Genomic DNA, 56964 nt, shown 5'->3' with positions numbered 1-56964 from the left:
TCCCAATAAGCATGGATGTCATTGCCGCACCGTCGCTCTGACCGCTATCCAGACCCTGCCCACGCACGAGGTAAGAGAGCGCTTCCTGCTGCGACATGGCCGGGTCAGAGAACACTTCCGCCTTCGGCTGATCGGCAGTTCCCGTGACGCGAACACCGGCGATAACATCGTTTTCTGTCGACTCTGGGTTACGAATGGCTTCGATATTCAGCAATGGCTGATCCGGTGGCCCCGAGAACAGCAGCTCGCCTTTACGGACGATCAAATCCTGCCCATAGGCATGGAAACGCCCTTCCGGGATGTTGATCTGCCCGTTCAGACCCAGCCCCTGTTTATCCTGCGCCACCTTCAGATCGCCGGTCAGGCGAGCTTTCAGGCCAAATGCATCCAGACGAACGTTGTTACCAACGTGAATCTTCAGATTGCTATTGATAGGAATCGACGCTGATTTCGTCTCTTCCGGCTGCAGTTGGTTGTTAAGCATCACCTCATCGCTAGAGACGCCTACCGCGCTCTCTGGCACCTCTTTCACGACGATACGCGCCCATGGCACATCAACGCTGCCATCGAGCGTGAACAGGCTTGGCGTGGCGTTAAACTCAACGTCCGGCGAGACATCAAGACGCACCATCGGCGGCACGGTAATGCGCACTCGGCTGCCTTTCGCCGCAATACGCGCACGCCAGTTTTCGATCTGCCTCCAGTCCGCATCACCATTGAGGCTAATCTGCCCCTGTTGAGTGCGGATTTCGCCCTGCATCGTGGAGCTGGCGCCGTTGAAGTTCATGGTTATCTGGCTTGGCTGCATATCAAACGGCATAAAGTTGCCATCAACATCAATACCGTTGAGCTGTAGCTGACCGAACATCAGCGGGCTTTGTACATCTCCGCCCAGCCGCAGATTGGCATTTATCTTCCCGTCAGCCTTTTCACCACGCGAGAAGATAGGGTTAATCATTGCCAGCGAGAAGTTGCGGATATTGACGTTGCCGCCCAAGTTGCGCCGACCCTGCGGATCGCTCACCTGTACCTGCCCATCCAGTTGACCGTTATTGGTCAGGCGAATCAGCCAGCCCAGTTCAGCGCGGTTATTGTGCAGGTCAGCGTTCAGGTTAAGCGTATCGAAAGCCACCGGCAGCGGCGCGTTGTTGACGATTTGCGTCACCTTCACATTGCGACCGGACAGCGTCACTTTGCCCTGCGGTAGCCCCTCTTTGGTGCTGTCCCAAGTAACATCCGCTTTACCGCTAAACACGCCGCTGGCCTGCGTCGTCTCTGGCATAAACGGTTTGAGCATCGCGAGGTCGAAACGGTTGAGGTTGACGATGGCATGACCTGCGGCGCCGGCATCAATCGTCTGTGGCACGCACAGCTCCGCATTCGGGTTCACCCAGCAGTGTGGCCCAATGCTGATTTTCTGCTCGAGGTTGCGATAGTCCAGCGCAATATCGCGGTTCACGGACCACGGTCCGACCGGGGTCTGGAAGCGCGTGTTGCTCAAAGCACCTTTCCAGCGTTCCTCTTTGCGATCAAAACTGCCCGACAGCGCCAGCTGGCCGGAAACCGGCTCACCCTGAACCTGTAATTGCAGGGAATGCTGCTTTTCGTTGCCCTTCGCCGCCAGATGCACCAGACCAATGTTGACGTCCGGCTGCACAATACGCTCTACGCGCACGTCGAGGTTGCCGGCAATCTGGTCGGTGGATTTAACGTCGCCGTCAACCCGCACCAGGCCCACCGTCAGTTCCTGCCAGCGCAGACCGCGAGCGGTGATATCGGCCAGCAGCTGCGGTGCATCAACGGTGCCACGGATTTTCACCAGACCTTTTGCGGTCCCGGCAAGACCCGGCAGCATATTGTCGAGCTTAGGCGCATCAATATTGGCGTCGAGGTTAAGATCCTTAACCCCCAGTTCACCCTTGATGTCGGCGGTATTATTGCCCAGCGCGACATGTAGCCCCGGAATGGTCCATTGCAGGTAGCTATTCCCGCGCAGTGAACCATCAACATTCACCTTATTTTGCTTCACGTTACCGGTGATTTTCATCTCCGGAACGTTCATCTGCCAGGTGCCGCCATACAGGCTGCCGTTGGTTTTAATCAGCCCTTCCAGCTTCGACGGCCATTCCGGTGCCAGCTTCCCGGTATTGATTCCGTGCAGCGCCAGTTCGCCGCGCCAGCTTATTGCCTGTTGCCAGTCGAGGAGCGCTTTGAATTCAGTTTTACCCTCCAGCGCCGCCACGGTGAGCTTATCCAAGCTCACCTGCCGCTCGTTGCCTTTGGCATCGAGGGTAATATCCGCAGGCGGTACTCCCTGCCCCTTCACCGCCGTACGGAATGACAACGTGTAGTCGGTCATCTTACCGCCGAGCTTCAGCTTCAGGTCATCAGCCTGGAACTGCTTTTCTCCGGTGAATGGCCAGTACAGCTGTTTACTGTTGACCTCAACATTGAACGGCAGCCCGGCTTCCGCCAGCTGCGCCTGTGCGTGCAGGCTCATGTCCACCGGGCCGGAAAGATTCACGCCCACTTCCAGCTGTTTACGCACCGCGCCGCCCACTTTCAGCTTCACCTTTTCGCCCTTCAAGGGATCAATGTTCAGCGTGCTGTTGAGGGTCATATCCACCGGCCAGTCGTTGATAAGCTGCGCGGTACCGCTGGCATTCACCGTGCCTTGACTGGAGTCGATATCCAGCGTATCGAGCTTCATGTTGCCGTCGATACTGCTCACCTTCAGCAGCATTTTATACACCGTCAGATCGGTATCGCCGGTAATGCGCAGCTGTTCGCCGCTAAAGGATTCGATATTGAGATTCAGCGGTAGATGGACGTCGGTCATCTCCGGCAGCACCGGTTTAGAGAACAGCTCGGTCATGGTTTCACCCAGCGGCTTCTCCTGCGGTTGCGGATTATCTATCTTCGGCTCAACCACCTCTTTTTGCGCCACGTCTGCCACTTTCGGCAGCGCGATCAGCAGCCCTTTCAGGGAGGTCGGCGTTAGCGTCAGGTTTTTCTCCTGCCATTGCAGGCCGCTGGTGAAGTCCATCACCGACACCGTGGTGTCATCAATCTTGATATTGACGTTATTGAGCGCGAAGCGGTTTAGAGTAATCGGGTACGGGGTTGAGAGGTTCAGTGGCCCCGTATCTTCTTCTTCGACCGGCGCGGCAGGCGGCATCTTGCTACTGTCGATAGCCACGTTGATATCGCGTAACGCAATGTCATTTACGCACAGGCTGCTGTGCCACAGGCAGCTTAGGTTCACCGCGAGATGAAACTCCCCGGCATCAACCGCCACGCCAGGCTGGGTATAGCGCACTTTTTTCAGCGTCAGGTCGCGCCAGCCGCCGGTCACCTGACCGATTTCCAGCCCCGGCACCCAACGATTGGCCGCGTTAAACAGCAGATGTAAACCTGTCGTCGTGCCGACTAGGAAGCCGACGGCCCCCACTAGCACCACAAGAAAAATCAGAACGCCGAGGCTTATTTTTTTCCATAACGTCATAGTTCAGGCCCCAGACCGATGTAAAACTGCAATCCATGTTCATCTTTGTCACCCACCGGGACAGCGAAATCGAGCTTAATTGGCCCGACCGGAGACTGCCAGCGCACGCCGACGCCCGCGCCTTTTTTCCAGTCGCTATCGCGAATGTCGCTGACCGCTTCACCGCCATCGACAAACACTGCTCCCCACCATTTACCGCTCACGTTGTACTGGTATTCCAGCGAGCCGGTCGCCAGTTTTGACGCCCCGATTAGCTTACCGTTGTCATCACGTGGCGCGATGGACTTGTACTTATAGCCACGAATGCTGCGATCGCCACCGGCGAAGAAACGCAGGTCTGGCGGTACGCGATCAAAGTCGCCGGTTTCAATCCAGCCAAGGTTGCCGCGCATCACGAAGCGATGCTTGTCGTAAAGCGTACGGATCCAGACGTTCTGTGCCTGGAAGACCGAGAAGTCGACATCCGAGCCCCAGGCCGTGTTGGAGTAGTCAATTGAGTAGCGCTGAGAGTCACCCCAGGTCGGCATCAGGCCGCCACGGGAGCGGGTTCGGCTGATGGAGACGCCCGGATAGAACAGCATGGTGGTGGCGGTGACGTCCGCCTGGGTAAAGTGATCGAGGCTCCAGCGCAGGTTAATCGCGCGCTGCCAGCCGCTGGAAAGATCCCAAAAACGCGAAACGGCAAGCGTGGTGGAATCAGCTTTGGTGTCGTTCAGGTCGGTGCTTTTGAAACCGCCCTGCACCAAATAGTACTGTTCCAACGGGTTTTTCAGCAGCGGCATTTTGTAGCTAAAATCGAGCTGCTGTTCAGGAGCCGAGACGCTAAGACTGGTCGTCAGACTGTGGCCGTAGGAGTTAACCCACGGTTTTTTCCATGAGGCTTTGACCCGTGGGCCGACGTCGGTGGAGTAGCCGCCCCCCAGCTCAACGGTGTTTTCACTGCGCGGCGAAACCACGCCGTGTAGCGGTAGCACTTTCGTTTCACGCGATTTATCAAATTCAGGCGCCACGACCACCGAGTTAAACCAGCCGGTGGCAGAAAGGCGTCGGTTCAGCTCAGCAAGATCGCTTGACTGGTAATAATCGCCTTTTTTAAACGGCACCAGATGCTGAAGGTACTCTTCGCGAATTTGCGATCCTTCGAAGGTCACATCGCCAAAACGGTAGCGCTGGCCGCTATCGTAATCGATATCCCAGAACGCCTGACGGCGCTCAAGCGCCACACCCAGTTGGCTTTTCTTAAATTCACTGTCGAAGTAGCCTTTGCGCAGCGCCACGCTGGTCAGCGAGCTTTTGAAATGGTCGTAGTCGCTGTGATTGAGTACCGAGCCAATTTTGGGGCGTGTTTTGAGCAGCTTAAGATAATCGCTGTCGTCACGCGCGCCGCCGCGCAGAATGACATCCGTACCGCCAATCAGCACCGGTTCTCCCGGCGTGACTTTTGCCAGTAATACCTGGCGTCCTTTTGCCGGCGGTGGTTTCAGCTCGAAATCGATGGTGGGTTCATAGTACCCAAGGGCTTTTAATCCTTCGCGAATGGCATCATCCACACGCGCACGAAAGCGGCGGTCCGGCGTGACCTCATCGCTATCAATCGTAGAAAGCTGCGCTCGAACGTTTTTTTGTAGTTCGCCTGAGAGCCCTTCAACCTGTAGACGGATGCTCGCTGCACTGGCAACACCGCTGGTCAGCAGCAAGCTCACCAAACATAACTGGCGGATTTGTCGCACATTTTCTCCTGAATATCCTTGTTTCCACCCCAATGGGAAACGAAAGTCCGCTCCGCGGCCATGACTGCGTTTTGCCTCTATATGCACGCTTTCGGCGCACGGCATTCAACGTCAGTTTAAAAAACCCACTCTTTGTCGGGTTGAAATAAAGACAGAGCCCCAAATTATTCTTATGTTTAAATCTAGACGTATTCGGCGCGTTTATTGTGTTAAAAGACACGCCCGGTTACAACCTTAACGGAAATTACTGTTCCTCGGAGACCCTTCCCATGAGTTTAGTTGATAAAAAACACCTTGTATCTCAGTCGGATGCATTGAGCGGAAGAAATACGCCTATGCCGGTCGCCACGCTCAATGTTGTGACCGAACACTCAATGACGCACGTTCCTGAGGGTATGGCTGTCGCTATTTTCGCCATGGGATGCTTCTGGGGCGTTGAACGTCTTTACTGGCAATTACCCGGTGTCTATAGCACGGCAGCGGGTTATACCGGTGGCTATACGCCGAACCCAACCTACCGAGAAGTCTGTTCCGGCGAGACTGGACATGCGGAAGCGGTACGAGTCGTCTACGACCCGGCGGTAGTCCGCTACAGCGATTTGTTAAAGGTCTTCTGGGAAAATCACGATCCGGCACAGGGCATGCGTCAGGGTAACGATCATGGCACTCAATATCGTTCCGCCATCTATCCAACGACGCCAGAACAGGAGTTGGAGGCGCACGCCAGCCTGAAGCAATTCCAGGACGCAATGCGTAGCGCAGGTGACGTGCGGACCATCACCACGGAAATCGAAGCCGCGAAGCCGTTCTATTACGCGGAAGACGAGCACCAGCAATACCTGCACAAAAACCCGCACGGCTATTGCGGCATCGGTGGGATTGGCGTTTGCCTGCCGCCGCAGCTACAGGGTTAGCCGTCAAGTGCCACGCGCGCCGCATGGCGCGTGGCGTTCGCTACTGTGCCGTAATCCATCACTTTCCCCTGCAGTAGCAGATTGTAGACCGGCGATTGAGGCCGGTTAAGCCGCGTTTGCAGCAGGTGCACCGCTTCAATACCCAAATCGCGGCAGGGTACGCGAATGCCGGTGACCGGCGTCGTCAGGCTGTTTTCCAAATTCCACGTAAAATCGGTGGTGATGAGGGAGATATCTTGCGGAACACGTAGCCCATGACGCTGCAACGCCCGCATGACGCCCTCAGTCATGCTGGTACTGTTGGGGAAAACCACATCAGGCCACAGCGCGCGATCGTGCGTCGTCAGCCAGACGTCCAGCGCCCTTTCGGCCTCTTCCGCCGTAAACCACTCGGTCACCAATAGGTCGTGCTGAGGATTGAAGGGGACATGATAATAGCGATAGGCCTCTTTAATGCCATCCAGCCGGGCATAGAGGGTTTCCCGCCGCAAACAGGTCATGGTCAGCACCCGCCGATGCCCTTGTTCAAAGAGATAGCGCATTGCGGTAAATCCGATGGCCCGATGATCGGGCGAGACGCAGTCCAGTGCCATTTCCCTGTCGATGGAATTAATCAATACACACGGCTTATTCAGCGTGCTGGCAAGCTTGAGGATCGTCGGGTCATCCGTGCCGATAATCACCACAGCATTGATACTTTTCTGGTTGGCTTTTTCGAGGAACAGCTTCACATCGGCGTGCTGCTCTTCCAGCGCACAGTGGTTGATCCAGACATCATGCGGCGCGCTGGCTTCGGCAATCCCTTTGGTCACTTCCAGATAAAAGGTGTCGCCTCGCCCCTGAAAAGTACGCTCCGGTGCAAATACCGCAATGCCGTTAATCAGCAGCCGGCCGTTTGCCAGCGAGTCGAGGACCCCAAGCTGGCGCGCACATTGCACAATCGCCTCTCGCGCCTTATCGCTGGTGTAGGATTTACCGCTCAGCACCCGGGAGACGGTGCTGATGGAGTAGCCGGTGCGGGCGGCAATTTCATCCATTTTTAGCTTACCTGGCATTGTGTGACCTCGCTCGCAATCATATTTTGCAAATTTTTGCAGATGCAGTTTGCTGATTTTAAAACCTATTTTCATTTTCCCGCGCATATTCCTTTTCTACCTGCGAACATTCTCACAAATTCCGTTTGTCCGCCCTCGCCGCCTTGCCTATTTTCAGACTTCAGTCATTCCTATCACGTAAGGTGCAACATGGATAAGGTGCGTTTTGGCATTATCGGCGTGGGTAATATCGGGACCGTTCACGCCCGTTACCTGCTGGCAGGTACGGTGAAAGAGGCCTGCCTGACGGCAGTGTGCGATAACAATCTCAGCAAGCATCCGGCCATTCGCGAGCTGGTAGGCGAAGCAGTCACGCTGTTTAGCGATGCCGAAACCATGCTGAAAAGTGGCCTGATTGACGCCGTGATCGTCTCCACGCCGCACTACGACCATCCAGGCCTGTCGATGCTGGCGATGCGCAACAGTATTCATACGCTGTGTGAGAAACCGGCAGGCGTGTACACCGCGCAGGTGCGTGAGATGAACGAATTCGCCCGCGGCTGCAACGTGGTATTCGGCATGATGTTCAATCAGCGCCCCAACCCGCTGTACCAGAAAGTCAAAGATCTTATCGATAGCGGCGAGCTGGGCGAACTGCGTCGTTCCAACTGGATAATCACCAACTGGTATCGCTCACAAAGCTATTACAACTCCGGCGGCTGGCGCGCCACTTGGAAAGGCGAAGGCGGCGGCGTGCTGCTCAACCAAGACCCGCATCAGCTCGACCTGTGGCAATGGTTGGTCGGGATGCCGGTGCGAATGCGCGCCTTTTGCCAATTTGGTAAACACCGCGATATCGAAGTGGAAAACGAGGTAACCGCCTATGCCGAATACGCCAACGGCGCGACCGGCGTGTTTATCACCACCACCGCCGAAGCACCGGGGACCAATCGTCTAGAGATCGCCGGCGATCGCGGCAAAGTAGTGGTCGAAGACGGCAAGCTGCGTTTCTGGCGGCTGCGTGAATCGGAAACCGAATTTAACGCCCGCTGGGAAAACGGCTTTGGTGAGCCGGAGTGTTGGGAAGTCACCATCCCTGTCGCCCCTGAATCCAGCGAGCATCACGTTATCACCGCTAACTTCGCCGCTGCCGTGCTGCACGGCACACCGCTTCTCGCCCCCGGCAGCGACGGCATTCACGGCCTGACGCTTTCTAACGCCATGCATTTATCCACGTGGACCGACGATTGGGTCAATCTGCCGTTTGATGAAACGCTGTTTAAGAAGCTGCTCGATGAACGCATCGCGACCTCCATCGATAAGCAAGTTGAAAGTAAAACGCTGGATGCTTCCGGCAGTTGGTGATCGAGAGCAGGAGATAACGATGTTACGCATTGCGATTGTGGGAACCGGGAACATCTCACACAACCATATTCAGGGATATCAGGAATTTGCCGACCGCTGCCAGATTGTGGCGCTGGTCGATATTTATCCGGAAAAAGCGCAGGAGAAAAAAGAGCGTTACGGTCTAACCAACGCCACCGTATTTAGCAGCCATCAAGCGATGCTCGATTCCGGTATTGCGGTCGATATTGTCGATGTCTGCACTCCGCCGTACGTCCACGCTGAAATCAGCATTGATGCGCTGAATGCCGGGAAGCATGTGCTGTGCGAGAAACCGATGGCGGCATCGCTGGAAGAGTGTGACGCCATGATTGCCGCCCAGCGCGCCAGCGGTAAGATCCTGTCGATTATCGCCCAGAACCGCTTTACCGACGCCTTCTGGCGTTTAAAGCAGGTGGTGGACTCCGGCGAGTTGGGCAAAATCTGCCACGCACAGGTCGATTCCTTCTGGTGGCGTGGCCATTGCTACTACGACCTGTGGTGGCGCGGCACTTGGGAAAAAGAAGGCGGCGGTTGCACCCTCAACCATGCGGTGCACCATATTGACGCCATTTTGTGGATGCTTGGCTTCCCAAAAGAAGTGGTGGCGATGATGACCAACGTGGCCCACGACAACGCGGAGGTCGAAGATCTCTCCGCTGCCATTTTCCGCTACGACAGCGGCGCACTGACGCAGTTGACCGCTTCAGTGGTGCATCACGGCGAAGATCAGAAAATCGTTATTCAGGGTGATAAAGCGCGCATCTCCGCCCCTTGGGACGTGTGGGCCAGCGTTTCTGCCGATAACGGCTTCCCGCAAGAGCAGCACGATAGCGAGCGCGAAGCACGGCTGGACGCATTATTCCGCAACACGCCAAAGCTGAAATATACCCTCCACACCGGGCAGATAGACGATCTGCTGAGCGCCGTCGAACAGCACGGTGAGCCGCTGATTGACGGCATACAGGGAAAACGTTCTCTGGAACTTATCACCGCCATTTATCAATCATCCATGACCGGGCGGGTGGTTTCCCTTCCCGTCAGTTTGGACGAGCCTTGGTATAAAACCGGCGGCCTGGTTTCCCTCGCCCCACACTTTTACGAGAAGGGTGCCTCGGTAGAAAACTTCAACGAAGTGGGCGCGATCCCGCTGGGCAAAGATTTGGATAAAGGAGCATAAACATGAGTATCAAAGACGGTATGAACTACGCCCCGGTGGGCAAGCCACAGCCGGTTGTCGGTGCAGGTGAGTTTGTTATTGCCGCCGCGGCGCTGGATCACGGCCATATCTACGGCATGTGCAATGGCCTGATAGAAGCCGGTGCCACGCTGAAATGGGTTTATGATCCCGACCCTGCCAAAGTGGATAAATTTATCCAGCAGTACCCGCAGGCGCAGATTGCGCCGACGCTGGAAACTATCCTCGAAGACAGCAGCGTGCAGTTGGTCGCCGGGGCGGCCATCCCTTCCGAGCGTTGCCCGCTTGGGCTAAAAGTGATGGACGCAGGCAAAGATTACTTTACCGATAAAGCACCGTTGACCACTTTGGCACAGCTGGAAGCCGCTAAACGTAAGGTGGCGCAAACCGGGCGTAAATACGCGGTTTACTACAGCGAACGTCTGCACGTGGAAAGCGCGGTCTTCGCCGGGCAGTTGATTCAGCAAGGCGCGATTGGCCGCGTGATGCAAACTCTGGGCGTCGGCCCACACCGCGAAGGCACGGGGCGTCCGGACTGGTTCTATGAGAAAGAATTCTTCGGCGGCATTCTGTGCGATATCGGCAGCCATCAGATTGAGCAGTTTCTGTTTTACACCGGCAACAGCGATGCCCGCATCGTTGCCAGCCAAGTGCGCAACGTCAATCACCCACAGTATCCGCAGTTTGAAGATTTCGGCGATGCCATGCTGGCCGGCGACAACGGTGCAACCGGTTATTTCCGCTGCGATTGGTTTACGCCTGACGGCCTTTCTAGCTGGGGTGACGGTCGTCTGACGCTGCTCGGCACTGACGGCTATATCGAAATCCGCAAATATGTTGATATTACCCGCGGCGAGCAGGACGTGGTGTATCTGGTCAACAAAGAGGGCGAATTCCGCTACCCGGTTGCCGGACAGGTTGGCTTCCCGTATTTCGGTCAATTGATTCTGGACTGCCTGAATCGCACCGAGAATGCCATGACCCAGGAACACGCCTTTAAAGCCGCCGAGCTATGCGTGAAAGCGCAAATGCTGGCTAACGCCGTGGCGTAACGGGAGGCGGTGATGAGAACACGTCATGCAGCGATTATCGGCGGCGGCGCTATCCACACCTGTCACGTGGAAGCGCTGCGGCACGTCCCCAGCGTGGTGCTGCGCGCAATTGTTGATATTGATGGCGACAAAGGGAAAAAGCTGGCGGCCGACTATGGCTGCCAATTTTACCAAGACTACCGGGAAATGCTGTTGGATGACGTCATTGACGTGGTGCACATCTGCACGCCGCATGATTGGCATAAACCGATGATCCTTGCCGCGCTGGCGGCAGGGAAACAGGTATTCTGCGAAAAACCGATGGTCATGAGCGCGTTGGACGTCGCTGAAATTCAAGCCGCCGCCAGCGCGGCCGAACGGCACGTCGGGATCTGTTATCAAAATCGCCTCAACCCCAGCAGCCTTGCCATCGCAGACTGCATTGCGCAAAACACACTGGGTAACATGCGCGCGATAAAAGCGGTGCTGACCTGGTCGCGTTTTGGCGACTACTACACCGCCAGCCCCTGGCGCGGCAGTTTTGCGACCGAGGGCGGCAGTCTGTTGATAAACCAGGCCATTCATACGCTGGATCTGATGCAGTGGTTTGGTCAGGGCGTCAGCCGTCTGAAAGGGGTCGTCGATAATGCCCTGCACGAAGACGAGATTGACACCGAAGACAGCGCGATGGCGACGATGCAGTTTAATAACGGCGCCCGCGGGCTGTTCTACGCTAGCAACTGCCATGTCAGCGACTCGCCGCTGCTGATGGAGTTGGAATTTGAACGCGGAATGCTGCGCCTCACAGACAATGAGCTGTGGCAAATATGCGGCGATGAGCGCCTGAGACTTGCCTGCGATGCGTCACCGGACGGCGTAGGGAAAAGCTATTGGGGAGTGGGCCATCAGCAGGCTATCGGGCAGTTCTACCGCGCGTTAGACCACGCTGCCAGCGAACCCTACTGCGGAATAAACGAAGCGGCAAAATCATTGCAAATGGTTAATGCCATTTACCAATCGTCACTATTGAGGAAATGGGTGAATATAATAGAGTGATGGTCATCCAGTTTTTCCTGCTGTCAATAATATACAGTGCAGGGGCAACTCTGCACTGATAAACCCTACCAGTACAGGAATAATAATATCATGGTAAAACCAACCGAACGCCGCGTTGGCTATGGCATTGCTATAGGCTACGGGGTAACCGATCTTTTTGGCGGCGGCGCCTTTGCCGTTATAGGAACATGGCTTTTATTTTTTTACACCACCTATTGCGGATTAACCGTATTAGAAGCGGGTTCAATATTTGCGATCGCGCGCATTATCGATGCTATTTTAAGCCCGGTGATGGGATACATCACCGATAACTTTGCCAATACTTGGCTTGGTCGTAAATTTGGCCGGCGTCGTTTCTTTTTGCTGATAAGCTCACCGTTGATGTTCCTCTACGCGCTGGTCTGGGTTACCGATATGAACTATTGGTACTATCTCGGCACCTATCTCTCTATCGAACTGCTGTCTGCCATGGTACTTGTGCCTTGGGAGACGCTGGCCGCTGAGATGACCAACCGCTTCAGCGAGCGTACGCGCCTCTCCGGCGTACGTATGATGTGTTCAGCGCTCGGTGGCTTTCTGGCGGTCTCGGTGCCGGGCATTATTATGCAATATACCGGTCAGGATAATGCCTTCACCTACACCTTAACCGGGATGGTTTTTGCGGTGATTTACTGCGTGGCAGTATTCACCACCTGGGCCTGCACCTGGGAAGCGAAAGATGTGCGCGAAGAATATGAATTCCAACCGGACAATCAGCGCAGCAACGGGCTATTAAATCATTTGAAGTATTTGGTCATCGATCTTATTTCCTCATTCAGAATAAGAATATTCCGCCAGCATATTCTTATTTATATCTGTTCATTTACCGCGATGGATGTATTTGGCGCAGTCTTTACCTATTACATTGTTTATGCCTTACATCATGATACCGAGATGGTTTCCGGGCTATTAAGCATTGCCGCCTTTGTTTCAATTCCCGGAACCTTTGGTTTCATGATGTTGATGAATAAGTTTAATCTAACGCCATCGGCGGCCCTGCGGCTTTCTTACAGCAGCATTATGCTGGTACTGGCGTTTTTATTTATCACCTATATTGGCCACTTGCAGGTACCAACGCTGCTGTTCTCGGCGGTATTCGTGCTACTGGGCCTAGCAAAGGCTGGCCTCTATTACATCCCGTGGAATATCTATAGCTTTATCCCCGATGTGGATGAAATCGTCACCCGCCAGCGCCGCGAGGGGATTTTCGCCGGCGTGATGGTATTAACGCGTAAAAGCACCGTGGCGCTGGCGATTATGCTGATTGGTATCGTGCTGGAAGAGAGTGGTTTTGTGAAAGGCGGCGGTTCCCAGCCCGCAAGCGCCCTGCATGCCATTATTGGTTTGATGGTGTTCGCCACCGCCGGGCTGCTGGCGGTCAGTTTCTACATCACCTATCGCTTCAAGCTGACGCAGAAAACGCACGCGGTTTTGATAAAAGAAGTTGCCCGCCGTAAGCTCGGCGGCCGCGCGGAAGACTGCGACCAAGAGACCCGCGACGTTATCTTAGCGCTGACCGGATACCCTTATGATAAAGTCTGGGACGCCGCTTCTAGCAGCAACGCGAAAGTCCAACCGCAGCCTACTCATAGTTAACCGGCACAGCAACCGGCTTGAAATTCTCAGGCCGGTTTTTACCTCTGCTGTTTTTTCCCCATCACGGTGACAAAAGTGACCTATGGCGGCTTTACAGTGCTTTACGCTATACTAGCTGCTGAAACGATCGCCCCACCGCTACGGGACGATATTCAATGTGTATTTCACGCGGATTTATCCACTTCCCCTTTCGAGGATCTGGCCTAACGGGTCGGATAAGATATGTTAAACAGTATATTCATCATAATTTGCCTGATAGCCGTCAGTGCGTTCTTCTCGATATCCGAGATTTCACTTGCCGCATCACGCAAAATTAAACTGAAACTTCTTGCCGATGAAGGCAACATCAATGCTCAACGCGTACTAAAAATGCAGGAAAACCCCGGTATGTTCTTTACCGTGGTGCAAATTGGTCTTAACGCGGTGGCCATTCTCGGCGGTATCGTCGGCGACGCAGCATTTTCTCCCGCTTTCAACTCACTGTTCTCACAGTACGTGTCTCCAGAACTCTCCGAGCAGCTGAGTTTTATCCTCTCCTTCTCGCTGGTCACCGGTCTGTTTATCCTGTTTGCGGACTTAACTCCGAAACGCATCGGTATGGTGGCGCCTGAAGTTGTTGCCCTACGTATCATCAACCCGATGCGCTTCTGCCTGTTCGTCTTCCGCCCGCTGGTGTGGTTCTTCAACGGCATGGCTAACATTATCTTCCGCATCTTCAAACTGCCGATGGAGCGCAAGGACGATCTGACCTCTGACGATATTTATGCGGTGTTTGAAGCCGGGGCGCTGTCGGGCGTGCTGCGTAAGCAAGAGCACGAGCTGATTGAAAACGTGTTTGAGCTGGAATCCCGTACCGTGCCGTCATCCATGACGCCGCGTGAAAATGTTATCTGGTTTGATCTCCACGAAGATGAGCAGAGCCTGAAAAACAAGGTCGCTGAACATCCGCACTCCAAGTTCTTAGTGTGTAACGAAGATATCGATCACATCATCGGCTACGTGGACTCTAAAGACCTGCTGAACCGCGTGCTGGCCAACCAGAGCATGGCGCTCAACAGCGGCGTGCAGATCCGCAATACGTTGATTGTGCCGGACACCCTGACTCTCTCTGAAGCGCTAGAAAGCTTCAAAACGGCGGGTGAAGACTTCGCCGTCATCATGAACGAATATGCGTTAGTGGTCGGGATTATCACTCTCAACGACGTGATGACTACCCTGATGGGCGATCTGGTCGGCCAGGGGCTGGAAGAACAAATCGTCGCACGTGATGAAAACTCATGGCTGATTGACGGCGGTACGCCTATCGATGACGTGATGCGCGTGCTGGATATTGATGATTTCCCACAGTCAGACAACTACGAAACCATCGGCGGTTTCATGATGTTTATGCTGCGAAAAATCCCGAAACGCACCGACTCGGTGAAGTTCTCTGGCTACAAGTTTGAAGTGGTAGATATTGATAACTACCGCATCGACCAGCTGCTGGTCACGCGTATCGACAACAAGCCAACCGTGCTGGTGCCTAAACAGGCCGACATGGTGGAAAGCGAACAGGGTGCCGCGTAACTCGCGGTTGTGCTCGCTAAAAACATCAACGGCTCCCATCGGGAGCCGTTTTTAATTCTGCCGCATTGCGGTTTTTTACGCCATTTCAGTTTGTAGACGTAACACCTGGCGGTTCACTTCTGACATCACAGATAGGTGCTGCTTGTCTTTAATTTTAGGGAGAACAATTTTCCCTTTATCAAATTCAAAAGCGCCAACGTCCTTGATATACAACCGTCCACGGAACAGGGTTTTAACATACTTAGCTACCTGAAACGGGTTGTAGCGTTGGAAAATTTTCATTCTAATCTCCTGCGAGTACTACGCCCTAGTTGATCCACATTTGGCTCAACGCTCCGGGGCGCAAAGTTAAATACTCGTTAACTATAGTCCATAAAAACAGAGAGCCACCATCATAGGGGCTCTTATTTACCAATTTATTACAATAATTCAGAACTTTCTTTTCAGCCATACGACGAAGACAGTATAAGGCTTCATTTTTACTATATTGTGTGCGTTCCTCCACAATCTGGCACCGTCTTTGCGGGAAAAGTCCATAAATCGCACTTATGATTAAAACTATCGGCCAAGTGGTCGGATCACCTGCTTATAAAAAGGAAAAACCATGACCCTACGTACGCTTCTAGCGGTTTCATGCCTGTTAATGCCGTTAATGGCAACCGCACATAACTTCACAAACGGACAACGCGTCGCCCCCGTCGGCGTGGCAGATCGCGGCGAATTGATTCTCGATAGTGATAAGTTTAGCTACAAAAACTGGAATAGCGCGCAGCTCGCTGGAAAAGTGCGAGTGGTGCAACACATTGCTGGACGCACGTCGGCCAAAGAGAAAAATGATGCGCTTATCGAAGCCATCAAGGCCGCTGGTCTTCCGCATGATCGCTATCAGACCACCACCATTGTTAACACCGATGATGCGATTCCTGGCACCTCGATGTTTGTTCGTAGCAGTCTGGAGAGCAATAAGAAACTCTTCCCATGGTCACAATTTGTGGTCGATAGCGACGGTGTCGTGCGTAAAGCGTGGCAGCTTGAGGAAGGCAGCTCCGCCATCGTAGTGTTGGATAAAGACGGTCGGATCCAGTGGGCCAAAGACGGCGCGCTGACGGCAGCGGAAGTGCAGCAGGTTATCGCGCTGGTGCATAAGCTGCTGAATTAATTAGACACGAATTGTCGGAACACGCTGCGGCCAGCTGTAGCCCTCACGCACGGCGGTCAGCAGCGCGTTCATATCAGTATAGCGTCCCTCCGTCGTCGATGAGTACATCACTACGCTTATCAGGTTCGTGCGTGTGTACCAGCAAATGATTCATTGAGCTGCCAAGCGACATGGCAACGAGATTCATCTGCTGTACAAAGCGCTGACTTGGATCGCCAGTGCCTCCTTCAAGCGCTAACAGCCGTTCCCCCATCGTTCGGGCCACAACCGTGGCCGAAACATTGCTGTAAGGAATGAGCATATTATGCAGCGCATCCCACAGCGTTAAGGTATCGCCAGCCCGCAGATTATTGCCCGAACCCGGCGTCTCCTCACCTTCTCGCATGGTAAGTTTTAGCGTGATGTCGGGATGGATTTTAAGGGCGGTAATAATGGTTAATAGCTTAACGAAGCAGTCGGCACGGGAAGGCACTCCTCGTGAACAAGCCCAGCCACGTAGCAGCAGGCGCTACGTGCACTCAATGTCGTCGCGAGCGAATGACACCACTGTGTAGGCATAGACAAACTCCATTGAAAACGCGCTACTCAGACGGGAAAACAGCAGGTTTCCACCTGCTGTTAATTACGGGAAGCTTAAAAAATAGAGACCCGGAAGCCGGGATTTAGGAATGACTCACGAGGGGTGTAGTCCAACGTTTTGCCCTGCCAGTCGTTCACGTGTGCGCCAGCGGCGGCAGCGACCGCATGACCAGCTGCGGTGTCCCAAATGTTGGTTGGCCCAAAGCGCGGGTACAACTGGGCTTCACCTTCCGCCACTAGGCAGAATTTCAGCGACGATCCAATGGAGGCCGTCTGGTGTTCGCCTAGCTGCTGCAAATATTCCTGCAACTCTTCGTCGTTGGCATAGTGAGAACGACTGACCACCACCTTCGGCGGATTAGCGTCGCGCACCTGAATCGGCTTGCGTACACCACACTCTTCCTTCCATGCCTTACCGTTCGCCGCGCTGTACATCACCTTCAGCACCGGCGCATACACCACACCCAGCACCGCTTTACCGTTTTCAATGAGTGCAATATTGACGGTGAACTCACCGTTACGTTTGATGAACTCTTTGGTGCCGTCCAGCGGGTCCACCAGCCAGTAGCGCTGCCAATGCTGGCGCACATCCCAGCCCGGTGGATCTTCTTCCGACAGAATGGGCACTTCCGGCGTCATCGCCTTCAGGCCGTTAACAATCACATGATGGGCCGCAATATCGGCCGCCGTGACCGGGGAATCATCTTTCTTGCTGGCAACGTCTAACGGTTGTTTACCATCGTACACCTGCATGATGGCATCACCCGCGTCACGGGCAAGCTGGCTGACTTGTTCTAACATTCTCCACCTCGTTAAGATTACAGTGGCGTTAACTTATTGTTTTATTTATATCGTATTGCTGATGATGAAGCTATGCCCATTACTGCACCGGATAACTGTGAACCGTTGCCGATTTCCCGTCATGATTTTCTGGCATGATTCACATCCGCGTAAGTAACAGAAAACAAATACATTTAAATCTGTGTTTCAGATCTAAAAAAGGATGCCTCTGATGATCAAGTTTAGCGCAACGCTTCTGGCTACGCTGATTGCCGCCAGCGTAAATGCGGCAACGGTGGATCTCCGCATTATGGAAACCACCGATCTGCATAGCAATATGATGGATTTTGATTACTACAAAGATACCGCCACCGAGAAATTTGGCCTCGTCCGCACTGCAAGCCTGATTAACGCCGCCCGCGATGAAGTGAAAAACAGCGTGCTGGTCGACAACGGTGACATCATCCAGGGCAGTCCGATGGGCGACTATGCGGCAGCCAAAGGTCTGAAACCCGGCGATATCCATCCGGTTTACAAAGCGATGAACCTGCTCGACTATACCGTCGGCAACCTCGGTAACCACGAATTCAACTACGGGCTGGACTACCTGCACAACGCACTGGCAGGCGCGAAGTTCCCGTACGTTAACGCCAACGTTATCGACGCGAAAACCCAAAAACCGATGTTTACCCCGTACCTCATCAAAGAGCAGGAAGTGGTCGATAAGGACGGCAGCAAGCATACGCTGAAAATCGGCTACATCGGTTTTGTGCCGCCGCAGATCATGACCTGGGATAAAGCCAATCTCAGCGGCAAGGTCACGGTGAACGATATCACCGAAACGGCACGCAAATATGTGCCAGAGATGCGCGCTAAAGGCGCCGACGTGGTAGTGGTGATTGCCCACTCCGGCCTCTCTTCCGACCCTTATCAGGCGATGGCTGAAAACTCGGTCTACTACTTAAGCCAGGTGCCGGGCGTTGACGCCATTATGTTTGGTCACGCCCACGCGGTTTTCCCGGGCAAAGACTTTGCCAATATTAAAGGCGCGGATATCGCCAAAGGCACGCTAAACGGCGTTCCGGCGGTGATGCCGGGCATGTGGGGCGATCACTTAGGCGTGGTGGATTTGGTGCTGAACAACGACAGCGGCAAATGGCAGGTAACTTCCGCGCAAGCGCAGGCGCGCCCAATCTACGATGCGGCAGCAAAAAAATCGCTGGCCGCCGAAGACCGTAAGCTGGTTGATGCGCTGAAGGCTGACCACGACGCGACCCGCGAGTTCGTCAGCAAGCCTATCGGCAAATCGTCCGACAACATGTACAGCTTCCTGTCGCTGGTGCAGGACGATCCGACCGTGCAGGTGGTTAACATGGCGCAGAAGGCCTATGTTGAACACTTCATCCAAGGTGACCCGGATCTGGCGAAGCTGCCGGTGCTTTCCGCAGCCGCGCCGTTTAAAGCCGGTGGCCGTAAGAACGATCCGGCAAGCTTTGTCGAAGTGGAAAAAGGCCAGTTGACCTTCCGTAACGCCGCCGACCTTTATCTGTATCCGAATACCCTCGTGGTCGTCAAAGCCAGCGGTAAAGAGGTGAAGGAGTGGCTGGAATGCTCCGCCGGGCAATTCAACCAGATAGATCCGCACAGCAGCAAACCGCAATCGCTTATCAACTGGGACGGTTTCCGCACCTATAACTTCGACGTGATTGATGGCGTGAGCTATCAGGTCGATATCACGCAGCCTGCGCGCTACGACGGCGAATGTCAGAGCCTTAATCCAAAATCTGAGCGCATTAAAAACCTGACTTTCAACGGTAAGCCTATCGATCCAAACGCCATGTTCCTGGTTGCCACCAATAATTATCGCGCTTATGGCGGTAAGTTTGCCGGCACTGGCGACAGCCATATCGCCTTTGCTTCGCCGGATGAGAACCGTTCGGTGCTGGCAGCATGGATCAGCGCCGAGTCGAAGAAAGCGGGTGAAATCCACCCGGCAGCCGACAACAACTGGCGTCTGGCGCCGATTCACAGCGACACGAAGCTAGATATTCGCTTTGAAACCTCACCGTCTGAAAAAGCGGCGGCGTTTATCAAAGAGAAAGCGCAGTATCCGATGAAGCAGGTGGCGACGGATGAGATTGGTTTTGCGATTTATCAGGTGGATTTGAGTAAGTAACATCGTGCCGGGTGGCGGCTTTGCCTTACCCGGCCTACACGTTTCGAATTTGTAGGCCGGATAAGGCGAAGCCGCATCCGGCAACACATTACGCCGAGATCTTCTGCGCCATCACGTCAGGCAAATTCACCTCAATCCAGTCTGCCAGTGCCGCCACTTTCTCGCTTACCGCCTCACCCATCGGCGTCAGGCTATACTCAACGTGCGGTGGCACTACTGGGTAGGATATGCGGTTGATAAAACCGTCCTGTTCCAGCGCCTGCAGTGACTGGGCGAGCATTTTTTCGCTGACCCCGCCCATCTTGCGGCGCAGGTCGCTAAAGCGATGCGTTCCTTCTCGCAGCGCCACCAGAATCAACACGCCCCAACGGCTGGTGACGTGCTTTAACACATCCCGCGAGGGGCAGCTTTCGGCAAACAGATTGCCATTGCGTAGCTTTTGCGTCAGCGTCGGTTTCATTTCTCTTACACTTACCTTTTTGTACGTACTTACTAAAAGTTAGTTATGGTGTTAGCTTACCACAACACCATACGAACACGAAGGAGAACACCCATGATCGCGATTACCGGAGCCACCGGCCAGCTTGGCCAGCTTGTTATCGATAGCCTGCTCACCACCACCGCTGCCGATAAATTGGCCGCAATTGTCCGTAATCCAGCGAAGGCCGAAGCGCTAAGTCAGAAAGGGGTTGCCGTTCGTCAGGCCGATTATGGCGACGAAGCCGCGCTAACCCGCGCATTGCAGGGCGTCGATAAGCTGCTGATTATTTCTTCCAGTGAAGTTGGCCAGCGTGCACCGCAGCACCGAAATATCATTCAAGCCGCCGTCGCTGCAGGCGTGAAATTTATCGCCTATACCAGTCTGCTGCACGCCGATAAATCACCGCTGGGTCTGGCCGATGAACACGTCGCCACCGAAAAAATGCTCGCCGATTCCGGCATCCCTTATGCGCTGCTGCGTAACGGCTGGTATACCGAAAACTATCTGGCGAGCGCGCCGCCGGCGCTGGAACATGGGGTATTTATCGGTGCCGCCGGAGAAGGCAAAATCGCCTCGGCTACTCGCGACGATTATGCTGCTGCCGCTGCACATGTGATGGTTGAAGACGGTCACGCGGGTAAAGTCTACGAACTGGCCGGCGATAACGGCTGGACGCTGAGCGAACTCGCCGCAGAGCTGGCGAAACAGAGTGGCAAACACGTGGTCTATCAGAACCTGAGCGAAGCCGATTTCGCTGCGGCACTGAAGAGCGTGGGCCTGCCGGCGGGGCTTGCCGATATGCTGGCGGATTCTGACATTGGCGCCTCAAAAGGTGGCCTGTTCGACGATAGCCACACGCTGAGCAAACTGATTGGCCGCCCAACGACCTCGCTTGCGCAAAGCATCAAAGGCATTCTGTAAGCGTTAAAATTGGGTTAATTGTAGTAGCGCCCCCGCCAGCCATCTCTGATAATGAAAAGATGGCCTAGGGGGACAATCACGTGCAAGGCGTACCGGAACAGTTCAACGACGAGAAAGACAGCGCGCGCTTTCGCCATCTGGCGCAGGTGCCGGGCGTTGAGCTGTATCATGCCCACATTTCGCGTTACGCCTTTGAACCCCACACCCATGAAGCGTTTGGTATCGGCGTTATTGAAGCTGGAGCCGAGCGTTTTCGCTATCGCGGCAGCCAGCATGTTGCCCCCGTCCATTCCATCGTAACGATGAATCCCGATGAGCTGCATACCGGTGAAGCGGAAACCGCGGACGGCTGGCGCTACCGAATGATTTATCTGGAGCCCGACCTGCTCGAAGAGGTCACCGGCATTCGTCACTGGTGGTTTGCCGACGTCACCCGCCACGATCCCCAACGCTCGCAGTTAATTGGCCGCCAGATCCACGCGCTGTGGCACACCGACGATCCGCTGGCGCAAAAGGGATTGCTGCTGGATATGATCGACACCTTCCAGCCGTTAGCCTGCCATGCTCCGGCGTTGTCGGAAGCGCAGCATCGGTTTGATCGTGTGCGCGAGTATCTGTACGACAACTATATGCACCCCATTACCCTTGATGAATTAGCGAACGTGGCAGCGCTCAGCCCATGGCATTTCCAACGCCAGTTTAAAGCCCATTTCCACGTCACTCCGCACCAGATGCTGATGGCGGTGCGCCTGTGGCGAGCAAAAGGGTTTCTCACCCACGGCATGCCCGCCGCGGAAGTTGCCGCCGCCACTGGCCTGACCGACCAATCCCATCTGACCCGCGCCTTCACTCAGCGTTACGGCATTACCCCGGTTCGCTACCAAAAACAGGTTGCTCGTCGCTAATCAGCAATCTCATACAATACTGAACGCCGTTCCCCTCCTACACTTTTGCTCATGTTGAATGAATGCAGGTATCACGATGATTAGCGGTGTGCTGTACGCCCTGTTAGCGGGTTTAATGTGGGGACTGATTTTTGTTGGGCCGCTTATCGTGCCGGATTACCCGGCGGTATTGCAGTCGATGGGGCGCTATTTGGCATTGGGGCTGATTGCCCTGCCGCTGGCGTGGATGGGCCGCGCGCGATTGCGTCAGCTAACGCGCCAAGACTGGTGGACAGCGCTGGGGCTGACGTTGGTCGGCAATGTGGTCTATTACTTCTGCCTTGCCAGCGCCATTGGGCGCACCGGTGCCCCGGTATCAACGATGATTATCGGCACCCTGCCGGTGGTGATCCCGGTCTTTGCCAACCTGCTGTATAGCCAGCGCGACGGCAAACTCTCTTGGCTACGGCTGATGCCAGCGCTGGTGCTGATTGGCATCGGGCTGATGTGCGTTAACGTGGCCGAACTGCGCCAAGGTCTGCCGAATTTCAGCGGCTGGCGCTACGGTTCCGGTATCGCACTGGCCTCCATATCGGTGGTGTGCTGGGCGTGGTATGCACTACGTAACGCCCGCTGGCTGCGGGAAAACCCGGAAAAGCCGCCGCTAATGTGGGCGACCGCCCAAGCGCTGGTGACGCTGCCGGTGTCGCTGGTCGGCTACGCAGCCGCCTGCATTTGGCTGCACCTGCATAACGCGGAGTTTACGCTGCCCTTCGGCCCACGGCCTACGGTGTTTATCGGCCTGATGATTGCCATTGCCGTGCTTTGCTCATGGGTCGGCGCCTTGTGCTGGAACGTGGCGAGCCAAAAGCTGCCGACGGTGATCCTCGGGCCATTGATTGTCTTTGAAACGCTGGCGGGGTTGCTCTACACCTTCCTGCTGCGTCAGGAGATGCCGCCAATGCTGACGCTGAGCGGGATTGCATTGCTGGTGATAGGTGTGGTGATTGCGGTGCGTTCGAAACCGCAGAAGCCGACGGTGGTGCCGGTTTCGGGTGATGCCTGATGGCGCTGCGCTTATCAGGCCTACAGAGTCTGCACACGGATAAGGCGTCTACGCCGCCATCCGGCAATCAAAGACCGGCGCTCCTGCCGGTCTTTGACGCCTGAAGCTTAGAAGGTTTCCCAGTTCGCTTCGTTCAGCGGTGCGCTTTTCGCCGCGGGAGCGAAGGCTTTTTTCACCGGCGCTTTCTGCGCCTGCTGCTGACGGGTGATCCTAAATACCGCCACCGTCTCGTTCAGACGTGCAGCCTGTTCTTCTAGGGCCGCGGCAGCCGTTGCCGACTCTTCCACCAGCGAGGCGTTCTGCTGCGTGACGCGGTCCATCTCGGCAACCGCCTGACCCACTTGGTCAATACCACGACTCTGTTCGTCAGAAGCGGAGGCGATTTCACCCATGATATCGCTCACGCGGGTTACCGCGTTGACGATCTCGGCCATGGTCTCCCCGGCTTCGTGCACCAGCGCGGAACCGGCGCTGACGCGGTTGCCCGAGTCATCAATCAGCCCTTTAATCTCTTTTGCCGCCTGGGCGCTACGCTGGGCCAGGGTGCGAACTTCCCCGGCAACCACCGCAAAACCACGCCCTTGTTCACCCGCGCGGGCGGCTTCTACCGCCGCGTTCAGCGCCAGGATGTTGGTCTGGAAAGCGATGCCATCGATGACGTTGGTGATCTGCGCAATCTTGCTGGAGCTGGCGGCGATTTCATCCATCGTCCGCACGACGCCATCCACCACATTGCCGCCCTTCTGCGCGGTCTCTGAGGCATTCTGTGCCAGCTGAGTCGCTTGTCTGGCGTTATCGGCGTTCTGCTTCACCGTGGCGGTCAGTTGCTCCATGCTGGCCGCTGTTTCTTCCAATGATGCCGCCTGCTGTTCGGTACGCGATGACAGATCGTTGCTGCCGGCAGAGATTTCGCCCGCGCCGGTGTAAATGGTGTCAGCGCCTTCACGCACCACGCCCACGGTTTTCGCCAGCGACTGTTGCATGTCGTTGACGTTGCGCGCCAGCAGCGCCATTTCATTACTGCCTTCGGTGTTAATGTGGTTGGTCAGGTCCCCTTCGGCAATATGACGAATATGCGCCATCACCGCATGTAACGGCTTAAGCAACACGCGCTGCATCGCGACCCAACTGACAACAATCACCGCGACGACCATCAGCATAATCGCGGCAAGAGTCCACAGGATACGGGAGTAGTCGCTCTCGTTTTGCTGAATACCGGCGTTAGTCAGCGAAGCCTGCGCGGCGCGCCAATCCTGATACACCGCCTGCATTGCCTGCTGCTTTTGCTCGGCGTTTTGCTTGAACATCTCATCCAGCTTGCCTTCAGCCAGCAGTTCATTCATGCGCGCCAGGGTTGCAGAGTAAATGCCGTACTGCTTTTCCAGATTGTCTGACAGGTGCGGATCTAACTTATCCAGCCCCGGCGTTTCTGGCAGCGCATAGTACTTGTCGTAATGCCTTTTCGCTTCTGCCAACAGGTTATTCGCCGTATCGACCAGCGTTTTCAGTTCGCCACCGTTTGTCGCGCTCGCCATCGTGCCTTGCAGACGCAGCATGCCACGGTTGAGAGTAACGCGCGCTTGGTTGAGGCTTATCCATGCGTCGGTAAATTCCGCCACGTTCTGGCTGGAAAGTTGAGAAACGGTAAAGTTTTGCTTGTCGTTATTGAGCGCGCGTACGAATACGCCCGCGGAGATAAGCTGCATCGCGCCCAGCGCGAACAGCACGATAATCAGTACGGTAATGACTTTTATTCGTTTGAACATCATTTGCCTTTCTAGTGCAGGTGGTCTGAAGTCTCACTATCGGCAGCGCGGCGGGGTTATTTAATCGATTCAGGTCTTACCAGAACCATTATCAATAAGATTCAGCACCTTAAATGATAATAAATTTTTGTGACTGCGATCACTTAACTCCCTTTCAGATCGCCATTCATGGGCCGAGGGAGAAAAAACAAGAAATCTGGCTTTATTTCAACAAACGTAAAATGACTGTAACTATATACAATCGATATTGTTTCCAATAGTTATTATGCGTACCTTCCCCTCTCCATATCCATAATGATTGAAGGGATTTATATGTTCAAAACATCCGCCATTGTTGGTTCTTTACTGCTGATTTCAAGTTCTGCATGGGCAGACGCCAAGCCTGCCGCCGATTGCACGAAGGTCGGCAAAGCGCAAATTGAAGGGTTATTCGACCGCTGGAATGATTCACTGAAAACGGGTGATGCCAAAAAGGTGGCCGATAATTACCTCAGCGATGCGGTGCTGTTACCGACAGTTTCCAATCAGGTGCGTCTGACGGATGCGGAACGTGAAGATTACTTCGAGCATTTCCTAGAAAAGAAGCCGGTCGGTAAGATCGATACCCGCACCATTCGCCTTGGCTGTAATAAGGCCATTGATACCGGTACCTATACGTTCACCTTCGCCGATAACACCAGCGTGTCTGCACGCTATACCTTCACCTACGCCTGGGACGGTGCTGCGTGGAAAATCTCTTCGCACCACTCTTCAGCCATGCCTGAATCCTAATTCCGATGTGGGTGGCGGTCTAACGCCATCCGCTGTTTACCTCCCCGGCCGTTCCTCTCTCAAATAACCCCAAGAGGGTATATACCCGCCTTAAAGATGCATTTAAAATACATCTTATATTATTGATGATGAGGTAACTGCTATGGCCTTTCGCGACCAACCTTTAGGCGAGCTGGCGCTCTCCATTCCACGCGCATCTGCGCTGTTCCGTAAATATGATATGGATTACTGCTGCGGCGGTAAGCAGACGCTTGATCGTGCGGCAAATCGTAAGGATCTGGACGTTGCCGTCATTGAAGCAGAGCTGGCAAAACTGGCAGAACAGCCGGTTGAGAAAGACTGGCGCGTCGCCCCGCTTGCTGAAATCATCGACCATATTATCGTGCGTTACCATGACCGCCATCGCGAGCAACTGCCAGAGCTGATTTTGCAGGCCACTAAAGTGGAACGTGTGCACGCCGACAAGCCGAACGTGCCTAAAGGTCTGGCGAAGTACCTGACCATGCTGCACCAGGAGCTGTCCAGCCATATGATGAAAGAGGAACAGATCCTGTTCCCGATGATCAAACAAGGTATGGGCAGCCAGGCGATGGGGCCGATTAGCGTAATGGAAAGCGAGCACGATGAAGCCGGTGAGCTGCTGGAAGTGATTAAGCACACTACGCAGAACGTGACCATTCCACCGGAAGCCTGCACCACGTGGAAAGCGATGTATAACGGCATTAACGAGATGATTGACGATCTGATGGAACACATCAGTCTCGAAAATAACGTGCTGTTCCCGCGCGCTCTGGCCGGGGAATAAGTTTGCACACAGCCTCCCGCAAGGGAGGCTGTTATTACAGCAGTCCTTTCTGGCGGAACGTTTCTCGTGTCGCCACGTTTAAATCCATAGCTGCCAGCGCTTCGGGTTTAACCCAAGCAATCTCCTGAAACTCTTCGTTAAAAGTCACTTCGCGATTCGCGCTTACACAGTCAAAGATGAGATAAATCATGTAGATCTGTTCGGTGGTGCCATCGGCGTAGGTTTTCACCCGCACGTCATCACGAAAAGCCCACGGTTTGACCTCGGTAATATTCAGCGCATCGCCAAGCTCTTCGCTAATCTCGCGTCTCAGCGCCTGTTCCATCGTCTCACCCGCTTCCATTCCGCCGCCGGACAACGCCCACTGGCCGGGGAACACGCCGCGATCGTCCGCCATTTTGCATAGCAGATATTCGCCTTCATTCTGGATAACTGGGCAGACAATTGTTCTCTGACGCATTTTATCTTCGTCCTTTTTCTGGTTTGGCGGCGAAAATATCACGTTGATGGCTGGGGTTCTATCGCGTGGGGCGCAAAAAGAAAAAAGCGCCCCGGAGGGCGCTTGAGGTTTCGAGCTTGGTTGTGCCGGGTGGCGCTACGCTTACCCGGCCTACAACGATAGCGCTCGTAGGCCCGATAAGCGAAGCGCCATCGGGCGATATGGGTTACTTAGCCCGCTGATTCTTACGCAGGAACATCCAGCCCAGCCCCAGCACGATGAACCAAATCGGCGTCACCATCAGTGCTTGGCGGGTGTCAGCTTCCAGCGTCAGCAGTACCAGAACGAATGCAAAGAACACCATGCAGACCCAGCACATCACTTTGCCCAGCGGCATTTTGTACTTGGAAGACTCATGCAGGTGTGGACGCTGCTTACGGTACACCAGGTAAGAGCACAGGATAATCGTCCAAACGAACATAAACAGAATCGCCGATACGGTGGTGATCATGGTGAATGCTGCAATGACGCTTGGGTTAACCATCAGCATAACAACGCCGCCCAGCAGGCAAATACAGGAGAAGGTCAGGCCCTTCGCTGGCACTGCACGCTTGGAAAGCTTGGCAAACAGGCTCGGCGCAACACCATCCTGTGCCAGACCGAACAGCATACGGCTTGTAGAGAAGACGCCGCTGTTGGCAGACGACGTAGCCGAAGTCAGCACCACAAAGTTGATGATGCTGGCGGCGGCCGGCAGGCCAACCAACATAAACAGTTCAACGAACGGGCTCTTATCCGGAACCACGGAGCTCCACGGCGTTACCGCCATGATGACGATCAGCGCGAAGACGTAGAACATGATGATACGGATTGGAATCGAGTTAATCGCCCGCGGCAGTGATTTTTCCGGGTCTTTGGTTTCAGCGGCGGTCGTCCCCACCAGCTCAATACCCACAAACGCGAACACCGCTATCTGGAAACCGGCGAAGAAGCCGCTAATCCCTTTCGGGAACCAGCCGCCGTCGTTCCACAGATGGGCAAATGAAGCTTCCACGCCGGTTGGGGATTTAAAGTGCATCAGCACCATCACCAGCCCCACGATAATCAGCGCCACAATCGCGACGATTTTGATCATCGCAAACCAGAACTCCATCTCACCGAACATTTTTACGGTGGCGAGGTTCAGGCTCAGCAGCAGCACAACCACGGCGAGAGACGCAACCCAGTCAGAGAGTCCGGGGAACCAGAACTGGGCGTAGGCGGTGATTGCCACCACATCGGCCATGCCGGTTACCACCCAGCAGAACCAGTAGGTCCAGCCGGTAAAATACCCCGCCCACGGACCAAGCAGGTCGGCAGCAAAGTCGCTAAACGACTTATATTCGAGATTGGAGAGCAGCAGCTCCCCCATGGCGCGCATCACGAAGAAAAGCATAAAGCCGATGATCATATAAACGAAAATGATCGATGGCCCTGCCAGACTGATAGTTTTCCCGGAGCCCATAAACAGGCCTGTCCCGATGGCACCGCCGATCGCGATAAGCTGGATATGTCGGTTAGTTAGGTTTCGCCGTAGCGATTGTTCGGCCGGCTCCTGCTCTGCGGCAGCAGCGACTTTGATCTGATCAACCATTTGATTTCATTCCTGTTGTTTCTGTCTGTGTTGTGCGGGCTCTACTGGCCCTTTATGTCGTTATGCAAAACGCATCCTGCTATAGGATGTCTCGATATTAGGTAAGAATCGGGGGGATGAATACTATGATTTAAATATAATGTTAAATTTATGTTTAAAGTGAGTGTTATATCACCACACCTATGGGAAACAGCTCACAAAAATACACGCAACAGTAGTATTTGCAAGATTAAATCCCAGGATATATCAAACTTCAGGAGTTTGTATCCTCTCCCCGGACGGAGAGAGGATAAAGGCGAGAATTACAGGATTTCCAGTAACTCAACGTCGAAGACCAAGGTGCTGAACGGAGGGATAGAAGCACCCGCGCCACGCTCGCCGTAGGCCAGTTCGTGAGGGATAGTCAGTTCCCATTTAGAGCCAACAGGCATCAGAGTCAGCGCTTCAATCCAGCCTGGGATCACGCCGTTAACCGGGAATTCAGCCGGTTCGCCACGCGCAACGGAGCTGTCGAAGACGGTGCCGTCAATCAGCTTACCGGTATAGTGCACGCGTACGTGGTCGGTGCGCGCTGGGATTGCGCCTTCGCCCTGGGTCAGAACGCGGAACTGCAGACCGGTTTCGGTGCTGTTTACGCCTTCTTTCTCACGGTTTTCTTCCAGGTATTTCACGCCGTCTTCTGCCATAGAGGCAAAACGTTCACGACGGACAGCATCCGCACGTTCGTGGATTTCACGCAGCGCACGGTGAACAACATCGACTGGCACAGCAGGTTGTTTGCCTTCCAGCGCATCAGCGATACCGGCAACCAGTGCTTCTGGCAGTAAACCCTGCAAACCGGACTCGCTCAGCTGCTGTCCTACCTGCAGGCCAATACCGTAGCTTGCCTGTGCTTCAATGGTGTCAAAAGTCGGGGTGGCCATCGTCTTTCCTTTCTTAGGGTATAAAGTAGCGGGCAGCATAGCAGCCACGCCGCATAGCGTAAAACTTTGCGTCAGGAAAGATGACAAATTACCGGGAAAAAGAAACAATAAATATTACCTATGGGATATGATGAAAGAGTGCTTTACCACTTTCATCAGGCAGTTAGTTGATAGAAAAGACACGGAGCAGGAGGAAGCCATGCCCGGGAGATTTGAAGTGAAACCTTTGCTGAAGAAGATCTGGCATGCGCCGGACAACCTCCGCATCCTGGACCCGCTGCCGCTTGCTCACCGTCGCGGCGTGATTATCGCTGCGCTGGCTGTGATTATCGGCTTCCTGCTGCCTTCTGCCGATGACAGCCCGCCGCAGCCCGTCAGCCGTAATGCGCAGCTGGACTTCCAGTCACAGTCAAGGCCGCAGCCCGATGCGCAGCCGCTGCATGCGCAACTGGTTACTCCGTCTAACGATTTAGACCAGGTGGCGCCAGTCGAGCCTGAGCCGGTGCAGGAAGAGCAAACCAGCGACCAGACCGCACCGGCCGCGCCGTCGCGTACGCAGCCATACCAGGAAAACCGCAGCAACAGCGGGTGGCAAACTTACCAGGTGGAAGCTGGGAAAACGCTGGCTCAGCTTTTCCGTGACAATAACCTGCCGCCAACCGACGTTTATGCGATGGCTCAGGTAGAGGGTGCTGGCAAACCGCTCAGCACGCTGAAGAATGGCCAGAAAGTGCAGATTCGTAAGAACGCCAACGGCGTGGTGACGGGGTTAACGATTGAGTCTGATAGCGGACAGGTCCTGTTTACCCGTCAAGCCGACGGCAGCTTTATTCGCGCACGTTAAACCAGATTGCCGGATGGCGGCGTCGCTTTATCCGGCCTACAGCAACCGCGATTGTAGGCCTGATAAGCGAAGCGCCATCAGGCGTTACCGCTTAATCTTATTGACCCACCAAATCCCCGAACACACCAGCACCAGCGCAATCGCGTATTTCCACTCAAGAATGTTCTCACCGAGGAAAATCGCCGACAGCACCGATCCCGATACCGGGATCAGGAAGTTAAACGGCGCAATCATTCCGACACGATTGTATTTCAGCAGAATGCTCCACAGCGCAAAGGCCACCGAGGAGAGCAGCGTCAGGTAGCCAAGAATCGCCACCGAGGAGAAGCCGTGGAAGGTTAACGTGCCGCCACTCAGATATCCTCCGACGACCAGCGCCAGACCGCCCAGCGCCAGTTGGTAGCCGGTCATTACCGTTGGGTCGACCGTTTGCGAGATGCGTTTACCGTATAGCGATGCCGCCGACAAGATAAAGGCCGCCAGCACGACCGATCCATCGCCTAGGCTAAAGTTGAAATCCAGTAACCCGCTGTTGAAGTTCACCGCCATCACCCCGGCAAAACCGAGGATACAGCCCAGCGTCTTGTTGTAGCTCAGCCGGTCGTTCTGGTAGATGAAATGCGCCAGCAGCACGCTGAAGAAGGTGCCGGTGGCGTTCATGATTGACCCTTTAACCCCGGTGGTAAAAGCCAAGCCGACGTAAAAGAAGATGTACTGCAGCGAAGTCTGTGTAAGCCCCAAGAGCGTAAGCTGCCCGAACTGGCGCGGATTAAGGCGTGCAATAGGCTTTCTCTGTGCAACGGCCAGCGCTAACAGCAGCAGGCCCGCAAACAGGAAACGATAGCCGGCGAAGACAATTTTGCCGGGGATGTCGTCGGCGGCAATCTGGAACAGTTCATACCCGCTCTTAATGGCCGGATAGGCGCTCCCCCACAGCAGGCAGCAGAAAGCAGCGCCGAGGTAAACGACATTCTTACGGGCAAATAGCGGAGGCTGGCGGAGGGTATCCATTCTTTCACCAAAAAATAAAATATTGTTTTAATTTATGGATTATCGCGAAAGGAATAAAGAATAGCCAGTTGAAAAGTGGTGGAACTAAAAAGCAAAACGCCGGCACAAGGCCGGCGATTTGTTGTTACCAAAACGAAGGTTGCGGATTACTCAGCAACAACGTTGATGATAACTTTAGCGAATACTTCGCTGTGAACCTGGAAGTCCACTTCGTGCTCGCCAACAGTACGCAGAACGCCGTTCGGCAGACGAACTTCGCTCTTAGCAACTTTAACGCCTGCTGCAGTAACTGCATCAGCGATGTCGCGAGTACCGATGGAACCGAACAGTTTACCTTCGTCGCCTGCTTTAGACGCGATGGTTACTGATTCCAGTGCTACGATCTGTGCAGCACGAGCTTCTGCAGCGCCCAGAACGTCAGCCAGTTTAGCTTCCAGTTCTGCACGACGTGCTTCGAAGAATTCAACGTTTTTCTTGGTAGCAGGAACAGCTTTACCCTGTGGTACCAGGAAGTTACGAGCGTAGCCCGCTTTAACGTTAACCTGATCACCCAGGCTACCCAGGTTTGCTACTTTATCAAGCAGAATAACTTGCATTACCTTATCCTCTTAAAGTCGTTAATAGACAGCGGCCGATTACTGATGACGATCGGTATACGGCAGCAGGGACAGGTAGCGAGCGCGCTTGATGCAGCGAGCCAGCTGACGCTGGTATTTTGCACGAGTACCGGTGATACGGCTCGGGACAATTTTACCGCTTTCGGTAATGTAGTTTTTCAACGTTGCGATGTCTTTGTAATCGATCTCAACAACGCCTTCCGCGGTGAAACGGCAGAACTTGCGACGACGGAAATAACGTGCCATATGGCTAGTCTCCAGAATCTATCAATTCAATCTGCTCGGCATGCAGAACCATTTTGCTCAGGCCATTCTTTGCTTTGTGGCAACAGATAAAACCCTGAACGATCACTGCACTGCCGACCGTTATACTGTGAGTAATAGCTTGGTTCTCTTGTCCGCTAATAATAACGGGCATTTGACACCATGCCTGCCGGTGAAAACCGGCTTCCTCCTGCACAGAACGATGCTCAAGCACGAACTGGCAATGAGGAATTCCTGATGGGCTGACCTTACGAAGCGGCGTCCTGCACACTGTGCCGGATAACACCAGACGGTTGGTCATCAGAAATTACTCTTCAGAATCCCCAGCTTCAGCATCATCAGCGGTTTCGTTAGCGAAATCGTCACGACGTTCACGACGTTCGTCTTTCGCTTTAACCATTGGAGATGCTTCGGTAACAGCGTGCTTAGTACGCATAACCATGCTGCGGATAACGGCATCGTTGAAGCGGAAGTTTGTTTCCAGCTCATCGATCGCTTCCTGCGGAGCTTCAACGTTCAGCAGAACGTAGTGAGCTTTGTGCAGTTTGTTGATCGGATAAGCCAGCTGACGGCGGCCCCAGTCTTCCAGACGGTGGATCGTGCCTTCTGCTGCAGTGATTGCAGTAGTGTAGCGTTCGATCATACCCGGAACCTGTTCGCTCTGGTCAGGATGGACCATAAAAACGATTTCGTAATGACGCATCGAATTGCTCCTTACGGATTATTCAGCCTCCTGTCTGGGTCAGCCGAGGCCCATGGAGGCAAGGAACGTGTTAAAGGTCGGCTGAAAAATGACGCGTAATCATACTTGCCCCCCATGGGAAACTCAAGCTGATTGCGCAATAAATTCGCACAAAGCGCAAAGCTGAGCTAAGTCAGTGATTTAAAATTAAACAGCTCGGAAAGCGGTAATTTTTTGAACAACTCCATCAGAAATCGTCTCGGTGGAGTTGGCGTAGAGGGATTACACTTAAGTCAGAAGCCCCCCACAACCCGAGGAGAGCCGAGTAAACGTCAGGTCTGTTAGTAGGAGTAAGGTATGAAAAACATCATCATTGCCGTAATAGCTGCGCTAATGGTTAGCGTCAGCGCGCAGGCCGCCATTCAGATTGATGGCCATCAGGCACGTAACATGGACGATGTGCAGAGCCTGGGAGTTATCTATATCAATCATAATATCGCCACTGAGCAAGAGGCCGATCGGGCGCTCAGTCAGGAGAGCGATGCTCAGGGGGCTAAATACTTCCAGCCCATCCTGATGCATGAACCGGGAAGCGGTGGATTAATCCACGCCAGCGCTGTGATTTATCGCTGATATCCGGCCTTGTCACTTCGCCCCCGCCCGGGGGCGAAGCATTTAAAAGGCTCCAGAACCAGACCAGTAACATCCCGTAGGAGTACAAATTCTGGAGCGCTATGCCGGTTACTTCTGCCCGTAATAGGCGTTGGGGCCGTGCTTACGCATGAAGTGCTTATTCATTAGGTAACCATCGATAGGCTTAAGCGCCGGATTAATGCTGCGCGCGATCCACGCCATTCTGGCGACTTCCTCCATGACCACCGCATTATGCACCGCGTCGTGCGCATCTTTGCCCCACGCAAATGGGCCGTGTTGATACACCACGATACCGGGCGTATGCAGCGGCGCAGTCTCAGCCAGCGTTTCGATAATCACTTGCCCCGTATTGAGTTCATATTCGCCATCCACCTCTTCTTCGCTTAACGCCCGGGTGCAGGGAATATCGCCAAAGAAGTAGTCCGCATGGGTGGTTCCCAGCGCCGGGATCGCCAGCCCAGCCTGCGCCCATGCGGTTGCATGCGTTGAGTGGGTATGGACGATGCCGCCGAGCGACGGATAGCGGCGGTATAAAACTAGGTGGGTGGCCGTATCGGACGAGGGGCGATAGCGCCCTTCCACCACGTTACCGTCCATATCCACCACCACCATGTCATCCACGGTCATGGTTTCATACGCGACGCCGCTGGGCTTAATCACCACCAGCCCCCGCTTACGGTCAATGGCGCTAACGTTACCCCAGGTAAATGTCACCAGCCCGTAACGCGGCAGATCCATATTGGCGGCAAACACCTGCTGCTTTAGCTTTTGCATTATGCCGCCTCCACAAGGCCAGCGCGGGCCATTCGAGCTTTCACCCAATCACGTGCTTTCGCGACTTCACGCGCCGGGTCGTCTGACGTTTCGCTCCACATCTCAATCAGATAAGGCCCGCAGTAGCCGCTTTCCTTGAGTGTTTCGAAGCAGCGCTCAAAATCGACCACACCTTCACCAAACGGTACGTTTTTAAAGACGCCAGGGCGCGTATCTTTAACATGCACCGCCACGATATGCCCTATTCCCGCCTGCAGCTCCATCTGCACATCGTTGTCCCACGCCGACAGATTGCCGATGTCTGGATAGAGCTGGAACCACGGATTGTTGAGGTAGTGCGCGTAGCCCAGCGCCTTGCTGATGGAGTTCATCAAGGGGTAGTCCATAATCTCCATCGCCAGCGTCACCTGAGCACGGCTTGCCATCTCAACGCTCTCTTTTAGCCCTTCGCGAAAACGACGGCGCGTTTCATCATTGGCTTCCTGATAGTAGACGTCGTAACCCGCCAGTTGGATAACGCGGACTCCAATGTCCTGCGCAAACTTTATCGCTTTGCGCATAATATCCAACCCTTGAGTACGCACCGCGTCATCTTCGCAGCCAAGCGGAAAGCGGCGGTGGGCGCTCAGACACATGGACGGTACCCGAATACCGGTTTCGGCAATCGCCGCCACCAGCGCCAGACGCTGTTCACGGCTCCAATCAAGACGAGCCAGACGGGCGTCCGTTTCATCTACCGACATTTCAACAAAATCAAAACCTAAATCTTTTGCTAGCCGCAGGCGTTCCATCCAGCACTCCCCTGCGGGGAGCGCTTTCTCATATATGCCCAACGGGATATTTTTCAACAGCATAGCCGCTCCTTAGCCCCAAAGCTGGGCAATGGAGCGTTTAAACTGACGGGCAGCTTCAACCGGTGAGGCGGCATCACGAATGCTGCGACCGGCAATGAAAACGTGAATGGGAATGCCTTTGAATAACGGCAGATCTTCCAGCGCCAGCCCACCGGTCACGGTGACCTTAAAGCCCATATCGGCTAGACGTTTTATCGCGTTGATATCTTGTTCGCTCCACGCCACGCCAGCCGCCTGCGCATCACGGCTACGGTGATAAACCACCTGCCCAATGCCCACGTCGCGCCACTCCTGCGCCTGCTTCCAGGTCCAGAATCCGGTCAGTTCAATCTGTACGTCGCCGCCGAACTCTTTCGCCACATCCAGCGCACCTTTGGCGGTATTGATATCGGCACAGCAGATCACCGTCACCCAATCGGCATTGGCCTCAAAGCACATGCGGGAGAGGATTTTCCCCGCATCGGCAATTTTGGCATCCGCCAACACGATTTTATGCGGGTACAGCGCCTTGAGGTCGCGAACCGCGCGCACGCCCTCGGCCACGCACAGGATGGTGCCCACTTCAATGATGTCCACTTCATCGGCAATCAGGCGCGTGGTTTCATATGCGGAGGACATTGATTGGTTATCCAGCGCAACCTGCAACATAGGTAATGACATTTCGCTATTCCTTTTAAACGGTCGCCGCGTTGGCGCTATCAATTAAATCCAGCACGTCCTGCTCGGTGCGGCAGGCGCGTAAACGGTCAAAATTGGCCTCATCGTCAAACAGGTTAACGATCTGCATGATGCCGACTTCCTGATGGGTATTGGCGTCGACTGCCGCCATGGTTATCAAGATATCGACCGGATCGTTATCTTCATGGTTGAACACCAGCGGCGTTTTCAGCGTCACCAGCGCAAAGCCGGTTCTCTTCACCCCCTCTTCCGGGCGTCCGTGCGGCATGGCTAGGCCGGGCGCTATCACAAAGTAGGGGCCAAACTGTTCAACGCCGTCGAGAATGGCTTGGTAGTAGCGCGGTTCAACCACGTCGGCTTTAACCAGCAGGTCAACGCCGAGCTTGACCGCTTCCTGCCAAGTTGCGGCGTCGGCCTGTAAAAGAATGGAATGGTTGTCAGCCAGAGAATCACGTAATTTCATCGCGCGCCCTTACTTCATGTCCTGTGGGAAATGCTCTTTAATCACTTCCAACAGCTTGGGGCCAAAATCAGCGGGAGACAGCATGTTGCGCACGCCGACCACGTGTTTATTGCCAGAAACGGTGATTTCACCGGCGATATGGGTGGAAGCGATAATAATGTCGGCTCCGCTCAATTCGCTTTTGTATTCCCCCACCGCACAGCTGTTCACCGTGTGGTCAATATTGGATTGAGTCAGAAACTGATCGACCTTCATTTTCATGATCATCGAGCTGCCTTGCCCGTTACCACATACTGCTAGGATACGTACGGTCATAGTCAAAACCCCTTATTGAGCAGAAGCATCTGCCAGTTGTTTTTCTGCATCTTCCTCAGCGCGCAGTGCACGTCCGGCGAAGACCATGTAAGCCAGTGCAATCACGATAATGACGGCCATAAACGCAATGCCGATGGAGGCAAAGCCCTGCATCATCGGCGGCGCCAGAATCGACCAATCCGCCATGCCCATCCACGCGCTCATGCCGGTAAGTTTCACCGCCCAAACGCAGCCAAAGATTTCAATCATGCCCATCACCAGGCAAATCTTGAGCGCCGCGCGCCAGCCACCAAAGTGGTTGGCAAACACGCCGATGGTGGCGTTAGAGAAGAACATCGGGATAAAACCGGGAATAATCAGGATCGAAGAGCCGCAGCCCACCAGAATGCCAACGGCAATCAGCTGGCCGATGGTGCCCCACATAAAGCCCCAGACCACGGCATTTGGCGCGAAGCTATAGATAGCCGCACAGTCGATAGCCAATACTGCGCCGGGGATCAGGCGCTGGGAAATACCGTTGAACGCTTCCGAGAGCTCCGCAACAAACATGCGCACGCCCTGGGTAATGATGAAAATGGCAACCGCGAACGAGAAGCCGGTTTGTAGGATATAGACCGTCCAGTGGGTTTTGCCGGCCATTGCCTGAACGACGTCAATGCCGAAGGAAAGCAAAATGGCGCCGAAGAACAGGGTCATGACGATTGCCGTGGAGACAATGTTGTCGTGGAAAATATTCAGCCAGCCGGGCAGCTTAAGGTCTTCAACGCTTTCCTCTTTTTTACCCAGATACGGCGCAATTTTATAAGCAATCCATGAGGCAAACTGCTGCTGGTGACCGATAGAAAAACCACAGCCATCCGTCACTTCCTGCGTTGGCTTGTACATCATGTTGGAGGTGATCCCCCAGTACAGGGAAACCAGGATGGCGGTGCAGATAATCGTCGTCCACATTGAATAGCCGAAGATGTAGAGGGTAACGGCGATCAACCCGGCCTGCTGGAACATGATGTGCCCGGTCAGCATGATGGTTCGAATACCGGTGATACGCCGCAGCAGCACGTAACAAATGTTCAGCGCCAGTGCCAACAGCACCGCATACCCCACCCAGCTATAGGCATCCCCCATGCGTTCGATGGTCGCCATCATTGAGGCGTATGTGTCAGAGATGGCGCCGTTGATGCCATAAACCTCGGACATCTTTGCCACTACCGGCTTAAAGGTACTGGTCAAAATACCAGACCCCGCCTGCAGCAGCATAAAGCCGATAATCGTCTTGATGGTGCCTTTGATAATCACGCTGACGCTTTTACGCAACAGGATGTAGCCCAGACAGGTCACGATCCCCAACAGCAGCGGAGCGTTGGTCATCACCTGGTTAAAAAAGACGGTAAAGATGTTGTAGAGGATCTCCATAACGCTCTCCAATGAGTGAGGGAGCTGAACCGACTGCGCTGTTCAGCGACGCCACTCACTCTAATAATCAAAAATAATCACAACAAGATTCAATTTGATTAATTGTGATGTGCGCCGCAATAATAAGCACATCTTAAGAGAGGGTTTCGAACCCCACAAAAAAATTGAAAAATAACCCATTTAAATCAATTAAATACAATAAAAACATGAATTAATAATTGATTACCCCTGGTTACACGCCGCTCTAGTCAGCTCCGCTTCATCAGAATTACCTCGTTGCATTCATGAAAAAATGATGCAATTATCAATCACAATAAATCACCAAATGATTATTTTTGATAAAACAAAGGGGAACACGATGAGCAAAGTAGAGACCATCTCACGAGAATCCTGGATCTTGAGCACCTTTCCAGAGTGGGGAAGCTGGCTGAACGAAGAAATTGAGCAGGAACAGGTCGCGCCGGGGACGTTTGCCATGTGGTGGCTAGGATGTACGGGAATTTGGCTCAAATCGGAAGGCGGCGCCAACGTCTGCGTCGATTTCTGGTGTGGCACCGGTAAGCAGAGCCACGGCAACCCGCTGATGAAGCAAGGTCACCAGATGCAGCGTATGGCCGGGGTGAAAAAGCTGCAGCCGAATCTGCGTACTACGCCATTCGTGCTGGATCCCTTTGCTATCCGTCAGATCGATGCCGTTTTGGCTACGCACGATCATAACGATCATATTGATGTCAACGTCGCGGCGGCAGTGATGCAGAACTGTGCCGACGATGTGCCATTCATCGGGCCGCAAACCTGTGTCGATCTGTGGATCGGCTGGGGCGTACCGGCGTCGCGCTGTATCGTGGTGAAGCCCGGCGACATCGTGAAGGTGAAAGATATTGAAATTCATGCACTTGATGCGTTTGACCGCACGGCCTTGATCACCCTTCCTGCCGATCAAAAAGCGGCGGGCGTGTTGCCAGACGGCATGGACTTCCGGGCCGTTAACTATCTGTTCAAAACGCCGGGCGGCACGCTGTACCACAGCGGTGATTCCCACTATTCCAACTACTACGCAAAACACGGTAATGAGCATCATATCGACGTCGCACTGGGATCATACGGCGAGAACCCACGCGGTATTACCGACAAGATGACCAGCGCCGACATACTGCGTATGGCGGAAGCGTTGAATACCAAAGTGGTTATCCCGTTCCATCACGATATCTGGTCAAACTTCCAAGCCGATCCGCAGGAGATCCGCATGCTGTGGGAGATGAAAAAAGATCGCCTGAAGTATGGATTCAAACCTTTCATCTGGCAGGTGGGCGGCAAATTCACCTGGCCGCTGGATAAAGATAATTTTGAATATCACTATCCGCGTGGCTTTGAGGACTGCTTTACCCTCGAGTCGGATCTGCCGTTTAAATCTTTCCTGTAATTTTTGCCCTGCAGCGCGGATCCCGTAGGCCTGATAAGCGCAGCGCCATCAGGCAGCCTGAGTTGGTTGCCGGATGGCGGCTTCGCCTTATCCGGCCTACGGGGTGACGCCGGAATAACTTTAGTAATTTACCGAGCTTTCAAATATCATCTTTAATCATCATTTTTTTTCGGATTAGCTCATGACGGAAGCGCAAAGACATCAGATTCTACTGGAACTGCTGGCACAGGCGGGCTTTGTTACAGTAGAGCAGGTGATTTCCCGTCTGGGGATCTCACCCGCCACGGCCCGCAGGGATATCAACAAACTGGATGAAAGCGGCAAGCTGAAAAAAGTGCGTAACGGCGCCGAAGCGATTAACCAGCAGCGCCCACGTTGGTCGCCGATGAATATTCACCAGGCGCAGAATCACGATGAAAAGGTGCGGATTGCTAAAGCCGCAGCGCAGCTGGTCATGCCGGGGGAAAGCGTGGTGATCAACTGTGGTTCAACCGCATTTCTGGTCGGCCAAGAGATCTGCGGCAAACCGGTGCAGATCATCACCAACTATTTGCCGCTGGCGAACTATCTTATCGATCAAGAACACGACAGCGTGATCATAATGGGCGGTCAGTACAATCGCAGTCACGCCATTACGCTCAGTCCGCAGGGCAGCGAAAATAGTCTCTACGCCGGGCACTGGATGTTTACCAGCGGCAAAGGGCTCACGGCCGAAGGGTTATATAAGACCGATATGCTCACCGCGATGGCAGAGCAGAAGATGCTGAATGTGGTTGGCAAACTGGTAGTGTTGGTCGATAGCAGCAAAGTCGGCGAGCGTGCCGGTATGCTGTTCAGCCGTGCCGATGAGATAGATCTGCTCATCACCGGCAAACAGGCTGACCCCGCAATCCTCAAGAAACTTGAGGATCAGGGTGTACAGGTCATCTGCGTTTAAAGATGCTGGCGGAAAAACGCCACCGTGCTGGCCAGTGCTTCTGGCGTAATTCGGTGGCGAACGCCCGGCTGCCAGACGCAGGTCAGTTGGGTATCCAACTGCGCTTCACGCAGCGCCTGCTGTAAACGAAAGGTCTCACCCGCAGGCACGATGTCATCCTCTTCACCATGCCATAGCAACAGCGGACGATCGGCCAAACGTGCCAGTTGATGCCCAACATCCCATTTTGCCAACGGCGCTAACAGTCGCTCCTGCTCCAGCGGCGTTGCCTTAGTCGGCGGAAACAGCGTGTGGGAAAGCGAGGCAAAATAGCCCGAACCCATCAGGCTTGCGACACATTTTAGTTCTGGGTGCTGCGCCATCAAGCCAAGCGCCGTCATGCCGCCCATCGATGCTCCCGCCACCGCCAGCCGTCCCTCGCTGACTAAAGCACTCTCCAGCAGCGCATCCCGCAACGCCGGAAATTCGGTGAAGTTCTGCACCAGTATCTGCCAGAAATGCTGCATCCGCCCTTCACTATCGCCGGTAAAGCGTTCACCGTGATCGGCAGCGCTTGGCATGATGACCCGAAAACCCGCCTGCGCTAATGCCACCGCGAAATAGCTATAAACAACGTTCGAGGAGGTAAATCCGTGATAAAAAACTACGCAAGGCAGCGCTATTTCTGCGTATCCTTTAGGATAAGCATGCAAAACTTGCTGCCCTGCCAGCGGGCGTATTTCCAGCTCAATCATAGATAAACTCCTTTAGCCATGCGGCGATGGCATACGAAAAATGATGCAGCAATATGACGACAATACCCCTGATTCATAACATTGAGAACTAGGTTACGATTTCGTAATGTTTTCATTCGAAAATAGCGCTACGGTTAACAAATCAGGAACATTAACCCAAAAGGGAAATTTTTCCCCACTACACTATGGCTATCAGGAAACGGGAAATGGCGATAAAACGGTTTATCCCTATGTTGTTGGCGCTCATGCTGAGCGGTTGCACCCTGTTGGAAGGCACGCCTGAAGCGCCACCAGCAGCAACCGACCACCCGCAGGAGATTCGCCGCAACCAGACGGAAGGTTTGCAGCGCATGGGTACCGTCAGCGCGCTGGTGTACGGCTCGCCGATGGACGTCGAAGAGACGATCAGGGCAAAAGCCACCGCGCAGAAAGCGGACTACTATGTTGTCATTATGATTGATGACACGGTTGTGCCCGGACAGTGGTACTCACAGGCAATTCTTTACCGTAAGTAGCCTTTACGAGCTTTACGTAGGTTTGCACCGTTTCACGTTTCCCTGATGCACAATGGCGCCTAGTCTGAATACAGGATAGACGTCTGCTATGGAATGCCCCCCGATGGGTTATGTGAAATGGAGCTGACGATGAAACAATCATTTACCTTATCTACCCTGCTTTTGCCCGGCGGCAGGCACGTTGCTGCGGCACAATCCGCAGAGTTCGCCAGCGCAGATTGTGTCACTGGGCTCAATGAAATCGGTTTGATTTCGGTAAACAACGTTACCGGTAGCCTAGAAGATGTTGAAAGGGCGATCGCCCACAAAGCGGACGAACAGGGCGCATCCTGGTACCGAATTGTTCAGATGTATGAAGAACCGCAGCAGGATAACTGGCGTGCACAGGCGATAATCTATGCCTAAGATGAGCCAATAGTGGAAGATGCGTTACACAGGTTACGCCTCTTCCACGCCCCGCTTCACTACCTTCCTCCGCCCGTCGCCCGACTTAACACCTCGTTAATCACCTGCTCGCTGAGCATGATGCCGCCTCGTGGATCAAGCATCATTCGACACCATGCCTGAGATAACGGTGGGGATGCCGTTCGCAACATCTGTGCGCCAACCGCAAGCAAATATAGCTGTCCGGTAATTTCACGTCCCTGCGATTCCGTGGGTTTACGCAGCCTTTGTTGAAGCTGTCGCCAATGCCTGTCGAAATGGCGATCCTGACCTTTGACTTGCGCGTATTCGTCCAGCAAAAGCGCTACCGCATCGGGCTGTTTCGTCAGCACGCGCAGCACATCAAGACACATAATATTACCGGAGCCTTCCCATATACTATTGACCGGCATTTCGCGATACAGCCGCGGGAGCTCACTTTCTTCGCAGTAGCCAATACCGCCCAGCACCTCCATTGCCTCGGCGACAAATGGAATTCCCGCTTTGCAGATAGCGAACTTAGCGGCGGGCGTAAATAAGCGCGCCCACAGCATCTCCTGCACGGAGTGAGGTTGTCCCCAAGCATGAGCCAGACGGAACACCAACGCCGTTTGTCCCTCTAGCTGTAGCGCCATTCGCCCCAGCACTTGGCGCATTAGCGGCTGCTCAACGAGGCTTCGGCCAAATACCTGGCGCTGAAAAGCATGATACAACGCCACCGATAACGCGCGGCGCATCAAGCCATGGCTGCCCAGCGCGCAGTCAAACCGCGTCAGGCCACCCATTTTTAAGATCTGCCGAATCCCTTCGCCCTCTTCGCCTATCGGCCAACCTAGCGCCTGCTGAAACTCCGCCTCAGCGCTGGCGTTAGCGCGATTACCCAGCTTCTCTTTCAGCCGCTCTATGCGAATGGCGTTGCGCGTTCCGTCGGGCAACAGGCGTGGAACGAAGAAACAGGTTAGCCCACCGCTGGCCTGTGCCAGCACCAGATGGGCATCGCTTTGCGGCACCGAGTAAAACCATTTATGCCCGGTTAACTGATAGCTGCCGTCTGATAATCGCTCGGCACGGGTGCTGTTGCTTAGGACATCCGAGCCCCCCTGCTTTTCGGTCATTCCCATACCAATAAGCAGCCCGCGTTTTTGCCCACCGCTAAGCTGGTGCGCGTCATAGCGATCGCTTAGCAACCCCGGTAGCCAATCAGAAAATAACGGCGGCAATGTTTTCAGCAGCAGCGGCGTCGCCGCAAAGGTCATCGTCGCAGGGCAAAGAGTCCCCGCTTCAACCTGAGCATGCAGCATAAAACGCGCAGCGCGAGCGACAAATGAGCCGCTACGCGCCGTCTCCTCCCAAGGAAGATTATGTACGCGATTAGCGCATAATCCCTGCATCAGCAGATGCCAAGCGGGGTGGAAGCGAACATCGTCCAGCCGTTGTCCCTGCGGATCGTAGCGAAGCAGTTCAGGCGGGTGTGCGTTGGCAAGTCGGCCAAGCTCAAGGGATTCGGCAGTACCAAGCTGTTGGCCGATGCTCGCCAGCAGCTCGCTGTCCCAGCCCGCATCATGGCGGGATACCGCCTCACACAGCGCTAGGTCAGAGAGAAATAAGTTGCTGTTTTTTAATGGAGTGGGTTGATTAAAAACGGTGTGAGTTTGCCAGTGCATGTGTCTCCCTCCGTCGTCAGGCAATGTGTTAAGTATGGACGGTGGGGGGTAATACACAAAAAAAACACCCCAAAGGGTGTAATGCTGGTCAGTTAAGGCGTTGAACTCAGAAGAACGGTAGGCCGGATAAGCGAAGCGCCATCCGGCAATCAGCACGCAGTGTGCCGGATGGCGCTTCGCTTATCCGGCCTACGAATTTAGCTACGCTGACGTACCGCTTCAAACAGGCAAATCCCTGTTGCTACGGATACGTTTAGCGATGACACGCTGCCCGCCATCGGAATGCTGATCAGCTCATCACAGTGTTCACGAGTCAGGCGACGCATGCCTTCGCCTTCGGCACCCATGACCAGCGCCATCGCACCGGTCATCTTGCTTTGGAACAACGTGTGGGTCGCTTCACCAGCGGTGCCGACAATCCATACGCTCTCTTCTTGCAGCATACGCATAGTACGCGCGAGGTTAGTCACGCGGATCAGCGGAACATTCTCAGCCGCGCCGCAGGCCACTTTTTTTGCCGTTGCGTTCAGCTGTGCGGAGCGATCTCTTGGCACGATCACCGCGTGTACGCCCGCGGCATCTGCGCTACGCAGGCAAGCACCAAGGTTGTGTGGATCGGTCACGCCATCGAGGATCAGCAGGAACGGCTTGTCGATTGAAGCGATCAGATCCGGCAGATCGTTTTCCTGATACTGACGACCCGGCTTCACGCGCGCAATAATCCCCTGGTGCACCGCACCTTCGCTTTTCTCGTCAAGGTACTGACGGTTGGCGAGTTGGATAACCACGCCCTGCGCTTCCAGCGCATGGATCAGCGGCATCAGGCGCTTATCGTCGCGGCCTTTCAGAATAAACACTTCCTGAAAACGTTCAGGGGCGCGTTCCAGCAGTGCCTGCACTGCATGGATGCCGTAAATCATTTCACTCATTAAAGATTCTCATTTGTAAGCGGGATAACCGATATTGGGCCATTATACCCGACAAAGGCGCCCATTCTAATCACCGTAAGCTTTCCGGCTTACACCGCGAAAGTTGCCTTATCGGCCTCGGTAATTTCACGTAATACCCGGCAAGGGACACCAACAGCAACAACGTTTGGCGGAATAGATTTGGTGACCACGCTGCCCGCGCCAATCACACTGTTACGCCCAATGGTCACCCCTGGAGCCAAAATTACACCGGACCCCAGCCAGACGTTATCTTCAATCGTTACCGGCAGGGCGAATTTCTGCCCGCTAGCGCGGATTTCAGCATCAATCGGGTGTCCGATGGTGGTGATGGTGACGTTTGGCGCAATCAGCACATTATCGCCGATCGTCACCGTGGCATCGTCCAACACGGTGAAATTGAAGTTGGCAAAAAAATTCTCGCCAATAAACGTGTGGCTGCCATAAGCCACACGAACCGGCGGTTCAATCCAACCGTTGTTGCCAAAGCTGCCGAACAGCTTGGGCAACAGCGCCCGTCGTTGAGCTTCCTCTGACGGGCGCATCGTATTGTAATCATAGGCCAGCTCTTTGCCGGCACAACGCTCTTCCGGCAACCCCTCACAATGGTCGGTATATAGCATCCCCAGATTCATTCTTTCTCTGACAGACACGCTTTATCTCCTTCAATGTGAACGGTTAACTGGCTCAATGATTACTCAGCAGCGGTTTTCTTCGCTGCGCGTTTTGCTTTTGTCGCAGCGGCAATTTTTTGCGTTTTCGCCGACGGCTTTTTGGCTTTTCTCGCGTCTTTTTTCGCCGCTTTTGGTTTCTGCTTTTTCTCACCACGGAAAGCACTATCCGGCTCGAAATTCACTTTCTTACCGGCTTGGCGACGACGGCCGTTACTGTTTCCGGTCGGCGCTTTTTTCGCTTTCTCTCGTTCTGTCTTACCGACGTTACGCGGACCGCGTTCGCTGGAGATCAGCGAGAAGTCGATTTTACGCTCGTCCATGTTGACCGCTTCAACGCGAACTTCAACGCGGTCGCCAAGACGATAGGTTTGACCGCCGGACTCACCGATCAGACGCTGACCAATCTGGTCAAAGCGATAGTAGTCGTTATCCAGCGAGGAGACGTGCACCAAGCCGTCGATGAACAGCTCGTCCAGACGGACGAAGAAGCCAAAGCCGGTGACGCTGGCAATAACGCCGTTAAAGACGTTGCCCACCTGATCCTGCATAAAGTCGCATTTCAGCCAGTCGGAAACGTCACGGGTCGCTTCATCAGCGCGGCGCTCGGTCATCGAACAGTGTTGACCCAGCTGCAGCATCTCTTCCAGCGAGTAATGATAGCCGCCGGTTTCCGTGCTGTTGCCTTTATGGCCCTGCTCTTTCGCCAGCAGATACTTAATCGCGCGGTGCAGCGACAGGTCAGGATAACGACGAATCGGCGAAGTGAAGTGCGCGTAAGATTGCAGCGCGAGGCCAAAGTGACCACGGTTTTCCGGATCGTAAATCGCCTGTTTCATCGAGCGCAGCAGCATGGTCTGCAGCATTTCAGCATCCGGACGGTCAGCCACCGACTCCAGCAGCTCGGCGTAGTCGCGTGGCTCCGGTTTGTTGCCGCCTGGCAGTTCCAGACCCAGTTCAGACAGCACGGAGCGGAAAGCGGTAATCGCTTCCGTCGTCGGCTTATCGTGAATACGGAACAACGCAGGTTCTTTAGCTTTCTCAACGAAACGTGCCGCCGAGATATTCGCCAAGATCATGCACTCTTCAATCAGTTTATGTGCGTCGTTGCGCTGGGTTTGCTCGATACGCTCAATGCGACGATCGGCGTTGAAGATAAACTTCGCTTCTTCGCTTTCAAACGAGATGCCACCGCGCTCAGCGCGCGCTTCATCCAGCACTTTGTACAGGTTATGCAGCTCTTCGATGTGCTTAACCAGCGGCGCATACTGTTCGCGCAGATCTTGGTCGCCCTGCAACATATGCCAAACCTTGGTGTAGGTCAGACGCGCGTGGGAGCTCATTACCGCTTCGTAGAATTTAAACCCGGTCAAACGTCCTTTGGTTGAGATGGTCATTTCACAGACCATACACAGACGGTCAACCTGCGGGTTCAGCGAGCACAGGCCGTTGGAGAGCACTTCCGGCAGCATCGGGACAACCTGCGTTGGGAAGTACACGGAAGTCCCACGGTTGCGGGCCTCGCCGTCCAACGGCGTCGGTGGACGCACGTAATAGCTCACGTCAGCAATGGCTACCCACAGGCGCCAACCGCCGCCGCGTTTTTTCTCGCAGTAGACCGCATCATCAAAGTCGCGCGCATCTTCGCCATCGATAGTGACCAGCGGCAAATCACGCAGGTCAACACGGCCGATTTTAGCCTCTTCCGGCACCTGCTCTTTCAGCCCAGCAACCTGAGCTTCAACCGCAGGCGGCCAGACGTGAGGGATTTCATGGGTGCGCAGCGCCATCTCAACGGCCATGCCCGTGCCCATGTTTTCACCCAGCACTTCAACAATTTTACCAATCGCTTTTGTGCGGCGGGTTGGGCGCTGGGTCAGTTCGACCACCACCACAAAGCCCATCCGCGCGCCCATCAGGGACTCAGGCGGGATGAGAATATCAAAGCTCAGGCGGCTGTCGTCAGGGACCACAAAACCCACGCCAGCGTCGGTAAAGTAGCGGCCAACGATCTGCGCATTGCGTGGCACCAACACGCGGACGATACGCGCTTCGCGACGACCTTTACGGTCTGCGCCCAGCGGCTGTGCCAGCACTTCATCACCGTGCATGCACATTTTCATCTGCTCACTCGACAGATAAAGATCGTCTTTGCGGCCTTCCACACGCAGGAAGCCAAAGCCATCACGATGGCCGATAACCTTGCCTTTCAGCAGGTCGAGACGTTCCGGCAGCGCGTAGCACTGGCGGCGGGTAAAGACTAACTGCCCGTCGCGTTCCATCGCGCGCAGGCGGCGGCGTAAAGCTTCAATTTGCTCTTCGCCTTCAATTTTCAGTTCAATGGCCAGCTCTTCGCGGTTTGCCGGCTTTTCACGTTTTGTTAAGTGTTCGAGAATGAATTCCCGGCTCGGGATAGGGTTGGTGTATTTCTGGGTTTCACGTTCCAGGAAAGGATCTTTTGACATGTCGGTTCCTCCGTCATCATCGCTGCCGGCGGTAGTAATAATTACTCCACCAGCAATAATTTATAGAGCGGTTGATTCTTTTCAACCAAATCAGCCAGCGTATAGTTATCGAGTTCCTTTAGAAAACTTTGCACGGCTTGAGAAAGGGCCTGTTTCAAACGACAGGCCGGCGTAATATGGCAAAACTCGCTGCTGCAGTTCACCAATGTTAAGGGTTCAAGTTCGCGAACCACATCCCCCACGCGGACATCTTTTGCGGGTTTCCCTAGGCGGATGCCGCCGTTTTTCCCGCGCACCGCCGTCACATATCCTGCACGGCTCAACTGATTGATTATTTTAACCATATGGTTACGCGACACGCCATAGACCTCGGTCACCTCCGAGATACTGGTCATCTTGCCTTCCGGCAGCGACGCCATGTAAATCAGCGCGCGTAATCCATAATCGGTAAAACTTGTTAACTGCACATCAACCTCAGGGAAAGGGGGAAAACAGGGTAAGCCTGTTAATATCAATTATATTGATGATAAACCAGCCAGCGTCTGGGCCGCTAATTTATTTCGGTTCAGGAAGGAAAAAGCGAGGTTTTAACGCACGTTTAAGCCGGATGGCGACGCTTTGCGTCTTATTCGGCCTACAGAATACGGTAGGACTGATAAGTGCAGCGCCATTAAGCGCTGCACCATGAACCAGAATTATGCGTCAAACGGGTCGCGCAGAATCATGGTTTCAGTACGGTCTGGGCCAGTTGAAATAATATCAATCGGCACGCCGGTCAGTTCTTCGATACGCTGGATGTAGTCCAGAGCTGCCTGTGGCAGACCGCTACGTTCCTTCACGCCAAAGGTGGTTTCAGACCAGCCAGGCATGGTTTCATAGATTGGTTCGATACCTTCCCAATCATCTGCTGCCAGCGGAGTGGTCGTCACTTCGCGGCCATCAGGCATACGGTAAGCTACGCAGATTTTAACTTCTTTCAGGCCGTCCAGAACGTCCAGCTTGGTCAGGCAGAAGCCAGACAGGGAGTTAATCTGTACCGCACGACGCACGGCAACGGAGTCCAACCAGCCGCAACGACGACGACGGCCAGTAGTGGCGCCGAATTCGTTACCCTGTTTGCACAGGAACTCACCGATGTCATCAAACAGTTCGGTCGGGAATGGACCGGCACCCACGCGAGTGGAATACGCTTTGATGATGCCCAGTACGTAGTCAACATAGCGCGGGCCAAGGCCAGAACCGGTTGCTACGCCACCTGCGGTGGTGTTGGAAGAGGTTACGTACGGATAAGTACCGTGGTCGATATCCAGCAGCGTACCCTGCGCGCCTTCGAACATCACGAAGTCACCGCGTTTACGTGCCTGATCCAACAGGTCAGAAACGTCAACCACCATGCCGGTCAGGATGTCGGCAACCGCCATCACATCGTCCAGCACTTTCTGGTAGTCAACAGCTTCAACTTTGTAGTAGTTCACCAGCTGGAAGTTGTGATATTCCATCACATCTTTCAGTTTTTCAGCGAAGGTTGCTTTGTCGAACAGGTCGCCAACGCGCAGACCGCGACGTGCAACTTTATCTTCGTAAGCAGGACCGATACCACGACCGGTAGTACCGATAGCTTTAGAACCGCGCGCTTTTTCACGAGCAGCATCCAGAGCGACGTGATAGTCGAGGATTAACGGGCAGGCTTCGGAGAGCAGCAGACGCTCGCGAACCGGGATACCACGGTCTTCCAGGCCTTTCATCTCTTTCATCAGCGCTGCAGGGGACAGCACGACGCCGTTACCAATGATGCTGGTGACGTTTTCGCGAAGAATACCTGATGGAATAAGATGGAGGACGGTTTTTTCACCGTTGATTACGAGAGTATGGCCTGCGTTGTGGCCACCCTGATAGCGAACAACATATTTTGCACGCTCAGTAAGAAGATCGACGATCTTACCTTTACCTTCGTCACCCCATTGGGTGCCCAGTACGACGACGTTGTTACCCATTTTTAAAAATCACCGTTTGCTTAAAAATGGATTCTACCATCGGTTTCGATGATGACCAGCACTTTTTGCAATCGAAAAAAGATAAAATAGCCGCTTTTTTGATCAGCCAATCGATTTCGTCAACATGTAGTAGATCACAACCCCTGCGACCACAAGACCGCCGCCAAATCGACGTAACATCGTATCCGGTAATTGCGTCATCGTAGCGATCATCTTGCGCCAGGTTTTTGGATAGAGCATCGGCCCCAACCCTTCAAGTACCAAAACCAACGCCAGTGCGAGCAGTATTGTCGAATTCATTTTTCACCTTTGTAAAAATAAAACCACCGGCTCCAAAAGGAGGCGGTGGTTTTATTCAAACCATCACAAAGTTAACGCGTAGTCGTGCTCGGCGTTTTCATGTAGCGGAAGAAATCACTATCCGGGCTCAGTACCATCACGTCTTGGTTGCTATTGAAGCTGGCTTCATAAGCACGCAGGCTACGGATAAAGGCATAGAAGTCCGGGTCTTGGCTGAATGCATCGGCGAACAGCTTAGCGGCTTCTGCATCACCTTCACCGCGCAGGATACGGCCCTGACGCTCAGATTCTGCCAGTGTCTTCGTCACTTCATAGTCAGCGGTAGCACGCAGTTTTTCTGCCTCTTCCTGACCCTGAGAACGGTGACGACGGGCAACGGCTTCACGCTCAGCACGCATACGGTTGTAGATCGCTTCAGAAACTTCAGCCGGCAGGTTGATCTGCTTGATACGCACATCGACCACTTCAATACCTAACGCCGCCATACTGTTCGGGTTAATAGTTGGCCCTTTGATGTTTGCCTGCTGCTCAACACGCTCTGCGGCTTCCGCAATGGCGCTATCCGCCGCAGGGGTCGCAACTTCATCGTCAGCACCAGATGAACCGGAGTTCAGCGCATCACGAACTTCCAGGGTCAGACGACCACGGGAGTCGGTAACGATATCTTTCACGTCCAGACGACCAATCTCAGAACGCAGACGGTCAGAGAACTTACGTTTCAGCAGTACTTCAGCCTGAGAGACGTCGCCGCCGCCGGTCGCCAAGAAGTAACGGCTGAAATCGCTGATACGCCACTTGATGTAGGAGTCGACGATCAGGTCTTTCTTCTCTTTGGTCACGAAGCGGTCGGCCTGGTTATCCATGGTCTGGATACGGGCATCAAGCATTTTCACCGATTGAATGAAAGGCACCTTGAAGTGCAGGCCTGGCTCATAAATCAACGGCTTCTTGTCGCTGTCACGCACGACGCTGCTGAACTGGAATTTAATCCCACGCTCGCCTTCTTTCACCACGAAGATTGAGGTGTAAAGCACTACCAGCGCGATGATGATAATCGCAATAACTGACTTACGCATCGTTATTCCCCCTGACGCTGGTAATCGTTACGCTGCGCATTCGCACGGCGTTGGTCCATGATATTGCCCTGACTGGCAGACTGCGTGTTGCTTGCGCTGCTGCTGGAAGAGGACGATGCAGGCGGCAGGCGCAACAGGTTGTTCGCACCACTGCTATCGCTCTTTGCAGCTGGAGCATTGCCACCTTTGAGCATTTGATCCAGCGGCAGCACCATCAGGTTGCCATTTTTGTTGTCGCTAACCAGCACTTTGCGGGTATGGCTCAACACTTTTTCCATGGTCTCGATATACAGACGCTCGCGGGTAATCTGCGGTGCGGCTTTATATTCCGGCAGGATCTTGGCAAAGCGAGCCACTTCACCTTGAGCTTCCAGTACGGTCTGAGTCTTATAAGCACGCGCTTCTTCCAGAATACGCTGCGCCTGACCGTTCGCACGTGGCTGCACTTCGTTGGTGTACGCTTCTGCTTCACGGATGTACTGCTGCTCGTTCTCGCGCGCGGCAATCGCATCATCAAACGCGGCCTTCACTTCTTCCGGCGGACGAGCGGCCTGGAAGTTGACGTCCAGCAGGGTAATACCCATGTTGTACGGACGAATGGTCTCTTCCAGCTCACGCTGGGTATCGCTACGAATAACGGTACGACCTTCGGTCAGAATGCGGTCCATGGTGTACTTACCAATCACTCCACGCAGGGCGCTGTCGGTCGCCTGACGCAGACTGTCGTCGGCGCTGGTGACGCTAAACAGGTAGCGGCGAGGATCGGTAATGCGGTACTGCACGTTCATTTCAACGCGCACGACGTTTTCGTCGGAGGTCAGCATCACACCTGATGCAGCCAGTTCACGAACGGCTTCGACGTTTACCGGGGTCACTTCGTCGACAAACGTTGGCTTCCAGTTCAGACCCGGCTCAACCAGATGGCTGAACTGACCAAAACGCGTTACAACACCGCGTTCGGCTTCTTTAATGGTATAGAAACCACTTGCCGCCCAGATAACAACCACAGCAGCAGCTGCGATACCAACAATACGACCGCCCATCGGCGCGCGAGGGCCTTGAGTCGAGTTGCCGGAGCCGCCTTTACCGCCCCCAAACCCACCGAGCTTTTTGCTCAGCTTACGGAAGATATCATCCAAATCCGGTGGCCCCTGATCGCGACCGCCTTTATTTCCATTTCCCCCGGAGTTGCCGCCTTGATTATTGCTGCTCCCCCACGGGTCGCGGTCTTGTCCGTTATTACCGGGCTGATTCCACGCCATGTTTATGCTCCATATTTGTTATGCGGTGATATACCTTTTCCCAGTTCAGATCTTCCGCTGTTAACCGCAACTCCATCCTGGTTGTCGCCGTCGCGTTGAGACGATCTGAACCGCTGGGTGCCCAAAGGGCTAATAGTTTTTTTCAGGCAAGCTCCACCGTCAGACGACGTAGTCTGTCAGTGTTGGTTCTTGTTTACAGAGGCGACGCCAGTCGACAATCGGCATACGAACCTGCAATTTGACGCAGCCGTCATCCTCCATCCACTCTTTTTCGATTGCCTGAAGCTGATAAAAGCGACTACGCAAACGCCCTTCCTGTGGAGGTAAACGCAGCGTGTGCTGCGCAACTTCGCCGGAAAGCAGTTCCGTCAACGCCTGAAAAAGGAGTGGTACCCCTACTCCGGTTTGCGCAGACAGCCACACCCGAATAGGTTTGTTCTCTTCATCTCTATCGATACGCGGTTCAAACTCGTCGAGCATATCGATTTTGTTCATCACCAACAGCGTTGGGATCTCGTGCGCATCGATCTCTTCAAGTACCGTATCAACCGCATCGATGTTTTCCTGCACACGCACATCTGCTGCATCAATCACGTGGAGCAGCAGAGTCGCTTCGCGCGTTTCCTGCAATGTGGCTTTAAACGCCGCCACCAAGTCATGCGGCAGGTGGCGAATAAAGCCTACGGTATCGGCTAATACCGTTTCACCCACATCCGCAACATCGATACGACGCAGAGTCGGATCGAGCGTGGCGAATAGCTGGTCGGCGGCGTAAACCTCCGCCTCAGTCAGATGGTTGAACAGCGTTGATTTACCGGCGTTGGTATAACCCACTAACGACACCGTCGGCACATCGGCTTTGACGCGCGCACGACGACCTTGCTCACGCTGTTTCGCCACTCTCTCGATACGCGAGAGGATTTGCATAATCCGGTTACGCAATAAACGACGGTCGGTTTCGAGCTGGGTTTCACCCGGGCCGCGCAAACCGATACCGCCTTTTTGTCTTTCAAGGTGCGTCCAGCCGCGTACTAGGCGGGTCGCTAGGTGACGCAACTGCGCGAGCTCAACCTGCAACTTACCCTCATGGGTACGCGCACGTTGGGCAAAAATATCTAAAATCAGACCCGTACGGTCAATAACCCGACACTGGCATAGTGCTTCAAGGTTACGTTCCTGCGCGGGGCTAAGTGCATGATCAAACAGCACAACGGAAGCGCCTGTCGCTTTTACGGCTTCCGCAATTTCGACAGCCTTACCTTCACCAACAAAATACTTTGGGTGCGGGGCTTTACGGCTACCGGTAATCACCTGCATTGCTTCGACACCAGCGGAAGAGACCAGAGATTCAAACTCTTGGAGATCTTCCATATCTTTGTCTTGCGTAAAATAGATGTGTACCAGCACCGCCTGCTCACCGGCGTCATAACGGTCAAACAAGCGTTATATCTCCTGAAAAACCAGCGGGGAACCTTAGTAGTTCGGCTCCCCGACTTGGATTAACAGCGTTCAACCTTACTCGGTTTCTTCGCTGTCTTGCTGCGCAGAACCCTGCGCGTTGCTACCGTGGTGGTAGTTGCTACCAGTACCAGTGCCGCCGCCAGCATTATTGCTATGATGGGAAACCGGACGAGACGGAACAACGGTAGAAATTGCGTGCTTATAGACCATCTGGCTGACCGTGTTTTTCAACAGGATCACGAACTGATCGAAAGACTCAATTTGCCCTTGCAGCTTAATACCATTCACCAAATAAATAGAAACTGGAACACGTTCCCGACGCAGTGCGTTCAGGAACGGATCTTGTAAAGATTGCCCCTTAGCCATTCTCTCTTTTCCTTATATGCTTATTTGTACTTATACACTTCGTCATTCAGGGCACGCTGACGCAACCTGAGCGATCTGCGTATGAACCTTACGATTCGAAAATTGCGCACGATACGACTCAATTGTACACATTCAGTCGTTACTAGCACCCACTACCTGCATTACCTGGCTAAACGACTGCTCTGGCTGCTCACTATCTAACCAATGAACACCTTCCCAACCGCGTAACCACGTCACCTGGCGTTTCGCTAGCTGTCTCGTGGCACAAACTCCTCTATAAACCATTTCATCGTAAGAAATCTCGCCTTCAAGGTATGACCACATCTGGCGATATCCCACACAACGAATGGAAGGCATATCCGTATGCAAATCTCCACGGGCAAAAAGCGCCCGCACTTCTGCTTCAAAACCTGAAGCTAACATCTGATGAAAACGCTGCTCAATGCGTTGATGGAGCAGTTCACGGCTCGCCGGGGCGATGGCGAACTGATGCACCTTGTAGGGTAGAGCGTCTCCTGACGTTTGTGTCAGCTCCGTTAAAGTTTTACCCGAAATGAAAAAAACTTCCAGTGCTCGGGAAAGTCTTTGCGGATCATTTGGATGAATACGCTCGGCGGCAACGGGGTCTATCTCCCGCAGCTGCTGATGCAGCGCCATCCATCCCTGCTCTGCCGCCTGCTGTTCAATTCGCGCCCGGACTTCCGGGTCGGCTGAAGGCAGCGGTGATAACCCTTCAAGTAACGCCTTGAAATATAACATGGTGCCACCGACCAACAGGGGAATTCTCCCTGCTTCGGTGATCTCCGCCATCTGCGCTAACGCATCACGACGAAAATCCGCCGCCGAATAGGCCTGCGACGGATCGAGAATATCCAACAGCCGGTGCGGTGCCGCATGCAGCTCTTCCGCGGTCGGCTTGGCTGTACCGACGTCCATCCCTCGATAAATAAGGGCGGAATCAACACTAATCAACTCTACTGGCAAAACTTTACGTAACTCAATTGCCAGCGCCGTCTTGCCCGAAGCGGTTGGTCCCATTAAAAAAATTGCCTTAGGCAGGCTCGCCTCGGTTACATCACTCATTTGTTAGGGCATTCATCGCAGAATCTAAATCAACAGGTTGCAACAGGCCACCCGGTGGTGCTTTGACCAGCTGCGGGCAAAGACGTTCCACATCTGCCAGCATGGCAATCGCCTGCGCGGTATTCCACTGCGCGTGATCGCTCGTCAAATTACGGGCTAACCATTGGGCAACATTGCCAGCATCGACATGGGTTTGACCCACCAAGTAGCCTATCAGTTCAGGAATCAAGATTTGTAAATTTTGTTGGCGTAAGGGTAAAGGCACCGCGCGAATCGTCGCATGCTGGCCTTCAAGCAATATTTCAATACCCAGCGCGTTCAACGTCTCGCGGGCGCTTTCCAGCGTTTGCTTTTCCGCCTCTGTCACTTTAAGACGCAGCGGGATAAGCAGCGGCTGCGCGCAAATGGCCGCATCGCCCGGCGTCAACTGCGCCTGGCGCAGCCAACGTTCAGCAACCGATAAAGCCAACAGATAGAGCTTGCCATTGCGCTCTAGCAACGCACACTTCTCGGCCATAATCGCCAATACGCGGCCAAAGCTCTGGCTATGCCCCGCCAGGTTTTCCACCGCCGGTTTCGACGGTTCTGGACGGCTGACTGGCGTATTGAGCAGTTGGCGATAGAGCGCACCCTGCTGTTTTTGGTAGCCGGGCTGCGCATTCGGCCAACTCGCGCCACCGCCGGTGCCTGCACGTGGACTGGATTCACCGGCCGACGTCTGATAGCGAGGCGCTGCCGGTTCGCCGGCGGCCGCAGGCTCAGCGAACTGGTTGCGTCCGGCGGCAATGCGGTTCTCCGGAAGCTGGCGCGGCGCGGGTTCGTCTTCATCACCCAGCGGCAGAGGCGTGTCCAACTGCTGCTGTAGTACGCTCAGCACGCCTTGGTAGATAAAATCATGGACCAGCCGCGACTGATGGAAGCGCACCTCGTGTTTAGCCGGATGCACGTTAACATCCACCTGATGGGGATCGATTTCGAGATACAGCACAAACGCCGGCTGTTGATCCGCACCGAGTTTATCTTCACACGCCTGACGAATAGCGTGATTAATCAGCCGGTCGCGCATCATACGACCGTTCACATAACAGTACTGGATTTCCGCCAGCGCCGTGGTGGTGTGCTTCGGATCGGCAACCCAGCCGTGCAGGGCAAGATCGCCATGCTGCCACTCAATCGCCAGCGCCTGCTCAAGGAATGGCACACCGCAAATAGCACCCAGCCGGCGTTCTTTCGATGCCCCTTCGGCGACGGCTCGATACTGGCGAATGGATTTACCATTGTGGGTCAGGTTGAAACTCACATCGAAGCGCGCCAGCGCAATGCGGCGAATAATCTCATCAATGTGGTTAAATTCCGTTTTTTCGGTGCGCATAAACTTGCGCCGCGCCGGGGTGTTGTAGAACAGATCCAGCACTTCAAGCGTTGTCCCGACCGGGTGTGCCGCAGGTTTGATCGTCACGGCTTGGTCACGACCTTCCGCGTAGGCTTGCCAAGCTTCCGGCTGCTCTGACGTGCGGGACGTCAGCGTTAAGCGCGCGACCGAGCTAATACTGGCCAATGCTTCGCCACGAAAACCGAGGCTGACGATGGCTTCAAGATCGTCAAGAGAGGCAATTTTACTGGTTGCATGACGCGCCAG

At 54.2% G+C, this 56964-nt stretch carries 56 protein-coding genes (2 of these 56 running past the window's edge); 20 read left to right on the top strand and 36 right to left on the bottom strand.

Annotated features, from left to right (window positions below; translation table 11 throughout):
* Positions 1-3505, bottom strand: partial view of an autotransporter assembly complex protein TamB gene (tamB, locus tag AB4K05_RS20590; protein ID WP_368481730.1) — the 5' portion only. Its footprint begins 272 nt before the window's first position; only the first 3505 of its 3777 coding nucleotides appear in the window; its start codon is at positions 3503-3505; the stop codon falls past the left edge of the window.
* Positions 3502-5235, bottom strand: coding sequence for an autotransporter assembly complex protein TamA (tamA, locus tag AB4K05_RS20585; RefSeq protein WP_368481729.1), 1734 nt, complete (start codon positions 5233-5235; stop codon positions 3502-3504). Before tamA ends, tamB begins: the two co-directional genes overlap by 4 nt.
* A gap of 269 nt (positions 5236-5504) precedes the next feature.
* Between tamA and msrA the strand changes: the two genes are divergently transcribed.
* Positions 5505-6149 (top strand): peptide-methionine (S)-S-oxide reductase MsrA, encoded by a 645-nt coding sequence (gene msrA / locus AB4K05_RS20580; RefSeq protein ID WP_368481728.1) that lies wholly within the window; start codon positions 5505-5507, stop codon positions 6147-6149.
* Here msrA and AB4K05_RS20575 read toward each other — a convergent pair.
* A complete protein-coding gene (locus AB4K05_RS20575; protein ID WP_368481727.1) occupies positions 6146-7204 on the bottom strand; it encodes a LacI family DNA-binding transcriptional regulator in 1059 nt (352 codons plus the stop codon). The two genes, msrA and AB4K05_RS20575, sit on opposite strands and share 4 nt — an antisense overlap.
* A 189-nt stretch (positions 7205-7393) precedes the next feature.
* Here AB4K05_RS20575 and AB4K05_RS20570 point away from each other — a divergent pair, with 189 nt between their 5' ends.
* The 6 genes from AB4K05_RS20570 (at position 7394) to AB4K05_RS20545 (ending at position 15052) form a co-directional block, all read left to right on the top strand.
* Positions 7394-8548 (top strand): Gfo/Idh/MocA family protein, encoded by a 1155-nt coding sequence (locus AB4K05_RS20570; protein ID WP_368481726.1) that lies wholly within the window; start codon positions 7394-7396, stop codon positions 8546-8548.
* Positions 8549-8567: 19 nt separating this feature from the next.
* Positions 8568-9746, top strand: coding sequence for a Gfo/Idh/MocA family protein (locus AB4K05_RS20565; protein WP_368481725.1), 1179 nt, complete (start codon positions 8568-8570; stop codon positions 9744-9746).
* A gap of 2 nt (positions 9747-9748) precedes the next feature.
* Complete coding sequence (locus tag AB4K05_RS20560; protein WP_368481724.1) at positions 9749-10816, top strand: Gfo/Idh/MocA family protein; 1068 nt, start codon at positions 9749-9751, stop codon at positions 10814-10816.
* 12 nt (positions 10817-10828) lie between these two features.
* Entirely contained in the window at positions 10829-11851 is a 1023-nt protein-coding gene (locus AB4K05_RS20555; protein WP_368481723.1) for a Gfo/Idh/MocA family protein, read from the top strand.
* 90 nt (positions 11852-11941) lie between these two features.
* Complete coding sequence (locus AB4K05_RS20550) at positions 11942-13486, top strand: MFS transporter (RefSeq protein ID WP_368481722.1); 1545 nt, start codon at positions 11942-11944, stop codon at positions 13484-13486.
* 222 nt (positions 13487-13708) lie between these two features.
* The gene (locus AB4K05_RS20545; RefSeq protein ID WP_368481721.1) at positions 13709-15052 is read left to right on the top strand and encodes a hemolysin family protein; all 1344 of its coding nucleotides are present in this window, start codon (positions 13709-13711) and stop codon (positions 15050-15052) included.
* 75 nt (positions 15053-15127) lie between these two features.
* On the opposite strand, the gene AB4K05_RS20540 is transcribed toward AB4K05_RS20545, so the two are convergent.
* Positions 15128-15334 (bottom strand): DUF1107 domain-containing protein, encoded by a 207-nt coding sequence (locus AB4K05_RS20540; protein ID WP_062776091.1) that lies wholly within the window; start codon positions 15332-15334, stop codon positions 15128-15130.
* Between the two features lie 322 nt (positions 15335-15656).
* Here AB4K05_RS20540 and AB4K05_RS20535 point away from each other — a divergent pair, with 322 nt between their 5' ends.
* A complete protein-coding gene (locus AB4K05_RS20535; RefSeq protein WP_368481720.1) occupies positions 15657-16211 on the top strand; it encodes a YtfJ family protein in 555 nt (184 codons plus the stop codon).
* 73 nt (positions 16212-16284) lie between these two features.
* Here AB4K05_RS20535 and AB4K05_RS20530 read toward each other — a convergent pair whose 3' ends face one another.
* Both AB4K05_RS20530 and cysQ read right to left on the bottom strand, forming a co-directional pair.
* Entirely contained in the window at positions 16285-16683 is a 399-nt protein-coding gene (locus AB4K05_RS20530) for a hypothetical protein (protein ID WP_368481719.1), read from the bottom strand.
* Positions 16684-16844: 161 nt separating this feature from the next.
* The gene (gene cysQ / locus AB4K05_RS20525; protein ID WP_368481718.1) at positions 16845-17591 is read right to left on the bottom strand and encodes a 3'(2'),5'-bisphosphate nucleotidase CysQ; all 747 of its coding nucleotides are present in this window, start codon (positions 17589-17591) and stop codon (positions 16845-16847) included.
* Between the two features lie 211 nt (positions 17592-17802).
* Here cysQ and cpdB point away from each other — a divergent pair, with 211 nt between their 5' ends.
* Positions 17803-19746, top strand: coding sequence for a 2',3'-cyclic-nucleotide 2'-phosphodiesterase (gene cpdB / locus AB4K05_RS20520; protein ID WP_368481717.1), 1944 nt, complete (start codon positions 17803-17805; stop codon positions 19744-19746).
* Positions 19747-19834: 88 nt separating this feature from the next.
* Here the strand turns inward: cpdB and AB4K05_RS20515 are convergent, their stop codons facing one another.
* The gene (locus tag AB4K05_RS20515; RefSeq protein ID WP_368481716.1) at positions 19835-20206 is read right to left on the bottom strand and encodes a winged helix-turn-helix transcriptional regulator; all 372 of its coding nucleotides are present in this window, start codon (positions 20204-20206) and stop codon (positions 19835-19837) included.
* Positions 20207-20299: 93 nt separating this feature from the next.
* Between AB4K05_RS20515 and AB4K05_RS20510 the strand changes: the two genes are divergently transcribed.
* The 3 genes from AB4K05_RS20510 (at position 20300) to AB4K05_RS20500 (ending at position 23098) form a co-directional block, all read left to right on the top strand.
* The gene (locus tag AB4K05_RS20510) at positions 20300-21148 is read left to right on the top strand and encodes an SDR family oxidoreductase (RefSeq protein WP_368481715.1); all 849 of its coding nucleotides are present in this window, start codon (positions 20300-20302) and stop codon (positions 21146-21148) included.
* An 80-nt stretch (positions 21149-21228) separates the two neighbouring features.
* Positions 21229-22053, top strand: coding sequence for an AraC family ligand binding domain-containing protein (locus AB4K05_RS20505; protein WP_368481714.1), 825 nt, complete (start codon positions 21229-21231; stop codon positions 22051-22053).
* A 76-nt stretch (positions 22054-22129) separates the two neighbouring features.
* Positions 22130-23098: a DMT family transporter gene (locus tag AB4K05_RS20500; protein WP_368481713.1), complete on the top strand. Its 969-nt coding sequence runs from the start codon at positions 22130-22132 to the stop codon at positions 23096-23098.
* Positions 23099-23205: 107 nt separating this feature from the next.
* Here the strand turns inward: AB4K05_RS20500 and AB4K05_RS20495 are convergent, their stop codons facing one another.
* Entirely contained in the window at positions 23206-24864 is a 1659-nt protein-coding gene (locus AB4K05_RS20495; RefSeq protein ID WP_368481775.1) for a methyl-accepting chemotaxis protein, read from the bottom strand.
* 312 nt (positions 24865-25176) lie between these two features.
* Here AB4K05_RS20495 and AB4K05_RS20490 point away from each other — a divergent pair, with 312 nt between their 5' ends.
* Positions 25177-25635 (top strand): SgcJ/EcaC family oxidoreductase, encoded by a 459-nt coding sequence (locus tag AB4K05_RS20490; protein WP_368481712.1) that lies wholly within the window; start codon positions 25177-25179, stop codon positions 25633-25635.
* Between the two features lie 142 nt (positions 25636-25777).
* Positions 25778-26440, top strand: coding sequence for an iron-sulfur cluster repair protein YtfE (gene ytfE / locus AB4K05_RS20485; RefSeq protein ID WP_368481711.1), 663 nt, complete (start codon positions 25778-25780; stop codon positions 26438-26440).
* A 34-nt stretch (positions 26441-26474) separates the two neighbouring features.
* On the opposite strand, the gene nudI is transcribed toward ytfE, so the two are convergent.
* The 3 genes from nudI to fklB all read right to left on the bottom strand — a co-directional run bounded on the left by nudI (position 26475) and on the right by fklB (position 29435).
* Positions 26475-26900, bottom strand: a complete 426-nt coding sequence (gene nudI, locus AB4K05_RS20480) for a nucleoside triphosphatase NudI (RefSeq protein WP_368481710.1) — start codon at positions 26898-26900, stop codon at positions 26475-26477.
* Positions 26901-27105: 205 nt separating this feature from the next.
* Positions 27106-28512 (bottom strand): D-serine/D-alanine/glycine transporter, encoded by a 1407-nt coding sequence (cycA, locus tag AB4K05_RS20475; protein WP_368481709.1) that lies wholly within the window; start codon positions 28510-28512, stop codon positions 27106-27108.
* A gap of 302 nt (positions 28513-28814) precedes the next feature.
* The gene (gene fklB / locus AB4K05_RS20470) at positions 28815-29435 is read right to left on the bottom strand and encodes an FKBP-type peptidyl-prolyl cis-trans isomerase (protein WP_368481708.1); all 621 of its coding nucleotides are present in this window, start codon (positions 29433-29435) and stop codon (positions 28815-28817) included.
* Positions 29436-29634: 199 nt separating this feature from the next.
* Here fklB and AB4K05_RS20465 point away from each other — a divergent pair, with 199 nt between their 5' ends.
* Positions 29635-30279 (top strand): LysM-like peptidoglycan-binding domain-containing protein, encoded by a 645-nt coding sequence (locus AB4K05_RS20465; RefSeq protein WP_368481707.1) that lies wholly within the window; start codon positions 29635-29637, stop codon positions 30277-30279.
* Between the two features lie 84 nt (positions 30280-30363).
* Here AB4K05_RS20465 and AB4K05_RS20460 read toward each other — a convergent pair whose 3' ends face one another.
* From AB4K05_RS20460 to rpsF, 5 genes are all read right to left on the bottom strand, one after another.
* Positions 30364-31290 carry a DMT family transporter gene (locus AB4K05_RS20460; protein WP_368481706.1) on the bottom strand — a complete coding sequence of 309 codons (927 nt, stop codon included), beginning with the start codon at positions 31288-31290 and terminating at the stop codon, positions 30364-30366.
* Positions 31291-31436: 146 nt separating this feature from the next.
* Complete coding sequence (gene rplI / locus AB4K05_RS20455; RefSeq protein WP_368481705.1) at positions 31437-31886, bottom strand: 50S ribosomal protein L9; 450 nt, start codon at positions 31884-31886, stop codon at positions 31437-31439.
* A gap of 39 nt (positions 31887-31925) precedes the next feature.
* Positions 31926-32153 (bottom strand): 30S ribosomal protein S18, encoded by a 228-nt coding sequence (gene rpsR, locus AB4K05_RS20450; RefSeq protein ID WP_002210155.1) that lies wholly within the window; start codon positions 32151-32153, stop codon positions 31926-31928.
* A gap of 4 nt (positions 32154-32157) precedes the next feature.
* Positions 32158-32472, bottom strand: coding sequence for a primosomal replication protein N (gene priB, locus AB4K05_RS20445; RefSeq protein ID WP_368481704.1), 315 nt, complete (start codon positions 32470-32472; stop codon positions 32158-32160).
* A gap of 6 nt (positions 32473-32478) precedes the next feature.
* On the bottom strand, positions 32479-32874 hold the full coding sequence (gene rpsF / locus AB4K05_RS20440) for a 30S ribosomal protein S6 (protein ID WP_368481703.1): 396 nt from the start codon (positions 32872-32874) through the stop codon (positions 32479-32481).
* Positions 32875-33210: 336 nt separating this feature from the next.
* On the opposite strand from rpsF, the gene AB4K05_RS20435 reads away from it, so the two are divergent.
* A complete protein-coding gene (locus AB4K05_RS20435; RefSeq protein ID WP_368481702.1) occupies positions 33211-33486 on the top strand; it encodes a DUF1471 domain-containing protein in 276 nt (91 codons plus the stop codon).
* A 108-nt stretch (positions 33487-33594) separates the two neighbouring features.
* Here the strand turns inward: AB4K05_RS20435 and AB4K05_RS20430 are convergent, their stop codons facing one another.
* The 6 genes from AB4K05_RS20430 to ulaA are packed head-to-tail and all read right to left on the bottom strand — an operon-like array spanning position 33595 to position 38004.
* Entirely contained in the window at positions 33595-34281 is a 687-nt protein-coding gene (locus tag AB4K05_RS20430; RefSeq protein ID WP_368481701.1) for an L-ribulose-5-phosphate 4-epimerase, read from the bottom strand.
* Positions 34281-35135 (bottom strand): L-ribulose-5-phosphate 3-epimerase, encoded by an 855-nt coding sequence (locus AB4K05_RS20425; protein ID WP_368481700.1) that lies wholly within the window; start codon positions 35133-35135, stop codon positions 34281-34283. The genes AB4K05_RS20430 and AB4K05_RS20425 overlap by 1 nt, the downstream gene beginning before the upstream one ends.
* Before the next feature lie 9 nt (positions 35136-35144).
* Positions 35145-35795, bottom strand: coding sequence for a 3-keto-L-gulonate-6-phosphate decarboxylase UlaD (locus tag AB4K05_RS20420; RefSeq protein ID WP_368481699.1), 651 nt, complete (start codon positions 35793-35795; stop codon positions 35145-35147).
* Between the two features lie 13 nt (positions 35796-35808).
* Positions 35809-36276 carry a PTS ascorbate transporter subunit IIA gene (ulaC, locus tag AB4K05_RS20415; RefSeq protein ID WP_368481698.1) on the bottom strand — a complete coding sequence of 156 codons (468 nt, stop codon included), beginning with the start codon at positions 36274-36276 and terminating at the stop codon, positions 35809-35811.
* Positions 36277-36285: 9 nt separating this feature from the next.
* A complete protein-coding gene (gene ulaB, locus AB4K05_RS20410; RefSeq protein ID WP_368481697.1) occupies positions 36286-36591 on the bottom strand; it encodes a PTS ascorbate transporter subunit IIB in 306 nt (101 codons plus the stop codon).
* A 12-nt stretch (positions 36592-36603) separates the two neighbouring features.
* Complete coding sequence (gene ulaA, locus AB4K05_RS20405) at positions 36604-38004, bottom strand: PTS ascorbate transporter subunit IIC (protein WP_368481696.1); 1401 nt, start codon at positions 38002-38004, stop codon at positions 36604-36606.
* A gap of 358 nt (positions 38005-38362) precedes the next feature.
* Here ulaA and ulaG point away from each other — a divergent pair, with 358 nt between their 5' ends.
* Both ulaG and ulaR read left to right on the top strand, forming a co-directional pair.
* Positions 38363-39427, top strand: coding sequence for an L-ascorbate 6-phosphate lactonase (ulaG, locus tag AB4K05_RS20400; RefSeq protein ID WP_368481695.1), 1065 nt, complete (start codon positions 38363-38365; stop codon positions 39425-39427).
* Positions 39428-39608: 181 nt separating this feature from the next.
* Positions 39609-40364, top strand: a complete 756-nt coding sequence (gene ulaR / locus AB4K05_RS20395) for an HTH-type transcriptional regulator UlaR (protein ID WP_368481694.1) — start codon at positions 39609-39611, stop codon at positions 40362-40364.
* On the opposite strand, the gene yjfP is transcribed toward ulaR, so the two are convergent.
* On the bottom strand, positions 40361-41098 hold the full coding sequence (gene yjfP, locus AB4K05_RS20390) for an esterase (protein ID WP_368481693.1): 738 nt from the start codon (positions 41096-41098) through the stop codon (positions 40361-40363). The genes ulaR and yjfP overlap by 4 nt on opposite strands.
* A 206-nt stretch (positions 41099-41304) precedes the next feature.
* Here yjfP and bsmA point away from each other — a divergent pair, with 206 nt between their 5' ends.
* Together bsmA and yjfN are read left to right on the top strand one after the other, a co-directional pair.
* Complete coding sequence (bsmA, locus tag AB4K05_RS20385; protein ID WP_368481692.1) at positions 41305-41613, top strand: biofilm peroxide resistance protein BsmA; 309 nt, start codon at positions 41305-41307, stop codon at positions 41611-41613.
* 129 nt (positions 41614-41742) lie between these two features.
* A complete protein-coding gene (gene yjfN / locus AB4K05_RS20380) occupies positions 41743-42018 on the top strand; it encodes a DUF1471 family protease activator YjfN (protein ID WP_368481691.1) in 276 nt (91 codons plus the stop codon).
* Between the two features lie 59 nt (positions 42019-42077).
* Here the strand turns inward: yjfN and AB4K05_RS20375 are convergent, their stop codons facing one another.
* The 13 genes from AB4K05_RS20375 to mutL form a co-directional block, all read right to left on the bottom strand.
* Positions 42078-43700 carry an isovaleryl-CoA dehydrogenase gene (locus AB4K05_RS20375; RefSeq protein WP_368481690.1) on the bottom strand — a complete coding sequence of 541 codons (1623 nt, stop codon included), beginning with the start codon at positions 43698-43700 and terminating at the stop codon, positions 42078-42080.
* 197 nt (positions 43701-43897) lie between these two features.
* Positions 43898-44629, bottom strand: a complete 732-nt coding sequence (rlmB, locus tag AB4K05_RS20370) for a 23S rRNA (guanosine(2251)-2'-O)-methyltransferase RlmB (RefSeq protein ID WP_368481689.1) — start codon at positions 44627-44629, stop codon at positions 43898-43900.
* A gap of 89 nt (positions 44630-44718) precedes the next feature.
* Positions 44719-45282 carry a DapH/DapD/GlmU-related protein gene (locus AB4K05_RS20365; RefSeq protein ID WP_368481774.1) on the bottom strand — a complete coding sequence of 188 codons (564 nt, stop codon included), beginning with the start codon at positions 45280-45282 and terminating at the stop codon, positions 44719-44721.
* A gap of 59 nt (positions 45283-45341) precedes the next feature.
* Positions 45342-47783 carry a ribonuclease R gene (rnr, locus tag AB4K05_RS20360; protein ID WP_368481688.1) on the bottom strand — a complete coding sequence of 814 codons (2442 nt, stop codon included), beginning with the start codon at positions 47781-47783 and terminating at the stop codon, positions 45342-45344.
* A 41-nt stretch (positions 47784-47824) separates the two neighbouring features.
* Positions 47825-48250 carry a nitric oxide-sensing transcriptional repressor NsrR gene (nsrR, locus tag AB4K05_RS20355; RefSeq protein WP_061284257.1) on the bottom strand — a complete coding sequence of 142 codons (426 nt, stop codon included), beginning with the start codon at positions 48248-48250 and terminating at the stop codon, positions 47825-47827.
* Between the two features lie 228 nt (positions 48251-48478).
* A complete protein-coding gene (purA, locus tag AB4K05_RS20350; RefSeq protein ID WP_368481687.1) occupies positions 48479-49777 on the bottom strand; it encodes an adenylosuccinate synthase in 1299 nt (432 codons plus the stop codon).
* 102 nt (positions 49778-49879) lie between these two features.
* A complete protein-coding gene (locus AB4K05_RS20345; RefSeq protein ID WP_368481686.1) occupies positions 49880-50077 on the bottom strand; it encodes a DUF2065 domain-containing protein in 198 nt (65 codons plus the stop codon).
* 71 nt (positions 50078-50148) lie between these two features.
* Positions 50149-51153 carry a protease modulator HflC gene (hflC, locus tag AB4K05_RS20340; protein ID WP_368481685.1) on the bottom strand — a complete coding sequence of 335 codons (1005 nt, stop codon included), beginning with the start codon at positions 51151-51153 and terminating at the stop codon, positions 50149-50151.
* A 2-nt stretch (positions 51154-51155) separates the two neighbouring features.
* Entirely contained in the window at positions 51156-52415 is a 1260-nt protein-coding gene (gene hflK, locus AB4K05_RS20335; RefSeq protein WP_368481684.1) for an FtsH protease activity modulator HflK, read from the bottom strand.
* A gap of 159 nt (positions 52416-52574) precedes the next feature.
* Positions 52575-53855, bottom strand: a complete 1281-nt coding sequence (gene hflX, locus AB4K05_RS20330; RefSeq protein WP_368481683.1) for a ribosome rescue GTPase HflX — start codon at positions 53853-53855, stop codon at positions 52575-52577.
* Positions 53856-53930: 75 nt separating this feature from the next.
* Positions 53931-54242 (bottom strand): RNA chaperone Hfq, encoded by a 312-nt coding sequence (hfq, locus tag AB4K05_RS20325; RefSeq protein WP_368481682.1) that lies wholly within the window; start codon positions 54240-54242, stop codon positions 53931-53933.
* Positions 54243-54374: 132 nt separating this feature from the next.
* Positions 54375-55325 (bottom strand): tRNA (adenosine(37)-N6)-dimethylallyltransferase MiaA, encoded by a 951-nt coding sequence (gene miaA, locus AB4K05_RS20320; protein WP_368481681.1) that lies wholly within the window; start codon positions 55323-55325, stop codon positions 54375-54377.
* Positions 55318-56964, bottom strand: partial view of a DNA mismatch repair endonuclease MutL gene (mutL, locus tag AB4K05_RS20315; RefSeq protein ID WP_368481680.1) — the 3' portion only. The gene runs 213 nt beyond the window's last position; the window shows 1647 of its 1860 coding nt (coding positions 214-1860); its start codon lies beyond the right edge, outside the window; the stop codon is at positions 55318-55320. Before mutL ends, miaA begins: the two co-directional genes overlap by 8 nt.

This window comes from Kluyvera sp. STS39-E, from assembly GCF_040932435.1.
Lineage (GTDB): Bacteria > Pseudomonadota > Gammaproteobacteria > Enterobacterales > Enterobacteriaceae > Kluyvera.
Note: the sequence above shows the minus strand (reverse complement) of the source record. Positions and strands in the feature narration are given on the sequence as shown.

What these genes read in the sequence shown, in the direction of transcription:
- cysQ (WP_368481718.1), bottom strand. Translation starts at nt 17,591, where the DNA reads ATGTTAGAACAAGTCAGCCAGCTTGCCCGTGACGCGGGTGATGCCATC.
- AB4K05_RS20430 (WP_368481701.1), bottom strand. Translation starts at nt 34,281, where the DNA reads ATGCAAAAGCTAAAGCAGCAGGTGTTTGCCGCCAATATGGATCTGCCG.
- purA (WP_368481687.1), bottom strand. Translation starts at nt 49,777, where the DNA reads ATGGGTAACAACGTCGTCGTACTGGGCACCCAATGGGGTGACGAAGGT.
- AB4K05_RS20460 (WP_368481706.1), bottom strand. Translation starts at nt 31,290, where the DNA reads ATGGATACCCTCCGCCAGCCTCCGCTATTTGCCCGTAAGAATGTCGTT.
- AB4K05_RS20420 (WP_368481699.1), bottom strand. Translation starts at nt 35,795, where the DNA reads ATGTCATTACCTATGTTGCAGGTTGCGCTGGATAACCAATCAATGTCC.
- hflC (WP_368481685.1), bottom strand. Translation starts at nt 51,153, where the DNA reads ATGCGTAAGTCAGTTATTGCGATTATCATCATCGCGCTGGTAGTGCTT.
- ulaA (WP_368481696.1), bottom strand. Translation starts at nt 38,004, where the DNA reads ATGGAGATCCTCTACAACATCTTTACCGTCTTTTTTAACCAGGTGATG.
- AB4K05_RS20570 (WP_368481726.1), top strand. Translation starts at nt 7,394, where the DNA reads ATGGATAAGGTGCGTTTTGGCATTATCGGCGTGGGTAATATCGGGACC.
- AB4K05_RS20495 (WP_368481775.1), bottom strand. Translation starts at nt 24,864, where the DNA reads ATGTTCAAACGAATAAAAGTCATTACCGTACTGATTATCGTGCTGTTC.
- AB4K05_RS20425 (WP_368481700.1), bottom strand. Translation starts at nt 35,135, where the DNA reads ATGCTGTTGAAAAATATCCCGTTGGGCATATATGAGAAAGCGCTCCCC.
- AB4K05_RS20345 (WP_368481686.1), bottom strand. Translation starts at nt 50,077, where the DNA reads ATGAATTCGACAATACTGCTCGCACTGGCGTTGGTTTTGGTACTTGAA.
- AB4K05_RS20365 (WP_368481774.1), bottom strand. Translation starts at nt 45,282, where the DNA reads ATGAATCTGGGGATGCTATATACCGACCATTGTGAGGGGTTGCCGGAA.
- AB4K05_RS20375 (WP_368481690.1), bottom strand. Translation starts at nt 43,700, where the DNA reads ATGCACTGGCAAACTCACACCGTTTTTAATCAACCCACTCCATTAAAA.
- hfq (WP_368481682.1), bottom strand. Translation starts at nt 54,242, where the DNA reads ATGGCTAAGGGGCAATCTTTACAAGATCCGTTCCTGAACGCACTGCGT.
- AB4K05_RS20540 (WP_062776091.1), bottom strand. Translation starts at nt 15,334, where the DNA reads ATGAAAATTTTCCAACGCTACAACCCGTTTCAGGTAGCTAAGTATGTT.
- AB4K05_RS20510 (WP_368481715.1), top strand. Translation starts at nt 20,300, where the DNA reads ATGATCGCGATTACCGGAGCCACCGGCCAGCTTGGCCAGCTTGTTATC.
- AB4K05_RS20550 (WP_368481722.1), top strand. Translation starts at nt 11,942, where the DNA reads ATGGTAAAACCAACCGAACGCCGCGTTGGCTATGGCATTGCTATAGGC.
- bsmA (WP_368481692.1), top strand. Translation starts at nt 41,305, where the DNA reads ATGGCGATAAAACGGTTTATCCCTATGTTGTTGGCGCTCATGCTGAGC.
- rpsR (WP_002210155.1), bottom strand. Translation starts at nt 32,153, where the DNA reads ATGGCACGTTATTTCCGTCGTCGCAAGTTCTGCCGTTTCACCGCGGAA.
- rlmB (WP_368481689.1), bottom strand. Translation starts at nt 44,629, where the DNA reads ATGAGTGAAATGATTTACGGCATCCATGCAGTGCAGGCACTGCTGGAA.
- AB4K05_RS20435 (WP_368481702.1), top strand. Translation starts at nt 33,211, where the DNA reads ATGAAAAACATCATCATTGCCGTAATAGCTGCGCTAATGGTTAGCGTC.
- AB4K05_RS20535 (WP_368481720.1), top strand. Translation starts at nt 15,657, where the DNA reads ATGACCCTACGTACGCTTCTAGCGGTTTCATGCCTGTTAATGCCGTTA.
- fklB (WP_368481708.1), bottom strand. Translation starts at nt 29,435, where the DNA reads ATGGCCACCCCGACTTTTGACACCATTGAAGCACAGGCAAGCTACGGT.
- priB (WP_368481704.1), bottom strand. Translation starts at nt 32,472, where the DNA reads ATGACCAACCGTCTGGTGTTATCCGGCACAGTGTGCAGGACGCCGCTT.
- AB4K05_RS20565 (WP_368481725.1), top strand. Translation starts at nt 8,568, where the DNA reads ATGTTACGCATTGCGATTGTGGGAACCGGGAACATCTCACACAACCAT.
- ulaB (WP_368481697.1), bottom strand. Translation starts at nt 36,591, where the DNA reads ATGACCGTACGTATCCTAGCAGTATGTGGTAACGGGCAAGGCAGCTCG.
- miaA (WP_368481681.1), bottom strand. Translation starts at nt 55,325, where the DNA reads ATGAGTGATGTAACCGAGGCGAGCCTGCCTAAGGCAATTTTTTTAATG.
- AB4K05_RS20560 (WP_368481724.1), top strand. Translation starts at nt 9,749, where the DNA reads ATGAGTATCAAAGACGGTATGAACTACGCCCCGGTGGGCAAGCCACAG.
- AB4K05_RS20465 (WP_368481707.1), top strand. Translation starts at nt 29,635, where the DNA reads ATGCCCGGGAGATTTGAAGTGAAACCTTTGCTGAAGAAGATCTGGCAT.
- ulaR (WP_368481694.1), top strand. Translation starts at nt 39,609, where the DNA reads ATGACGGAAGCGCAAAGACATCAGATTCTACTGGAACTGCTGGCACAG.
- cpdB (WP_368481717.1), top strand. Translation starts at nt 17,803, where the DNA reads ATGATCAAGTTTAGCGCAACGCTTCTGGCTACGCTGATTGCCGCCAGC.
- rpsF (WP_368481703.1), bottom strand. Translation starts at nt 32,874, where the DNA reads ATGCGTCATTACGAAATCGTTTTTATGGTCCATCCTGACCAGAGCGAA.
- yjfN (WP_368481691.1), top strand. Translation starts at nt 41,743, where the DNA reads ATGAAACAATCATTTACCTTATCTACCCTGCTTTTGCCCGGCGGCAGG.
- msrA (WP_368481728.1), top strand. Translation starts at nt 5,505, where the DNA reads ATGAGTTTAGTTGATAAAAAACACCTTGTATCTCAGTCGGATGCATTG.
- rplI (WP_368481705.1), bottom strand. Translation starts at nt 31,886, where the DNA reads ATGCAAGTTATTCTGCTTGATAAAGTAGCAAACCTGGGTAGCCTGGGT.
- AB4K05_RS20555 (WP_368481723.1), top strand. Translation starts at nt 10,829, where the DNA reads ATGAGAACACGTCATGCAGCGATTATCGGCGGCGGCGCTATCCACACC.
- yjfP (WP_368481693.1), bottom strand. Translation starts at nt 41,098, where the DNA reads ATGATTGAGCTGGAAATACGCCCGCTGGCAGGGCAGCAAGTTTTGCAT.
- AB4K05_RS20545 (WP_368481721.1), top strand. Translation starts at nt 13,709, where the DNA reads ATGTTAAACAGTATATTCATCATAATTTGCCTGATAGCCGTCAGTGCG.
- ytfE (WP_368481711.1), top strand. Translation starts at nt 25,778, where the DNA reads ATGGCCTTTCGCGACCAACCTTTAGGCGAGCTGGCGCTCTCCATTCCA.
- ulaC (WP_368481698.1), bottom strand. Translation starts at nt 36,276, where the DNA reads ATGAAATTACGTGATTCTCTGGCTGACAACCATTCCATTCTTTTACAG.
- ulaG (WP_368481695.1), top strand. Translation starts at nt 38,363, where the DNA reads ATGAGCAAAGTAGAGACCATCTCACGAGAATCCTGGATCTTGAGCACC.
- hflK (WP_368481684.1), bottom strand. Translation starts at nt 52,415, where the DNA reads ATGGCGTGGAATCAGCCCGGTAATAACGGACAAGACCGCGACCCGTGG.
- rnr (WP_368481688.1), bottom strand. Translation starts at nt 47,783, where the DNA reads ATGTCAAAAGATCCTTTCCTGGAACGTGAAACCCAGAAATACACCAAC.
- AB4K05_RS20515 (WP_368481716.1), bottom strand. Translation starts at nt 20,206, where the DNA reads ATGAAACCGACGCTGACGCAAAAGCTACGCAATGGCAATCTGTTTGCC.
- AB4K05_RS20490 (WP_368481712.1), top strand. Translation starts at nt 25,177, where the DNA reads ATGTTCAAAACATCCGCCATTGTTGGTTCTTTACTGCTGATTTCAAGT.
- AB4K05_RS20500 (WP_368481713.1), top strand. Translation starts at nt 22,130, where the DNA reads ATGATTAGCGGTGTGCTGTACGCCCTGTTAGCGGGTTTAATGTGGGGA.
- nudI (WP_368481710.1), bottom strand. Translation starts at nt 26,900, where the DNA reads ATGCGTCAGAGAACAATTGTCTGCCCAGTTATCCAGAATGAAGGCGAA.
- cycA (WP_368481709.1), bottom strand. Translation starts at nt 28,512, where the DNA reads ATGGTTGATCAGATCAAAGTCGCTGCTGCCGCAGAGCAGGAGCCGGCC.
- AB4K05_RS20575 (WP_368481727.1), bottom strand. Translation starts at nt 7,204, where the DNA reads ATGCCAGGTAAGCTAAAAATGGATGAAATTGCCGCCCGCACCGGCTAC.